The 56,944-nt window shown below is 34.8% G+C and carries 62 protein-coding genes (2 of these 62 running past the window's edge); 26 read left to right on the forward strand and 36 right to left on the reverse strand.

Annotated features, from left to right (window positions below):
* The 7 genes from DFQ08_RS09820 to DFQ08_RS09855 form a co-directional block, all read right to left on the reverse strand.
* Positions 1-225, reverse strand: partial view of an alkaline phosphatase PhoX gene (locus tag DFQ08_RS09820; protein ID WP_181858392.1) — the beginning only. 1,296 nt of this gene lie to the left of the window's left edge; the window shows 225 of its 1,521 coding nt (coding positions 1-225); its start codon is at positions 223-225; the stop codon falls past the left edge of the window.
* Between the two features lie 336 nt (positions 226-561).
* Positions 562-945 carry a VOC family protein gene (locus DFQ08_RS09830; protein ID WP_114309850.1) on the reverse strand — a complete coding sequence of 128 codons (384 nt, stop codon included), beginning with the start codon at positions 943-945 and terminating at the stop codon, positions 562-564.
* 161 nt (positions 946-1,106) lie between these two features.
* Positions 1,107-2,078: a TolB family protein gene (locus DFQ08_RS09835; RefSeq protein WP_245935411.1), complete on the reverse strand. Its 972-nt coding sequence runs from the start codon at positions 2,076-2,078 to the stop codon at positions 1,107-1,109.
* Positions 2,079-2,224: 146 nt separating this feature from the next.
* Positions 2,225-2,806: a nuclear transport factor 2 family protein gene (locus DFQ08_RS09840; protein WP_147269465.1), complete on the reverse strand. Its 582-nt coding sequence runs from the start codon at positions 2,804-2,806 to the stop codon at positions 2,225-2,227.
* Positions 2,807-2,904: 98 nt separating this feature from the next.
* The gene (locus DFQ08_RS09845; protein ID WP_147269466.1) at positions 2,905-3,402 is read right to left on the reverse strand and encodes a hypothetical protein; all 498 of its coding nucleotides are present in this window, start codon (positions 3,400-3,402) and stop codon (positions 2,905-2,907) included.
* A 25-nt stretch (positions 3,403-3,427) separates the two neighbouring features.
* On the reverse strand, positions 3,428-4,000 hold the full coding sequence (locus tag DFQ08_RS09850) for a hypothetical protein (protein WP_114309853.1): 573 nt from the start codon (positions 3,998-4,000) through the stop codon (positions 3,428-3,430).
* A 214-nt stretch (positions 4,001-4,214) separates the two neighbouring features.
* On the reverse strand, positions 4,215-4,577 hold the full coding sequence (locus tag DFQ08_RS09855) for a hypothetical protein (protein WP_114309854.1): 363 nt from the start codon (positions 4,575-4,577) through the stop codon (positions 4,215-4,217).
* 286 nt (positions 4,578-4,863) lie between these two features.
* Here DFQ08_RS09855 and DFQ08_RS09860 point away from each other — a divergent pair, with 286 nt between their 5' ends.
* Together DFQ08_RS09860 and DFQ08_RS09865 are read left to right on the forward strand one after the other, a co-directional pair.
* On the forward strand, positions 4,864-5,301 hold the full coding sequence (locus tag DFQ08_RS09860) for a hypothetical protein (RefSeq protein WP_147269467.1): 438 nt from the start codon (positions 4,864-4,866) through the stop codon (positions 5,299-5,301).
* 32 nt (positions 5,302-5,333) lie between these two features.
* Positions 5,334-5,600: a SemiSWEET family sugar transporter gene (locus DFQ08_RS09865; RefSeq protein WP_114309856.1), complete on the forward strand. Its 267-nt coding sequence runs from the start codon at positions 5,334-5,336 to the stop codon at positions 5,598-5,600.
* Between the two features lie 17 nt (positions 5,601-5,617).
* On the opposite strand, the gene DFQ08_RS09870 is transcribed toward DFQ08_RS09865, so the two are convergent.
* Positions 5,618-6,181, reverse strand: a complete 564-nt coding sequence (locus DFQ08_RS09870; protein WP_114309857.1) for a hypothetical protein — start codon at positions 6,179-6,181, stop codon at positions 5,618-5,620.
* A complete protein-coding gene (locus DFQ08_RS09875; RefSeq protein ID WP_114309858.1) occupies positions 6,174-6,692 on the reverse strand; it encodes a DUF421 domain-containing protein in 519 nt (172 codons plus the stop codon). The genes DFQ08_RS09870 and DFQ08_RS09875 overlap by 8 nt, the downstream gene beginning before the upstream one ends.
* Before the next feature lie 207 nt (positions 6,693-6,899).
* On the opposite strand from DFQ08_RS09875, the gene gntA reads away from it, so the two are divergent.
* The 3 genes from gntA to DFQ08_RS16185 are packed head-to-tail and all read left to right on the forward strand — an operon-like array spanning position 6,900 to position 8,410.
* The gene (gene gntA / locus DFQ08_RS09880; protein ID WP_114309859.1) at positions 6,900-7,583 is read left to right on the forward strand and encodes a guanitoxin biosynthesis heme-dependent pre-guanitoxin N-hydroxylase GntA; all 684 of its coding nucleotides are present in this window, start codon (positions 6,900-6,902) and stop codon (positions 7,581-7,583) included.
* Positions 7,580-8,197: a DUF1989 domain-containing protein gene (locus DFQ08_RS09885; RefSeq protein ID WP_114309860.1), complete on the forward strand. Its 618-nt coding sequence runs from the start codon at positions 7,580-7,582 to the stop codon at positions 8,195-8,197. The genes gntA and DFQ08_RS09885 overlap by 4 nt, the downstream gene beginning before the upstream one ends.
* 48 nt (positions 8,198-8,245) lie before the next feature.
* Complete coding sequence (locus DFQ08_RS16185) at positions 8,246-8,410, forward strand: hypothetical protein (RefSeq protein WP_181858393.1); 165 nt, start codon at positions 8,246-8,248, stop codon at positions 8,408-8,410.
* 103 nt (positions 8,411-8,513) lie between these two features.
* On the opposite strand, the gene DFQ08_RS09890 is transcribed toward DFQ08_RS16185, so the two are convergent.
* From DFQ08_RS09890 to DFQ08_RS16190, 3 genes are all read right to left on the reverse strand, one after another.
* A complete protein-coding gene (locus DFQ08_RS09890; RefSeq protein WP_114309861.1) occupies positions 8,514-8,861 on the reverse strand; it encodes a hypothetical protein in 348 nt (115 codons plus the stop codon).
* A gap of 258 nt (positions 8,862-9,119) precedes the next feature.
* Positions 9,120-10,571 (reverse strand): hypothetical protein, encoded by a 1,452-nt coding sequence (locus tag DFQ08_RS09895; RefSeq protein WP_114309862.1) that lies wholly within the window; start codon positions 10,569-10,571, stop codon positions 9,120-9,122.
* A gap of 93 nt (positions 10,572-10,664) precedes the next feature.
* Positions 10,665-10,814 carry a hypothetical protein gene (locus DFQ08_RS16190; RefSeq protein WP_181858394.1) on the reverse strand — a complete coding sequence of 50 codons (150 nt, stop codon included), beginning with the start codon at positions 10,812-10,814 and terminating at the stop codon, positions 10,665-10,667.
* 694 nt (positions 10,815-11,508) lie between these two features.
* Between DFQ08_RS16190 and DFQ08_RS09900 the strand changes: the two genes are divergently transcribed.
* The gene (locus DFQ08_RS09900) at positions 11,509-12,738 is read left to right on the forward strand and encodes a cation:proton antiporter (RefSeq protein WP_114309863.1); all 1,230 of its coding nucleotides are present in this window, start codon (positions 11,509-11,511) and stop codon (positions 12,736-12,738) included.
* 433 nt (positions 12,739-13,171) lie between these two features.
* Here DFQ08_RS09900 and DFQ08_RS09905 read toward each other — a convergent pair whose 3' ends face one another.
* The 5 genes from DFQ08_RS09905 to DFQ08_RS09925 all read right to left on the reverse strand — a co-directional run bounded on the left by DFQ08_RS09905 (position 13,172) and on the right by DFQ08_RS09925 (position 17,334).
* Complete coding sequence (locus DFQ08_RS09905) at positions 13,172-13,900, reverse strand: LytR/AlgR family response regulator transcription factor (RefSeq protein ID WP_114309864.1); 729 nt, start codon at positions 13,898-13,900, stop codon at positions 13,172-13,174.
* Entirely contained in the window at positions 13,881-14,918 is a 1,038-nt protein-coding gene (locus DFQ08_RS09910; RefSeq protein WP_181858395.1) for a sensor histidine kinase, read from the reverse strand. The genes DFQ08_RS09905 and DFQ08_RS09910 overlap by 20 nt, the downstream gene beginning before the upstream one ends.
* Before the next feature lie 35 nt (positions 14,919-14,953).
* A complete protein-coding gene (locus DFQ08_RS09915) occupies positions 14,954-15,304 on the reverse strand; it encodes a DUF4907 domain-containing protein (protein WP_114309866.1) in 351 nt (116 codons plus the stop codon).
* Positions 15,305-15,428: 124 nt separating this feature from the next.
* Positions 15,429-16,424, reverse strand: coding sequence for a Kelch repeat-containing protein (locus tag DFQ08_RS09920; protein WP_245935412.1), 996 nt, complete (start codon positions 16,422-16,424; stop codon positions 15,429-15,431).
* 10 nt (positions 16,425-16,434) lie between these two features.
* Positions 16,435-17,334: a DUF6268 family outer membrane beta-barrel protein gene (locus tag DFQ08_RS09925; RefSeq protein ID WP_114309868.1), complete on the reverse strand. Its 900-nt coding sequence runs from the start codon at positions 17,332-17,334 to the stop codon at positions 16,435-16,437.
* A gap of 214 nt (positions 17,335-17,548) precedes the next feature.
* Here DFQ08_RS09925 and DFQ08_RS09930 point away from each other — a divergent pair, with 214 nt between their 5' ends.
* Positions 17,549-18,847 carry a DUF4270 family protein gene (locus tag DFQ08_RS09930; RefSeq protein ID WP_114309869.1) on the forward strand — a complete coding sequence of 433 codons (1,299 nt, stop codon included), beginning with the start codon at positions 17,549-17,551 and terminating at the stop codon, positions 18,845-18,847.
* A complete protein-coding gene (locus DFQ08_RS09935) occupies positions 18,840-20,075 on the forward strand; it encodes a hypothetical protein (protein WP_114309870.1) in 1,236 nt (411 codons plus the stop codon). Before DFQ08_RS09930 ends, DFQ08_RS09935 begins: the two co-directional genes overlap by 8 nt.
* Positions 20,076-20,206: 131 nt before the next feature.
* On the opposite strand, the gene DFQ08_RS16270 is transcribed toward DFQ08_RS09935, so the two are convergent.
* On the reverse strand, positions 20,207-20,371 hold the full coding sequence (locus DFQ08_RS16270) for a hypothetical protein (protein ID WP_220235585.1): 165 nt from the start codon (positions 20,369-20,371) through the stop codon (positions 20,207-20,209).
* Positions 20,372-21,167: 796 nt separating this feature from the next.
* On the reverse strand, positions 21,168-22,550 hold the full coding sequence (gene hisS / locus DFQ08_RS09940; RefSeq protein ID WP_114309871.1) for a histidine--tRNA ligase: 1,383 nt from the start codon (positions 22,548-22,550) through the stop codon (positions 21,168-21,170).
* Positions 22,551-22,751: 201 nt separating this feature from the next.
* Between hisS and DFQ08_RS09945 the strand changes: the two genes are divergently transcribed.
* Positions 22,752-23,993, forward strand: coding sequence for an ABC transporter permease (locus DFQ08_RS09945; protein WP_114309872.1), 1,242 nt, complete (start codon positions 22,752-22,754; stop codon positions 23,991-23,993).
* Between the two features lie 1,333 nt (positions 23,994-25,326).
* On the opposite strand, the gene DFQ08_RS09950 is transcribed toward DFQ08_RS09945, so the two are convergent.
* From DFQ08_RS09950 to rpsF, 5 genes are all read right to left on the reverse strand, one after another.
* Positions 25,327-25,803: a DUF6495 family protein gene (locus DFQ08_RS09950; RefSeq protein ID WP_114309873.1), complete on the reverse strand. Its 477-nt coding sequence runs from the start codon at positions 25,801-25,803 to the stop codon at positions 25,327-25,329.
* A gap of 45 nt (positions 25,804-25,848) precedes the next feature.
* Positions 25,849-26,727 carry a glycerophosphodiester phosphodiesterase family protein gene (locus tag DFQ08_RS09955; RefSeq protein WP_114309874.1) on the reverse strand — a complete coding sequence of 293 codons (879 nt, stop codon included), beginning with the start codon at positions 26,725-26,727 and terminating at the stop codon, positions 25,849-25,851.
* 124 nt (positions 26,728-26,851) lie between these two features.
* Positions 26,852-27,313, reverse strand: a complete 462-nt coding sequence (rplI, locus tag DFQ08_RS09960) for a 50S ribosomal protein L9 (RefSeq protein ID WP_114309875.1) — start codon at positions 27,311-27,313, stop codon at positions 26,852-26,854.
* A 12-nt stretch (positions 27,314-27,325) separates the two neighbouring features.
* On the reverse strand, positions 27,326-27,625 hold the full coding sequence (rpsR, locus tag DFQ08_RS09965; RefSeq protein WP_172837628.1) for a 30S ribosomal protein S18: 300 nt from the start codon (positions 27,623-27,625) through the stop codon (positions 27,326-27,328).
* On the reverse strand, positions 27,625-27,975 hold the full coding sequence (rpsF, locus tag DFQ08_RS09970; protein ID WP_114309876.1) for a 30S ribosomal protein S6: 351 nt from the start codon (positions 27,973-27,975) through the stop codon (positions 27,625-27,627). The genes rpsR and rpsF overlap by 1 nt, the downstream gene beginning before the upstream one ends.
* A 195-nt stretch (positions 27,976-28,170) precedes the next feature.
* Here rpsF and DFQ08_RS09975 point away from each other — a divergent pair, with 195 nt between their 5' ends.
* Positions 28,171-28,866, forward strand: a complete 696-nt coding sequence (locus DFQ08_RS09975) for a LytR/AlgR family response regulator transcription factor (protein WP_114309877.1) — start codon at positions 28,171-28,173, stop codon at positions 28,864-28,866.
* Positions 28,867-28,974: 108 nt separating this feature from the next.
* Here the strand turns inward: DFQ08_RS09975 and DFQ08_RS09980 are convergent, their stop codons facing one another.
* The 5 genes from DFQ08_RS09980 to nadC form a co-directional block, all read right to left on the reverse strand.
* The gene (locus DFQ08_RS09980) at positions 28,975-32,418 is read right to left on the reverse strand and encodes a T9SS type A sorting domain-containing protein (RefSeq protein ID WP_114309878.1); all 3,444 of its coding nucleotides are present in this window, start codon (positions 32,416-32,418) and stop codon (positions 28,975-28,977) included.
* A 150-nt stretch (positions 32,419-32,568) separates the two neighbouring features.
* Positions 32,569-35,022 carry a replication restart helicase PriA gene (gene priA / locus DFQ08_RS09985; RefSeq protein WP_114309879.1) on the reverse strand — a complete coding sequence of 818 codons (2,454 nt, stop codon included), beginning with the start codon at positions 35,020-35,022 and terminating at the stop codon, positions 32,569-32,571.
* A complete protein-coding gene (locus DFQ08_RS09990) occupies positions 35,022-35,447 on the reverse strand; it encodes a DUF2147 domain-containing protein (RefSeq protein WP_114309880.1) in 426 nt (141 codons plus the stop codon). The genes priA and DFQ08_RS09990 overlap by 1 nt, the downstream gene beginning before the upstream one ends.
* Before the next feature lie 207 nt (positions 35,448-35,654).
* Complete coding sequence (locus DFQ08_RS09995; RefSeq protein ID WP_114309881.1) at positions 35,655-36,629, reverse strand: YihY/virulence factor BrkB family protein; 975 nt, start codon at positions 36,627-36,629, stop codon at positions 35,655-35,657.
* Positions 36,630-36,699: 70 nt separating this feature from the next.
* Complete coding sequence (nadC, locus tag DFQ08_RS10000; RefSeq protein ID WP_114309882.1) at positions 36,700-37,557, reverse strand: carboxylating nicotinate-nucleotide diphosphorylase; 858 nt, start codon at positions 37,555-37,557, stop codon at positions 36,700-36,702.
* A 169-nt stretch (positions 37,558-37,726) separates the two neighbouring features.
* On the opposite strand from nadC, the gene rlmH reads away from it, so the two are divergent.
* Positions 37,727-38,200, forward strand: a complete 474-nt coding sequence (gene rlmH, locus DFQ08_RS10005; RefSeq protein ID WP_114309883.1) for a 23S rRNA (pseudouridine(1915)-N(3))-methyltransferase RlmH — start codon at positions 37,727-37,729, stop codon at positions 38,198-38,200.
* A 134-nt stretch (positions 38,201-38,334) separates the two neighbouring features.
* Here rlmH and DFQ08_RS10010 read toward each other — a convergent pair whose 3' ends face one another.
* Positions 38,335-38,634: an HPF/RaiA family ribosome-associated protein gene (locus DFQ08_RS10010; RefSeq protein WP_114309884.1), complete on the reverse strand. Its 300-nt coding sequence runs from the start codon at positions 38,632-38,634 to the stop codon at positions 38,335-38,337.
* 237 nt (positions 38,635-38,871) lie between these two features.
* The gene (locus tag DFQ08_RS10015; protein WP_245935413.1) at positions 38,872-39,789 is read right to left on the reverse strand and encodes a DUF4421 family protein; all 918 of its coding nucleotides are present in this window, start codon (positions 39,787-39,789) and stop codon (positions 38,872-38,874) included.
* Between the two features lie 142 nt (positions 39,790-39,931).
* Between DFQ08_RS10015 and DFQ08_RS10020 the strand changes: the two genes are divergently transcribed.
* The 3 genes from DFQ08_RS10020 to DFQ08_RS10030 all read left to right on the forward strand — a co-directional run bounded on the left by DFQ08_RS10020 (position 39,932) and on the right by DFQ08_RS10030 (position 43,639).
* Positions 39,932-40,513: a non-canonical purine NTP diphosphatase gene (locus DFQ08_RS10020; protein WP_114309886.1), complete on the forward strand. Its 582-nt coding sequence runs from the start codon at positions 39,932-39,934 to the stop codon at positions 40,511-40,513.
* Between the two features lie 285 nt (positions 40,514-40,798).
* On the forward strand, positions 40,799-42,661 hold the full coding sequence (locus tag DFQ08_RS10025) for a DEAD/DEAH box helicase (protein ID WP_114309887.1): 1,863 nt from the start codon (positions 40,799-40,801) through the stop codon (positions 42,659-42,661).
* Between the two features lie 180 nt (positions 42,662-42,841).
* A complete protein-coding gene (locus DFQ08_RS10030; protein WP_114309888.1) occupies positions 42,842-43,639 on the forward strand; it encodes a carboxypeptidase-like regulatory domain-containing protein in 798 nt (265 codons plus the stop codon).
* Positions 43,640-43,643: 4 nt separating this feature from the next.
* Here DFQ08_RS10030 and DFQ08_RS10035 read toward each other — a convergent pair whose 3' ends face one another.
* A complete protein-coding gene (locus tag DFQ08_RS10035; protein ID WP_114309889.1) occupies positions 43,644-44,318 on the reverse strand; it encodes a TrmH family RNA methyltransferase in 675 nt (224 codons plus the stop codon).
* A 34-nt stretch (positions 44,319-44,352) separates the two neighbouring features.
* Between DFQ08_RS10035 and DFQ08_RS10040 the strand changes: the two genes are divergently transcribed.
* The 9 genes from DFQ08_RS10040 to DFQ08_RS10085 all read left to right on the forward strand — a co-directional run bounded on the left by DFQ08_RS10040 (position 44,353) and on the right by DFQ08_RS10085 (position 51,795).
* Positions 44,353-45,573, forward strand: coding sequence for a tetratricopeptide repeat protein (locus tag DFQ08_RS10040; RefSeq protein ID WP_147269468.1), 1,221 nt, complete (start codon positions 44,353-44,355; stop codon positions 45,571-45,573).
* Between the two features lie 12 nt (positions 45,574-45,585).
* Complete coding sequence (locus DFQ08_RS10045) at positions 45,586-46,272, forward strand: SIR2 family NAD-dependent protein deacylase (RefSeq protein WP_114309891.1); 687 nt, start codon at positions 45,586-45,588, stop codon at positions 46,270-46,272.
* A gap of 77 nt (positions 46,273-46,349) precedes the next feature.
* Positions 46,350-46,952: a TetR/AcrR family transcriptional regulator gene (locus DFQ08_RS10050; protein WP_114309892.1), complete on the forward strand. Its 603-nt coding sequence runs from the start codon at positions 46,350-46,352 to the stop codon at positions 46,950-46,952.
* A 52-nt stretch (positions 46,953-47,004) separates the two neighbouring features.
* A complete protein-coding gene (locus tag DFQ08_RS10055) occupies positions 47,005-47,817 on the forward strand; it encodes a haloacid dehalogenase type II (RefSeq protein WP_114309893.1) in 813 nt (270 codons plus the stop codon).
* 6 nt (positions 47,818-47,823) lie between these two features.
* The gene (locus DFQ08_RS10060) at positions 47,824-48,558 is read left to right on the forward strand and encodes an SDR family oxidoreductase (protein WP_114309894.1); all 735 of its coding nucleotides are present in this window, start codon (positions 47,824-47,826) and stop codon (positions 48,556-48,558) included.
* A 22-nt stretch (positions 48,559-48,580) separates the two neighbouring features.
* Entirely contained in the window at positions 48,581-49,423 is an 843-nt protein-coding gene (locus DFQ08_RS10065; protein WP_114309895.1) for a DUF6503 family protein, read from the forward strand.
* Between the two features lie 6 nt (positions 49,424-49,429).
* Positions 49,430-50,092, forward strand: coding sequence for a peroxiredoxin-like family protein (locus tag DFQ08_RS10070; protein WP_114309896.1), 663 nt, complete (start codon positions 49,430-49,432; stop codon positions 50,090-50,092).
* A gap of 208 nt (positions 50,093-50,300) precedes the next feature.
* On the forward strand, positions 50,301-51,170 hold the full coding sequence (locus DFQ08_RS10080) for an RluA family pseudouridine synthase (RefSeq protein ID WP_114309898.1): 870 nt from the start codon (positions 50,301-50,303) through the stop codon (positions 51,168-51,170).
* Positions 51,171-51,519: 349 nt separating this feature from the next.
* Positions 51,520-51,795, forward strand: coding sequence for a Bor family protein (locus DFQ08_RS10085; RefSeq protein WP_245935414.1), 276 nt, complete (start codon positions 51,520-51,522; stop codon positions 51,793-51,795).
* Positions 51,796-52,101: 306 nt separating this feature from the next.
* On the opposite strand, the gene DFQ08_RS10090 is transcribed toward DFQ08_RS10085, so the two are convergent.
* Positions 52,102-53,340, reverse strand: a complete 1,239-nt coding sequence (locus tag DFQ08_RS10090) for a glycosyltransferase (protein WP_114309900.1) — start codon at positions 53,338-53,340, stop codon at positions 52,102-52,104.
* A gap of 62 nt (positions 53,341-53,402) precedes the next feature.
* Positions 53,403-53,876 carry a heme-binding domain-containing protein gene (locus DFQ08_RS10095; protein ID WP_114309901.1) on the reverse strand — a complete coding sequence of 158 codons (474 nt, stop codon included), beginning with the start codon at positions 53,874-53,876 and terminating at the stop codon, positions 53,403-53,405.
* 38 nt (positions 53,877-53,914) lie between these two features.
* Here DFQ08_RS10095 and DFQ08_RS10100 point away from each other — a divergent pair, with 38 nt between their 5' ends.
* From DFQ08_RS10100 to DFQ08_RS10110, 3 genes are all read left to right on the forward strand, one after another.
* On the forward strand, positions 53,915-54,484 hold the full coding sequence (locus DFQ08_RS10100; RefSeq protein WP_114309902.1) for an adenylosuccinate lyase: 570 nt from the start codon (positions 53,915-53,917) through the stop codon (positions 54,482-54,484).
* A 130-nt stretch (positions 54,485-54,614) separates the two neighbouring features.
* Positions 54,615-55,958 (forward strand): adenylosuccinate lyase, encoded by a 1,344-nt coding sequence (gene purB, locus DFQ08_RS10105; protein WP_114309903.1) that lies wholly within the window; start codon positions 54,615-54,617, stop codon positions 55,956-55,958.
* Between the two features lie 12 nt (positions 55,959-55,970).
* Positions 55,971-56,201: a hypothetical protein gene (locus DFQ08_RS10110; RefSeq protein ID WP_114309904.1), complete on the forward strand. Its 231-nt coding sequence runs from the start codon at positions 55,971-55,973 to the stop codon at positions 56,199-56,201.
* 38 nt (positions 56,202-56,239) lie between these two features.
* On the opposite strand, the gene DFQ08_RS10115 is transcribed toward DFQ08_RS10110, so the two are convergent.
* Together DFQ08_RS10115 and DFQ08_RS10120 are read right to left on the reverse strand one after the other, a co-directional pair.
* Positions 56,240-56,785, reverse strand: coding sequence for a DUF4252 domain-containing protein (locus DFQ08_RS10115; RefSeq protein WP_114309905.1), 546 nt, complete (start codon positions 56,783-56,785; stop codon positions 56,240-56,242).
* Positions 56,786-56,793: 8 nt separating this feature from the next.
* Positions 56,794-56,944 carry the 3' end of a DUF4252 domain-containing protein gene (locus DFQ08_RS10120; protein ID WP_245935415.1) on the reverse strand. The gene runs 461 nt beyond the window's last position, so 151 of the gene's 612 nt are visible here — the last part of the coding sequence; the start codon falls outside the window, past its right edge; the stop codon is at positions 56,794-56,796.

Raw genomic sequence — 56,944 nt, forward strand, 5'->3', positions numbered from 1 at the left:
AAGGTTGATGAACTGATCGGTAACCTTTAAGAAGCTAGGCGTTTTTGAAGCCATTAAGTAGTTAGAAATATCGTCACCATCTTCGCCGTCAAGACCATCTTCACCGTCAGTGCCGTCTACACCATCGATACCATCTTTTCCATCTTCAACTTCACAACTTACAACAAGGGCACTTGTTGAGGTAACAATAAATGCTAATAAAAATAGCTTAATAATTTTGTTCATAATTTAAGGTTTTTAGTGGTTATAATGTATCCACAAAACTACCTTCCTTCATTTATAAACATGTTAATTCAGAAAAATCGTATGATTAAATTAACGCTAATTTAGCGTTAACTGTATTACTTCAGTATTACTAAGACTTGGTGTATTTATAACTAATGTTATGAGAAAATTAAGGGCTTGGGTTACAGGCTTAGGATTCGCTGATATTTATGAGAGGTCCATATACCACTTATCATAAATTAAAACTTTCTAATGTTTAACCCCCATGACTTTCAAACCCTAATAGACTTTCCTAAATGATAAAGTATCATCTATAAATCAATAATTAGAGAGGCCCTACACATCATCGTTAATCTCTACCCAATAGCCATCGGGATCTTGAAAATAAACTTGCTGAATACCGTCTTGGCGGATGTAATCTTTCTTTGCAGTTCCTAACCAATCGGTGTACTCAATGTGAAGTTCTTTTAAATGTTCTCTAAACTGATCTAGATCAGTTGTAGACAGTGCAAAATGCACGGCTTTATTGACCTTAATTTCAAAGTCTGGGCGCGGAATAAGATGCAGTTGCTTGCCATTACCTAGCGACAACCATCGTGTTTTTGAGTTGGAAGCAGTATTCTTAATTTCTTTAAGTTGAAGCACCTTCTGATAAAACGCTACAGATTGATTAACCTCTGTTACAGAAAGCGCTATGTGATTGAATGTAAAGTTGAGCATTGTTCGATTTAATTAAATTAATTTATTTGCTATTCTGTGTAATTGCGTCGCCTTAAGTAAGGTTGCAAAATAACTAATCTAAGCACCTAGCACACATAAAAGTTTAATATTCAGAAAAAATACACAAATTAAATAGTACTTCATATTCAAAGCTAAAACCCTCACTCTAGGCTACCAAAGGCTACTTTATAAATATTTCCAAATCCATTTAAGGGTTGGTCTGTTTGTTGTTTTAAAGCCTCAACACTTTCTATTTTATCGTCTTGTAATGTGGCTCTCTCGCTTGTAAAGTAGAAATTACCTGAGGTCCAATCTACGAATGGGCAATAGTCTAACTTATTGGAATTAATGTCTTCTCCTAAATTCTTGGATGCTGTCCACTGTCCCTTCTTATCTTTTCGGCTTATATATAAGTCACCACCCCCAAAACCATCGGATCGGCCAAATGAACTAAAAATAATGATGTTCTCGTCTGGATTAACGTAGGCATTGAATTCAAATGTTGCAGTATTAATCTCCGCAGGTAAAGGCTCAGGAGATTTAAAGGTTCCATCTACAAATTCAGCCCTAAAAATATCCTCTTTCCCCACACCATTTGCTCGTGAGGCTGTAAAAAACAAATTGCCCTCACGACTTAAAGTTGGAAAAAATTCGTCTCCTTTGCTGTTGATTATAGAATCTAAAGCCACGGGATCCGACCAACGGTCCTCTACCCGGTCGCTGTACCAAATATTGTAATCGTTTCTCGTCGTATCGTTGTAAATTGGTCGGTTTGATGCAAAATATAATCTATCCCCATCATGACTATAGAAGGGTTCTATGTCTTGATATTGCCCTGAGATGTTTAAAATTTCAGCATTTTGCCAGCGTCCCTTTTTTTTCTGTCTAACCACCAAACATCTTTTAGTCTGTTTGTAATTCCCCAAGGTATAGATCAGCTCATTCTGTTGTGGGTTTATAGCTAAATCTCTTTCATATAATGGTGTGGAAATAACATGCTCTGCAAATAATGATAAATCTTCAGCGGTTGTTTCAATATCAATAATCGCTTCTTGTGCTTGATGGCTTTGCGCTTCACATCCCCATAGAGTAAGGCCGATTAGAATGGCAATTTTATATTTGAATAGTTTCAATGTTTTGAATTTAAAAGTTTTACTATTGGGTTAATGTACCGCTTAGAGAAATGTTTATCCCAAAGAACATCAAGTGAATGTCTAGCGAAAATACGCATCATTATGCAACCCTTACAACTAAGACCATACTCCACCTTGTGCTGCTCTTATTCTTGATCTGCTTTGTATTGTTCTAAGACTTTTCTTAAATGGATGCCGAAATCTTTATCTAATGCCTCCCCGCTATAGGTCAGATTATGCTTTTCACAATAGGCCACAAATTCTTGATACTTTCTACCATTGAATTTTGTGACCTCAGCATAGCCCTCTAAGGTATCTATCTTCTGCCCCAATATTTTTCCATCTTTAAAACTGTAAACCACTTTAAATTTTCGGGATTTCCTCTGCAATGCTACATCCAAAAAATTGCTGTTTTCTTCAATGGTCGTTACTTGAGCTTCGTCTGTTACGATGTCTAGTAATTTTATATGAGACTCTAGTTCTTTACCCCATAAAATCAGAGCACTCAACTGGTTCTTGTTCTCTATTTCTACACTACCATCACTAAATATTTCACTATAATTTTCATCCACTAAAGCCATTACCGCATCGAGATTATAGTTATTCCTGGCTTCAATATAAGCCTTAACAAGATCTTGATGCTTTGAAGTTTGAATATTACGTGAAATCCCGTTCATCATAATCAAAAAACATGGTACTAGGAATACTTTAAAAATAGATGTTTTCATATTAGAATTAAATGTGATGACTATTTGATATAATTAGCAAAAAAACAGAATAAAATGTCGGTTAGAACTTTTACACCTCCCCATGGATTTACTTTTAATTATATAATCCCTTTAACTTTGGATATTTTAAAATTTGTTCTATTTTTCCATTCGGGTGCAATCTTATTTAGTTTCCATAAATATGGAATTAATAATGCTAATTCAAGTCTAATCTGAATATTAATACCATCATTTACAAAGGGTAATATAAGCATTGAGATTCCACATATTACGATACCAATTAGGGCATCAATCTTACCAAATGTAATGGCATAATCTTTTTCAAACCAAAGCAAAAATGCCGTTATTCCTTTAAATACTCCAACGGTAATGACTATTAAGCCATTTATAGAAAAGGGTTCATAACTTTCAAATCCATAAAAGGCTAATGCGGGTTTTATAGTTGTAAAACCAAGAAAAAAACAGACAAAAGCCATAAGTCCAATAAGCATAAAAAACCAACAAAATACTTTTATCCACCAAGGCAGTAAGGCTCTTCGTCTCGTAGTGTTTTCAAATTCCTCTGTTGCGTTATCAATGATTTGGCTTTCGTTCATAAGGTTCAGTAATAATCTAATGTGTTTAATTTTTCGGATCAATTAGAATCACCCCATTAATGGCTCTAATTCCATAAATTCTGTAACCAATAACGCGCTCCATTAAGGTTATTTTACCAACATTTAAGCCGTTACTATGATCTACTATTTCTTCACCACGCAGCGGCTTACCAGAAACCACTAAAAGCGGATTGTTGTTGATCAGGCCTTCTTTTGAAGCTTTTTCAATAAATTCAAGAACCTCCTTATTAGTAATTTCCTCGTAAAATTTAGGACTTAACAGCGGGTCTAAAAAAGACTCTATCTTTATAACACCATTCTCACCAATTTCACCAAATTCTTGTTCTCCTTTTTTTTTATTTAAATAACTGATTACAGGAAAATCTTTAAGACTAAAACTGTTTAATTCAAGAAGCCTTTCATAAGAAATGGTTTCATCATTCAAATAAATTAAAGCATCTTTTGAAATGGTTTTATTCTCAATTTGTTGATTAATGTCTCCTAATAATGAATCTTCCGTTTTCTCGTTTGGAATTAATTGAGGTGAACAAGAAATAAAGGTTACTAGAATAATTACGAATAATACTATTTTTTTCATAGGTCAATGCTTGTATGGTCTTAGCTCATTTTTATAATAAACTAAAAACGAACTCATCACATAAATACCACTTTTAATTGAATTACCAAACGGTTATTTATTAAAACTTTAATTCGATGTTCATGATCGGTTTTATACCTTAAGTAGAGATTCATCAAAAACGATTTCATGGATCTTAAGCTCTATCTAGAAAATCAACATCACACGCTCTCAATTACTCCATTAATGTTGTTTTCTGTGTTCCAATTCTAAAACAACGCTCTTCACCTAAATAAAGGGGATCGCCGTGTTTTTCAGACCAAAAACCATCTAACACATCCTTGGTAAGACATTTGTACACGGCAACACCTTTAAAGGTTTTATTTGCCTCGCCTTTATAATTAAAATTAAGTACCAAAATATTATCCTTAAAAAAACCGGTTCCTAACTGTTCTTGAATTTTATTAATAAGCCATTTAGCACGGATACGATTGTTTTCATCTAAGGATAACTCTAAAATTCCTTTATAGGATAAGGCTTCCGCATCTTGGTTTGTTCCAATAATGTTATAGCGTCCTGGAAGTTGATGTATGGTCATGTTATTAGTTTATAATCGCAAAATTTACAGTGTATTTTCCTAAAGACCTAATAATAACTAAAGCGGTTTTGGATTGCTTATTTTAAATCCTTCAAGAAAAGCGCTTCAACTTAAAATAATATAGGGTTTCTTCGTTATCTTTTTCATCAAAGCTATGCCATACTTAAAATCAAATCGCTTCTAGCTTGTATCTCACAACACGGTAATGCATTAATAATTATTTTAAATGCATTAAAATTAATGGGCATTTCTCTCGATCTTAATGCAGCAATTAAAATGATATATTATGAAACCTGTTTATAGTCTTTTAGTCATTAGTTTGATGTGGTCTTGTAAAAATGATACTACAAAGCCAGAAGTGCCCATTACTCAAAACCCTATGAATGAAGAACTCACGGATACTCGAAATTATGAGGCCGATGGCAATTTTGAAGAAGATGTATATACCTACGAAAGAAAAACGGATAGCATTAATGAAAATTGGAACCTTAACAATCCTGAACGCCAAATGGGTTTATACGCCCGTTTTAATATGAGCGATGCTCAACAGGAAAAGTATGAAACAGCACTTTCTAATTGGTTTCAATCACAGACCAATGAACCTTACGAGAAACTAGGAACAACAACTCGGATTGAGGCTGAAGATTCTATTTTAAAACCGATTTTAGACGAGCATCAATATGAAAATTACCAAGCTTGGGCCCAAGACAATGATAAACGCTAATTTGTTCTATTGAAAATGTTAATAGGCCCATTATGGATATCGAAAAGTTGATAGGCATCCTTGCAGGAATTTTCACAACCCTTGCTGTACTCCCGCAAATAATAAAAGCGCTACGGACTAAAAAAGTAAAGGATGTTAGTCCACTTATGTTTGTTATTCTTTGCTTAGGTGTAGGGCTCTGGACTGTCTATGGCATTTTAAAATCAGATTGGCCTATTATTATCACTAACGGAATTTCTTTCTTGTTAAATGCTATAATGCTAAAAATTGTATGGTTTCAAGATACTGATAATTCTTAGGATGCTTTATTCTTTATTTAAGATTCTAAATCTGACTTTTCTTTCTCAAGTTCTTTATCTAAATTCTCTTCAGAAATCATAGGATGATTCTTCCCTAAGCCGATAATAGCAATAAGGTTTGTTATCGCACTATATAACATTAATATCACCGTAATCATCATTCCGCTTATTACAGAGGTCATTGCTAAGGTTACCCAATAAATAATGGAAAACCAATGTGTAGGTACATTATCTGACTCTATAATCGGAATATTAAAAAATTGGAACAAAATAAGGGCAGCCACAAATAAAATAACATCAAATTTAGCAATGCTTAATACTTGTTGATAATGCACTTTTTTTAAAGACATCTCCGTACCAAAACTTACACTTAACAAGGTTAAAAGCAAGGCTAAAATAGTTGCCGAAGCCAACACAATGGTATTACACAACATATTAAGTCCGCCTAAAGACTCTTCTAGTAAATGCTCAGCTTCATAGCCCGTAACATTTCCTAGCATAAAGACGCCCATCCCGGTGAAACAGGTTGCAATTAGCCCACCATAAATAGCATTTTTATGATCTTTTAGAAAATTAAACATACAGATCTTGTGTATTAACGTCACTTAGAATCCGTGGTTCTACATCTTTATCCGAGTTATTATGAATTACCGACACATCACCCGTACTCTCAAAAATAACAGCCTTCACTTCTGTAAAATCATGAACGTTAGCTTCTCTTAATTTGGCTATTAAATCGCTCTCTCCAACATTACAGGCCTTTAATCTTTTGTGTAAGATTTTACCATTCCACATAATAATTTGAGGCTTATTCGTAAACCAACGTTTAAAATGAGAATTGGTTCTCACCAAATAGGAAAATAAGGTTTGGAATCCTATGATAGCTACCAAGACTACCGCACCTTTTAATAATGAATAATTAGCGTTAAGTACAATGGATGCTAGTACAGAACCTACTGCAATTGTAGAAGCAAAATCAAAACTAGACATTTTAGCAAAGGTCCTTAAACCAAAAACACGTGTAATAAGAATAACAATAGTAAAGATCCCCAACACAGAGGCAACTAACCATATAAAATCAATAAAATTCATAATAGAAGTATTTAGTTAGGGAATAAATTTACTAGGGTTAGATTGTTTTAATTAATGCAATTACAATAAAGAATAACTGATTTCGTATATCTATAAGTTTCTAGAATCAAACCTAGGATTTGAGCTAAAAAAAACTTCGAATAAGATCATTACTAAGCTTTTAGGCCTTTAAATTTGGTAACATATTATAATTAACTCAACGTAATTATGAAATCCATCACAAAACATTACCCTATTTATAAAACCATAGACGAAGCTTACAAAGATTTTATTTTAACACAGAAACATCCTTGTGTTATGGCGAAAACTTTATTTATGACGGACAGTTATCATTTAAACGTTTATCGTTCGTCCAATCAGATTGAAGAATTAAAAACGCTTTTAGACGATTTAGAAGCTTTTATTGAGCAATATGATTTTGAATCTCAAACTTTTGAATCCTTTTTAGCCGTATTTCCATTTGAACACTATGAGTCTGAACTTGATTTTGAAACTAGTTTATGGAAAACCTTACAGCAATTGCACGAGTTAGATGATTGTTCATGGGACGCCTCGGTAAGTGATGACCCAGAGGATCCAACATTTAGTTTCAGTTTAAAAGGACATGCCTTTTATATTGTAGGCTTACATCCTAATAGTTCGCGTATGGCAAGGCAAAGCCCCTACCCTACACTAGTCTTTAACCTGCATGGGCAATTTGAACAATTACGTAGCATGGGGAGCTATAAAAAAGTTAAAAAACGAATTAGAAAACGTGATAAAAAATTACAAGGACATATTAATCCCGTACTTAAAGATTTTGGCAAAGCTTCTGAAGCCAAACAATACAGCGGAAGAGCCGTAGATGGTGCGTGGAAATGTCCCTTTCATAAAACCAATAAATTAGCATGAAACCATTACTTAATATTATAGATAAACAATCTGGAACCGCTTTTAAGCTTAAAAAAAATGATGTCCTTACGGTAATAGACCCTATGGGAGGCCAAGTGAGTGACATGGTTGTTTTTAATGCCCATGATTACAACGAAAAGCTATCCTCGGGTAAATCTTTAGATTTTGAAGAATGCCTGCTACTCACCAAAGGGCACCATCTATGGTCTAACCGATCTCAGCAAATGATGAAAATTTTAGAAGATACCAATGGCCGTAATGATTTTCTTTTAGCGCCCTGCAGTCCTGAAACTTTTAAAATTATGTACAACCATGAAGGCGAACACCCAAGTTGTTTAGCCAATTTAACACAACACTTAAAGCCTTTTGGTATTGATGCCGATGCTATTCCTACCGCTTTCAACATCTTTATGAACGTGCAATTTGATGAAAAGGGAAAACTTTCCGTGCTTCCCCCAACATCTGAAGCTGGAGATTATATTCGATTTAAAGCTGAAATGGATCTTCTGGTGGGACTTACAGCTTGTTCTGCGGAAGATAGTAATGGCGGAACGTTTAAACCTATTCATTATGTTATTGAAACAGAAGTCAAACCGATTAACCAACACGTTTAAAGTCCTTGCACCCACAACTCAAAACGAAATTAATAATTAAAACCCTTTATGATGACAAATAATAAGAACGACCAATCTGAAAATAATCATGAAAAACGCCTGCATCAAAATGCTACAGATGAAAAAGGTGCCTTAAAAGACAACCATTATAACCAATATGGAAAACAAAATGAAACTCGCCGGGAACACGCTAATAAATTAAAGGACGACTAAGCACGTTGAAGCATTACAACCCGCGTATTGACTGATTAAAAACTAAAAAAAGTCCAATCTTAAAATATAGATTGGACTTTTTTATTCAAAAGCAGTGAGCCTTTTATTTACTATCATCAAGATTGATATTAGCTTTATCTGAAATCTGAGATTTTGGGATGGCATTAAAAAATTCTGATAATTCAAGATCTGCATTAGGTCCGTATCCCAATAACATAGTGCCTTTTTCGCCTTTATTAGTTTCTACAACATATAAAATAGACATGTCCGATGGATTACTCATCCCTTCATAACGGTGCTCGGCTACGATATGTAAATCTTCAGGTTGATACGTTTCAGAGGACTCGTTTCCAATTAAATGTCCTTCTTTAAAATGAAAGCCTGCGGTATACCCTTTAGATTGGTAAATATCTAAATAATTATCTTCGTGTTTTGCATATTCGTTTTCCATAATTGTATGATTTTAGGTTTCTTACAAGATACCATAAGGGATTTTCATAGAATAACCATATCCATTTATATATTGACTTTAATGCAAAAAATCTAATAAAACGTCAACCTAAAACGGAGCTCATTAAAACGAACCTATCGCTTACTAGCCGCATTTCAACATATTCATTCCTAGCTAAATTGGTAAAATGAGCCATTTATAACTAAAAAAAACTTCAGCTTTCTAACTGAAGGTTTTTTTATACGGTTCTTACACCTCTTAATTTACAATTAATCCATAGGAAGAGATTAATATTTGCTCATTTTGAGAAGATGTTTTCCTTACATAAATTTCAATATAATCATTGGTTTTAACAGTAACGTTTCCTAGAACTGAAACCGATTGTCTTTCATTAATATTCAAAATATTTACCACAGCTTCAGTTCCCGTAACTTTTGAACCATTTTTATAAATTGAAAACGCAAACTGCGTACCGTCAGTTGTAGTAAACGAAATAGCGGCAAATACATTTACCGATCTTGTTTTTTCACCTTTATAAACTATACGATTTTCACTATTTGCTCCTGTGCCTTCTTCAAATCTAAATAAGCCTCTCGCTTCAGTATTCACAGGTAATTTAAAAGGCGTATTATTATAAACAGTCACAACACCATAGGTGTCATTTTCGTCATAATATAAATTACCGGTAGCTATAGCATCGCTCTCTGAAGAAATCCCTGGTGAGTTCACTGTCCAATCTGTACTAAAACTATATCCATCATAAGAATTTGAGCTATAGCCATTAATATAACCAGAAGCATTAGAGGTTGATCCTGAAAAGACAGTACCACTAATCACCCCAACACCAACATTTAAACTTGGGTCACTAACATCCATAGCCACATCAGAACCATCAACGGTACTAAAGCCACTCCCTTTTTCCACCAAACCAAAATTCCCGGTTAAGGTCTCAAATGTCCCGCTATTACTACTCGGCCAAGCTTGTGTGTTTAGCAATAAATTTCCTATGTTAGAGAATGTAATCCCATCAGCATTACCAACAAACTGATTGATATTACCAAAATAAAGACCGATATCAGAGACCGAACCTACACTCGTACTCATCCCAATTACTATAACATTTTGTACTATTAAAGAGGTACTAGAACTTATCCCGGGCCCTGAAATATTAAATGCTTTTGTTCCTTTTAAGGTTAAGCCTTTAATACTTCCGCCTGTACTGCCTTCAAAAACTACTCCTGAAGAAGAAAGGATATCTTCATTAGTATCTTGTCCAATCATATAGGCGTTATTTAAGTCTATAGGATGCGATAAGGCAATGGTACCGTTCACCTCATAAAGAGTATTTTCATCTAGTAAGTATTTTGAACCTCCGGCAGCTAATTCATCAGCTAAATCATCTGCAGATTTAATCAATTTATAATTGTTACGTTTAACACTAGTGTTATTGGCTATTTGGTCCCAAGAACTAGTTGTAGTATTATAGAAATAAAAGGCCTTTTCATCCGTATCAAAAACCAATAAGCTTTCGGCAGGACTTGCAATTGAAGTCCGTTCTAAGGTGGTCATTCTTGGGGCTAATAAACCTTTAGAGTTTGACGTTAAATCTAATAAGGATGAGGTATTTGGGTTTTCAGTTCCAATACCAACTTGAGCAAAAGTTAATCCGGTGGTTAATAGACTAATGCAAAATAGTTTAAATAATCTCATAATTTAGGGGTTGAGAGGTTAGAAAAAATTTGGGATGTTTAGAGGTTGGGCATCCTAGGGGAATTTTAAAATGATGGTCTACTTAAAGACGTATTAGTTTAGACTTATAAAACTGTCAATACTTATACTCGTAGACATACTTAAATCTTCTGAAAGCCATACATGTGCGAGGTCATCTAAACGAGATGGATGATTGGGCTGATGAGACCACTTTTTCAATAAGTAAGAGTAGATTTTTAGCATACATGTAGGCTTTAGAAACAGCAATTAACACATAATATATGACACTACAAACCTTAAAGCCTTGAAAACATGACGTTAAAACAATATTTTATTCCCATTAAGTGTTTCATTTTGTAAGAAAAAGCTTATAATTATTATAATTCAATAAGGAAAAGATTAAGTTTATTTTAAACTTTATGAAACCCTAAGGTTCAAAATGCTTCCTTGCATTGACGTTTGCGAAATGGGCTGTTGGTCAGAGATTCATTGTACTGGTTAGTGTTTTTATTAACACTCTTTTTTAAGATTTATAATGCTAAATTTTTATGCGCTATTAATAATCCTTTTAAAATTCTATTTTGTAATAGTAAGACTACAGTTAAATAATGAGATTTTTGTTTTATTTTCCTACACTAATAAAACTCAAACTATCGAAAATTATTATTTGAAGAGACCTCTTACAGAATTATTATAAGGCCAAAATAAGGATATTTGTTCTTAAAATAATCACCTCATTTTTATTATTTCAAACGCTCATTTGTATCTTGAAAACGACGCAATTGCTATACACTTCATATTATTTCAGTATCGATTCCCCTCATTCTGACCCTAACTAAGCAAATAAGCCACGAATAGACCGAAATGAACTAATCTAATTCGGAAAAATAATAGATTTTGCTATCCAATACACTATTGGTTTTTAACGATACACATTATGAAGGCCTATTACACCGTTTTACTTATTATAGGAATCACGTCACTTTTTGCTAGTTTCCTTCCCATTTTTTTGAAGAAATTTAAAATAAGCTTTACCATTCCTCTATTAGTTTTAGGTGCTTTTTTATTTTTTATCAATACACCCTTACCATGGCCAAATCCGGTGTGGGACATTGATATGACCTTACGCTTCTCTGAATTGGTCGTTATCATTAGCTTAATGGTCGCCGGCCTAAAAATTGGTTTAAACTATTCCTGGAAAGAATGGCGTAACCCCTTACGTCTGCTAAGTATAACCATGCCTTTATTTATGCTCGTGGTCTTTTTAGTGGCTTATTATCTCCTTAATTTTAATGGGCCTTCGGCCTTACTTTTAGCAGCGGTGTTAGCTCCTACAGATCCCGCATTGGCTTCAGAAATTCAGTTAAATGAAAAACAAAGTGTCGCCAAAAAGAACGTTGGCGTTCAATACAATCTTACTGCGGAAGCTGGCCTTAATGATGGTTTGGCCTTTCCTTTTGTTTTCTTAGCCATCCTATGGTCACAGCATCAACACCTGGGTTTTGAACAGTGGAAAACTTGGATTAGCTATTACCTGCTTTATAAAATTAGTATTGGCGTTGTGGTCGGCATCGTTATAGGATTCACCTACAGTTATCTTACTAAAAAACTCTCTAATTCTAATGTCACAAAAATTCACCATGCTTTTGTAGCCCTCTCTCTAACTTTAATTTCCTACGGACTTGCTGAAATTTTAAATGGTTATGGCTTTTTAAGTGTTTTCTTAGCCGGACTCTTTGCACACTATCATCAGCATACTAAGGATATCACCACTGAGGGAGATCCAAGCTTAGGTTTTATAACAAACGTAGAAAAGTTTCTTATTATTTTTTGGATGATTTTCTTCGGAGGATCCTTAGTGGGTGGCATCTTAGATTTTAATAGCCTACCGACACTTGTTTTTGGTCTGTGCTTAGTCCTTATCGTACGGCCTTTATTAGGATTTATTAGTCTTTATAAATCGGGATTAAATTTGAAAAAACGATGGGCCATTTCCTTTTTTGGTATACGTGGTATTGGCTCTGTGTTTTACCTTACCTACGCCATTAAACATGGTGATTTTGAACAAATAAATCCGATGTTCTCTTTGGTGGCCTTTATCATTCTTGTCTCTGTGATTCTACACGGTATTACAACAAAGCGCATTATGGCTCATTTAGAACGATAATAACATATGGCTATGCCTAACACTTAGCAAAAGATATTATACAATTTGCTTTTAGTTTTGCCCCAAATTATTATTGCTAGGTCATAATTAGATACGCTAAGATAGCACCGTCCATATTACAATTCGGACGTCTAAATTCCGATAATGTATCAACCTCCTACATAGAGTTGAATTAATTTCATAGTAGCGCAGTTCTTAACAATATTTATCAAACTGATATTGTAGCTGTATAATAGGTTATAGCTTTAGTTTTCCTTTTTATTCTTAATAAGTTCTCCTATAAATCTGTTGGTTTTAACTAACCCGATATACCTTAAAAAACAATTGAAGGGTTGCCCCCTTATGAAGAAAAAAACATTTAGATGAAAATAATTTCTATTATTCTTATGTTCTTCGTAGTATATTATATCCGTCTTCATTTATGGGATTTAAATTAAATATTAAGCCGGCTATACACTAAAGATTTATAACTTTCTCCTATCGGAATGCGTTCGTCATTAATAAGGATACGATTTTTTTGAACCGATGCTATTTTATTGACATTTATAATATAAGAGCGGTGAACTCTAATAAAAGTATTTTCAGGTAATTTAGATTGAATTTCTTTAAAACTCATTAAGGTTAAAATAGCCTTAGAATCTTCAGTATGAATCTTTAAATAATCCTTTAACCCTTGAATAAGATTAATTTTATTAATGTCAATTTTTAGGTTTTCATATTCGGACTTTACAAATATAAAATCATCTTCATGGGCTGGAGTTTCCCCTCCTGCGGAAGACATATTAAAAGAATGATTGGCGCGGTTTAATTTCACCATTTCCTTAACTCTATTTACCGCCTTAATAAAACGCGGAAATGGAATAGGTTTCACTAAATAATCTACGGCATTAAGATCAAAACCTTCTAAAGCATATTCTGGATAAGCGGTTGTAAATATAAAATAAGGAATTTTACCTTCTAAAGATCGGATAAGCTCTATTCCGGAAATATTAGGCATTTCAATATCTGAAAACACCAAATCTATAGAATTGCTATTTATAAAATCTAATGCTTCTATAGCATTAGTAAAAGTACCAACCACCTCTATAGCTCCTAAAGCCTGGCAATACGATTCAATGACATCAATTGCTAAAGGTTCATCATCAATTATTATGCACGTCATGATTATCTAGATTTAAGGTTAAATGAACTCTATAAAACGACTTATCTTCTTCAATAGTTAAGGTATGATTGTCTTTATAGAGGTAATTAAACTGATTTTTTATATTCTCTAAGCCTACACCAGAATTTTTATCATCGCGCTTATACAAGCCAATAATATTTTCAATATAAAAATTAAAGGTATTATCTATAATTTCAATCTTAATATCAATATGGGTGTTCCCTTTATAATCGGTCCCATATTTAAAGGCATTTTCAATAAATGAAATTAGTAATAAGGGATATATTTTTAGGTTCTTAATATCCCCATTAATGTTCAGTTTTACGGCTTCGGTATTTTTAAGACGTAAACGTTGAAGGGCGATATAATGCTGTATATAATTTAATTCTTTTTCTAAAGACACTTGTTCGTCCTTCGCTTCATAAAGCATGTAGCGCATTAATTCGGACAGCGTAATCACGGCCTCTGGGGCATTATCTGATTTGCTACGTACTAGAGAATAAATACTATTTAAAGAATTAAATAAGAAATGCGGGTTAAGCTGATTTCTTAAAAATTGTAATTTTATTTCCGTTTGTTCGTTTTCTAAAGCTTTGGTTTCACGATCTCTTTTATAGAAATCTACCACCAAACTAAAAATCCCACCAAGAAGAAATACGGTTAGGGAAAAAACCATAGGGATTCCATGTCGCATACCCATTGGGCCGCCAGGTCGACCTTGACGATCTCTCATTGCTCTTACTTCGTTTATAACATTGTGGTTTATAAACTCTACACTAATATAATTATAGAGCAGTAAAAACGCAATTGAAAGTAGAATGTATAAACCCAGTTTGCGTTGTAATAAGATATGCGGAACTAAAATGGCATAATTGACATAAAACAAAATTGGACGCATAAGCTGTTTTACAAACATACCAGGAGGTACCTCTCCTAAATCAATGTATGCCGTTAGCAATGGAAAAACACCGATAATTAACCAAACCAGTACGTGGACCATCCACTCTTTATTCGTCATTTTGTTTACAAACATGCGCATTTTTATCGTACCAATTAAATCTTATTGTAGCTTATAGCATTAGCATTGAGATCTTCAATACTGATGGCTGGCATTTTATTTTCAGAGAGTTTATCTAAAACTAATTTTCCTATCTTTTGTGCATCTTCTTTCGTCTTAAATCCTTGTCTTCCCTTTACTGCCGGAATATACTCTTGACGGATTAACAAACTAGTACCTTCATAAACTTCATAAATCCACAAACTATCTTTTTCTAAAACTTCTAAGACATAAGATTGGTCATTATTAATTTGTTCTTTCTCACCTGCACCTTGCAAATAGAAGAAGCCTACAAATAAAACTGTTATCACTAAAAATACAGCTTTATAATTAAAATATTTTTTCATGTTTTTATTTATTTAAAAAAAAGAGCCAGAACATAGGAAGGATATCCCCATTACCCTGACTCTAATTTAGCTATTAACCATCAATCACTATAGTTAATAACCCATCAATCAATCTAAACAATTCTTAGTTATCGTCGTCATCTTGTTCTGCATCAGGGAAGAACTGCATGTTATCATCAAGGTATAATGTTCCGTTTCTACCTAAGGCAACAAAAGCACGAGAACCATCTCCGAAGGCAATAGCATCACGTCTTGCATACAATTCAAATGCTGTTTTTTCTTCCCAACTATCACTGGATGGTTGGTACTCATAAACAGTACTTATACTTCCTGAATACTCACCACAAGCTACATATCCTTTACCATTAATAGTAAATGCTACGGCATTAGATCTGTAAATGTACTCATCATCATCATCGTCAATATCCGTGTGTTGTGTCCATACTTCAGAATCTAAGTTGAAAGACCAGAAATCAACTTCGTAAACACCGTTACTAATTCCTGTTACTAAATACACTTCGTTATCAATAGTGAAGGTCACACCATCTCTTCTTTTATCGCCTCCAAAACCATAGATCTCTTCCCATGAATCTGTTGTTGGATCATATTTCCAGAAATCTTTTTTATCACTTCCGTCGTAACCTGTTCCTAAATACCCGTAAGTATCAGAACCAAAACCTACAGCACCATAACGCGCTGAACCAGCGAAATCCGCAATTTGTGTCCAACTGTTAGTCCCTACATTATATTTATAGAAATCCGATAACTCTTCATTGGTATCACCGTTATATCCGGTTCCCATATACCCATCATTTCCAATGGTAAAAGCAGTCGCTGAACTACGTTCTTCACCAGGAAAATCTGATAATTGTTGCCATGAATTGGTATCCATATTATAGCTCCAAAAATCATTGTAGTAATCATCACCATCATAACCCGTACCCATATAACCAATATTGCCTATGGTAAAAGCAGCTGAACTTCCTCTTGCTTCTTCGTTAAATGTAGATTTCTTAACCCAGTTTCCTGAAGTATCATCGTCGTCATCACTATTGCAACTATAAAATAGCGCCAATACGGCCCCTAAATAAAGCAATCTTATGGCTGATCTGTTATTCATTTTTCTCATTTTACTTATTATTTATATTAAAACTAATTCCTATGCTTAATGCTATTGAGTTATTGGCCTCAAAATCGATTATGGTAGTGTCGCTATCTTGAATGCTAAATTCGCTTGCCGTTAAATACCCCACATTAAAATTTGCAGCCCAATTACTATCAAACTGAAAATGGTACCCCGCGGCGAGTTTTAAGGCTTTCAATTCTAACTTAGAGTCTTCATACAATTGGTCATTACTAAAGCCAAAACCTGAACTATTATTAGCGTAAATAGATTCTGGTTGCGCTGTAAAATCTATGCGACTTTGATCGTTTATTTTATAGTAAAGTCCGGTTACCGGAAGTCCAATTTCAACTCTAAATTTCTCTGTAATTTCACTTGAATACGACACTAAAGGATAAAAATTAGGTTCGCCAAACAAGGCTCCATAACCGGCCCCAAGTTTTAAATAAGACCTTAAGCCTTCATTATCCCAAACACGCGTAAAATTTAAAGCATAGCTAAAAATAAAATCTTCACTACCTATAGCCTCTTCAAAGGTTGAGGAGAGATAAGGTGCTAAAGTGACATCCATATCCCATTGCTCATTAATACTTTGGTGATATTTTAAATAGAGTTCTATAGTATGTACATCATTAAAGGCACTAAAATCGTGATAATGATCATAATCCATAAAGTCGATACTCTGCTCTGTATATTTAATACCGAACCCAAAACGAGACGCCTTTAGCAAGGACCCAAAATCTATTGCAATGGCCTTATCTTCTATTTGTATATCATTTACATCTATATAATTGGCATAATCTAAAGCGATAAAATCTGCATCACCAGTTGTGGTGAACATATTTTGTCCATAGGCCGTCACCGAAATGAAACAAACAAGGATATATTGTAGGGTATTTTTTCTCATCGGGTGCTAACTTACTATCTCCGTCGCGCACCTCTATTATAAAATATACCTAGCGTATTTTTTTGTAGACAAACACCAATTTTTAATCTATAAAACTAGCCCCTCATCTTTATAGTATAAAACCCCTATTCTGTCGATGTATTTACTCTATAGGTCTATTTCACTTTTTATTAGACCAATTGCTTAGTTTTTTTGTGCAAATTCTACAAAACATATGTTGAGATCATTTCTAAAATTATTTATAGCGTTTACCATTTTATCGATGGGTATTGCGTGTTCTACCGATACCGAAGACGATAGCCTTTTAGCGGGTGAAGATTTTACAGGTACCAATATTAGAGTCTTGTCTATTGACACGTTTTCGGTTAAGCTCTCTACCATGAAGTTTGACTCGATTACCACATCTACCAATGACCGTTTGTTAGTTGGAAATTACCAGGATGATACCATGGGGACTTTAAATGCCGCTACCTATGTACAAATGACACCAACGTCCTATTATTTAGATAACGACGCTACCTTAGATAGTATTACCTTAGTTTTAGGTTATGACTCGTATTATTACAATGATACCACACAAGTTGCTACGGTTAATGTTCATAAGTTAACGGAAAAAATGACCTCTGATGATGATTATTTTTACAACACTACTGTTACACCTTATGAAACTGAAGTTTTAAAAACATTAAGCTATTACCCTACCCCAAATAAAGATTCTTTAGTGGTAACACTTCCTTATGATTTTGGTGAAGAATTATTTAACGGCATTAGAGATAACGACATTACGGATGAAGAGTCACTATATCAAAAATTAAAAGGACTTACGGTACAACCTGGAACAAATGACAATGGCGCTGTAATAGGATTTTCTACCGCTACGAGCTCTAGTTACTTAAGATTTTACTACACCATCCCCGATGAGTTAGAAACCGATGAGTATACTTATGATATGACCATCAACAGCTATTACAATAAAATTAATAGCGATGTTACAGGCCTGCCTTTAGAAGCCATCACCGATCAAGAAGATAATTTGGAATCTTCCGACAGTAACCATATCACCTATAACCAATGTGGAACGGGTTATGTAACTAAAATTGAATTTCCGTCTATAAAAAACCTCTTCAATATTGGTAGCGACGGTACTATTTTAGATGCTGTGCTTTATATTGAACCAAATTCTACGGCACACACCGATATTCAACCTTTAAGTGAAACCTTATTACTGTATACCATAGATCAGAACAACGATTTAGCGAGTCAGGTTAGTAATAGTGTCGATGTGGTAACAGCGGGAATTACCGATGAAAACACAGAGTTTAATGAACTCACCTACACCGTTCCGGTTATCGACTTTATCGATCAAAAATTAAATGAGAGTCCAGAGACAGAAGATGCCCTCATCCTTATTCCAACCGACTATAATTCCACCGTTAACAAAATAATTTTTAATGACAGTGAACGGTCAGAATACAAAACTAAATTAATTATCACTTATGCTGTATATGAATAAATCTAAGTCTCTTCTTATTTTCGCCCTATTGGTTACAGTGTATAGTTATGCACAAACAAATAGCCTTACCGGATCTCCATATTCACTTTTTGGACTTGGTGTAGAAAACAACTCTAATACCGGTCGAAGTAGCGGTCTTGGTAAAACAGGTATAGCCCTTGATGCTAATTATGGGATTAACCTTTACAATCCAGCCTCCTTTATTACCTTAAAAAAAGACGAAATTACATTTGATTTTGGAGGTTCTGCAGAGATCATTAACATCTCTAATAATGACTTAAACGAACAAACTACCACTTATAATTTCACCAATATTTCATTAGCTTTTAACCGTAATGATAAATACGGTATAGGTTTAACGCTGAAACCAGCAACTAACGTAGGCTATGCTTTAACGGGTATTGAAAACAATATTGAAGGAAGTAACGAGCAATTTACCACTAATATTGATGGTACTGGTGGTCTCAATGAAATACGGTTAGACTACGCCCGTACTTATTTTAAAAATTTAAATGTTGGTATAAAAGCCGCTTATTTATTTGGAAAGATTGAAGAGACGGAGTCTATTATTACCTCTGGAAGTTACCTTCAAATAGATGAAACAAACTATTATAGTGGTGCACAATTAGGATTAGGTTTACAGTATAACCTAAAAGATAAGCATCAATTTGGGTTTACGGTAGATTTCCCTACGGTTTTAAAAGGCTCTCAAGATGTCTCTATAATTAAGTATTCTAATGACGCTTTTAGTACGGTTGATGAATCTGAAGACGAATCTATAGATAATTTTTACTTACCACTAAAACTTGGTTTTGGGTACAGTACTAAAATTAAAAATCTAATGCTTACTGCAGATTATAACAAAAGCTTTTGGTCTACCACAGACCAATCAGACGCTATTGGCGATTATACAGACCAAGATATTTTTAGCCTTGGAGCGTCTTACGCTGTAGATCCTACCAGTTATAAATATTGGGAACGTGTAGATTTTAGAATGGGATTAAACTACAACTCGGGGTACTTAAAAGTAAACGACACTAATATTGATACCTATACCGCTTCTATTGGTGTTGGCTTACCTATAGGAAAAAGGTCACTGGTAAATATTTCTTATGCCTTAGGTAAAAAAGGAACAACAGAAAGCATTCTTATTAAAGAATATGTAAATACCCTAAACATTAACATCTCGTTATCGGATCTTTGGTTCCAGAAACGAAAATTTAACTAATTCCCCTTAAGACTCTAAATCAGCAATGGTTTAGAGTCTTTTTTTTATCACTTTCTCCTATAATCTGTTTTACTTAGTCTACAGCGGCAAGCAGGTTATTCTTCCACTCCTAACTCCTCGGCTCTTCCTTTTTAAGGCGTGTTAGCATCATCAGGACATCCAAATCTAAACCTTGTATATCCTAAGCCAAGAAAATCCTTTACGGAAGTCAATAGAGAAGTTATTAGAGGTTTAGTCTTATCATTTTTAGCAGGATTGCTAGCTACAGAAGGTCCAAGAAGACTTGGATTCATCATAAGTTATCCATCCAGATCTCACCCGTATTACGGCTCCTTTTTTATATAATTAACAATCCGAATAGCATGGTAATAATTCAGGAAAGAAACTCTAAAATTAGCACGTCACGTATAGAAGTTATCTATGAGCATTCTTCTCCATCTGTAAAGACCATATTTAAAGAATGACGATGTAATAATTATACGCTCATTATCACAATTACCCAAGCCTTTTAAGTTTAAAAGTAAAACTTTTATACGCATCACCTCCGTCTTCAAAACACTAGTCGTTCCTCATTAAAAAACTGAAATAACAAACTACAAAAACGCATTTAATCGGATTTTTAAGTATTTCATGGATTTGTTTCATTTTTTTAATTACCTTTGTATCAGTACACTGAGAATTTTAAGCCTAATATCTTATCCATTTTTAGTAAAAGTGACTTATAACGAAAAAAAAGAAGTGAAGAACACTTAAAAGTCGAGGCCTCCATTTCACAGCATGAGGCCAAGGATTGATCTCTGAGAATTGCTGTAGAGTAAAAAGGTCAACAGCGTTATGAAACTGGTCTAAAAAATTAAAACATTACTGTGATGAATCTAAACAAAATCCAAAACAAGCAATGTTTTTATGAAACGCTTTATAACTATCGTAATCTTGTGTTACAATAGCAGGTTCTATATAAAATAAATCAAACTTACAATGAACCTCCGAAAAGGCACATTGTAATTATAATCCATAATTGAGATAATCAATTGTTTTTAGTTAGTAGTTAGTGTTAATCAAGTCTCAATCTTCGTCTAGATTGAGACTTTTTTACTTTAGTAATGCTAAGAGTTCATCAAAATTAAGCTTATGCTGTTCTCCAGAGCTCATATTTTTCACACTAAATACTTCAGATTTTAATTCCTCTTCTCCCATAATCACAACGAAAGGAATCTGACGCTTATTCGCATAGTTCATTTGCTTCTTCATCTGTTTTCCAGAGACAGCAGCATCAGGAAACAATTCGGCTTTAATCTGAGCACGTCTTAGTTTGGTTACTGCTTGTAAACTGTATAAAGCCTCCTGATCCCCGAAATTGATAAAAAGCACTTTTGTAGACGCCGTAATGGTGTCAGGAAAAAGACCTAGTTCTTCTAATACCAAATAAATACGATCTAAGCCAAAACTAATACCAACACCACTCATATTCTTAAGTCCAAAGATACCAGTAAGGTCATCATAGCGGCCACCGCCACCAATAGATCCCATTTTTACACCTTCTGGCGCAGATACCTCAAAAATAGCACCGGTATAATAATTTAGTCCTCTTGCCAATGTGACATCGAGTTGTAAATTTGCCGTTTTTAATTCGAGACTTGAAATAGCAGTATTTATAAATTCTAGCTCTTCGATCCCCTTCAACCCTATTTCTGAAGTACTTAAAATAGATTTTAAACTTTCAATTTGTGCTCCAAAATCACCCTTTAAAGTAAATAAAGGTTGAAGTTTTTCAATACCGTCTTCAGAAATATCTTTAGAACGCATTTCTTCTTTGACGTTCTCTTCACCAATTTTATCAAGCTTATCTAAAGCCACGGTAAAATCAATTAATTTATCCTGCGCTCCTATCACCTCGGCAATCCCCGAAAGGATTTTACGATTGTTAATCTTAATAGTAACCCCATGAAGTTGTAAGGCTGAAAAAACTGCATCGTACAATTGCACAAATTCAACTTCCTGAAAGAGCGACTTAGATCCCACCACATCGGCATCACATTGAAAAAACTCTCTAAATCGTCCTTTTTGTGGACGGTCTGCACGCCAAACAGGTTGAATTTGATAACGTTTAAAAGGAAATTCTATATCGTTTTGGTGTTGTACCACATACCTCGCAAAAGGCACCGTAAGATCGTAACGTAAGGCTTTTTCTGAAATCTTAGGCGTCAAAAGACGTTCTGATCTTGAATTATAATCCTCATCAGAAATTTTCTTTAAAAACTCACCACTGTTTAAGATCTTAAAAATTAAACGATCTCCTTCCTCTCCGTATTTCCCCATTAAGGTATCCGAATTTTCAAAACTCGGGGTCTCTATAGGTTGAAAACCGAACACTTGAAACTGTTGCTTTATGGTTTCCATAATATAAGAACGCTTTGCAACGTCTTCTGCATTAAAATCTCTTGTCCCTTTAGGAATGCTTGGTTTTTGTGCCATAATATTTCCCGTGTCAATGGGAATCTCTTTTAATGAAACTTAATTTTAAACTACAATTCTATTTTTAAATTAAAAATTGCTGTACAACGCAAAAATATTATAAATTTTAAAGGTCTTACCAAGATAAATCAATTTTATAGTAACTTTATAAAGAATCCGTCGTCTTATCCATTAAACAACTTAACTAACGCGAAAAAAACTATGTTTTCATTAGCTAAAGAGAATATAAGAATCGCCTTTGATTCTATAAAAGGTCAACTCCTCCGTACTATTTTAACGGTCTTAATTATTGCGATTGGGATTATGGCTTTAGTAGGAATTTTAAGTGGTGTATCTGCTTTAGAAAATACAATTTCTAGCAATTTCTCTTCTATGGGATCTAATACGTTTAATTTTCAACGTTACGAGTTTACAGCGCAACGCCAAAGTAGTAGAGAACGTCAAAAAATTAATCCGGTGTTAAGTTACCGCAATGTGAAAGATTTTGAAGACACCTACAGTTATCCCTTTACTAAAGTGGCCGTGTCTTTTTACGGAACTTCTACGGCCGAGGTTAAATACGACAATAAAAAAACAGATCCTGAAGTCGCCGTACTAGGTGCTAATGAGTTTTTTATAGAAAATTCTGGATTAGAGATTGAAAATGGTCGATCTATTAACATATTTGATGTAGACAATAGTAATGCTATTTGTGTTATTGGGAGCGACTTGCAAAAGGCACTATTCCCTGTTGAAAACCCCGTTGGAAAAACCATTAGTATTCGCGGTTCTAAATTTAAAATCGTTGGCGTTTTAAAAGAAAAGGGTTCAACCTTTGGGAATAATCAAGATTTAAGAGTAATTATCCCTATACAAAAAGCAAGATCTATCTTCACTAATCCTAATATCAATTACAGTTTAAGTGTGAAGGTTGATAAGAGTGATTTTTTAGAAGCTGCACAAGACGACGCCATTTTGACTTTCAGGAATATTAGAGGCTTAAACCCTATTGAAGATAATGACTTCGGCATTGAACGTAGTGATGATTTACTTAACCAGGTTGCACAAAATACGGCCGCACTCTATGTGGCAGCATGGATTATTAGCATCATTACCATTTTTGGGTCAACCATTGCTCTTATGAATATAATGCTTGTTTCTGTAAGTGAGCGTACCCGAGAGATTGGAGTACGAAAAGCTTTAGGCGCTAAAAGCAAAACCATAGCATTTCAGTTTTTTATGGAAACCATCATCATTGGACAATTGGGAGGGCTTATAGGTATCTTTCTGGGAATATTAATCGGAATGGCGGTTGCTAATGGATTCGACTTAGAGTTTTCAACACCATGGGTTGCGATGATTTGGGCCACTAGTATTGCTTTTATTGTGGCCATTATCTCTGGCTTATACCCTGCAACTAAGGCCGCTAGATTAGATCCTATTGAGTCTCTACGTTATGAATAGCAAATAAGAAACACTGTGAACTAAATTATTACGTCACTTCGAGTGATTTACTCATGCTTCACAAATCACTCGAAGTGACGGAAACTATAAGGTAGAAAAAGGAAAATATAAATACAATGACACCCTAAACGTCAGTTCGAGTGAAATTGCTTGTTTTAGCAATTTTGTATCGAGAACCATTATTAAACTAAGACTTAAACAACGCTTCTCGATACGATTTGCTCATCCTTCGCAAATCACTCGAAGTGACGGAAACTTTGAGGTAGAAAAAGGGAAATATAAATACAATGACACCCTAAACGTCAGTTCGAGTGAAATTGCTTGTTTTAGCAATTTTGTATCGAGAACCATTATTAAACTAAGACTTAAACAACGCTTCTCGATACGATTTGCTCATCCTTCGCAAATCACTCGAAGTGACGGAAACTTTGAGGTAGAAAAAGGGAAATATAAATACAATGACACCCTAAACGTCAGTTCGAGTGAAATTGCTTGTTTTAGCAATTTTGTATCGAGAACCATTATTAAACTAAGACTTAAACAACGCTTCTCGATACGATTTGCTCATGCTTCACAAAGCACTCGAAGTGACGGAAACTATAAGGTAGAAAAAGGGAAATATAAATACAATTATACCCTAAACGTCGGTTCGAGTGAAATTGCTTGTTTTAGCAATTTTATATCGAGAACTATTATTAAAAAAAGTACAAATCAACGCTTCTCGATACGATTTGCTCATGCTTCACAAAGCACTCGAAGTGACGGAAACTATAAGGTAGAAAAAGGGAAATATAAATACAATTATACCCTAAACGTCGGTTCGAGTGAAATTGCTTGTTTTAGCAATTTTATATCGAGAACTATTATTAAAAAAAGTACAAATCAACGCTTCTCGATACGATTTGCTCATGCTTCACAAAGCACTCGAAGTGACGGAAACTATAAGGTAGAAAAAGGGAAATATAAATACAATTATACCCTAAACGTCAGTTCGAGTGAAATTGCATTTTTTAGCAATTTTGTATCGAGAACTATTCTTTAAACGTATACAAATCAACGCTTCTCGATACGATTTACTCATGCTTCGCAAATCACTCGAAGTGACGGACACTATAGGGTAGAAAAAGGAAAATATAAATACAATTACACCCTAAACGTCAGTTCGAGTGAAATTGCCTTTTTTAGTAATTTTATATCGAGAACTATTATTAAAAAAAGTACAAATCAACGGTTCTCGATACGATTTTCTCATGCTTCACAAAGCACTCGAAGTGACGGAAAATGTAAGGTTTGGATTCTGAACTCGAGATCCAAGATCTAAAAAACCTAAAAATTAGGCGCCTTTCACCAAGTTAGCAAAGTAATTAAATAACTCACCTTTAGTAATATTAGCTCCAGATTGAATCATTTTAAAGATATCTAAATGCTTATCATCTGAATAGTCCTTTTTAGCATTGAAGAATTGTACCGAATTAGAGAGTAAATTATCTCGTAACCATTGGAAACCTTCTTTTGTAGTGAAATCAATTTCAGGGATTTCAATTTTTAAGGCAATTAATCGCATATGGTTATCATGACATTGAAATAAATGAATCTGATTTGGAGAAATATGTTCTAAGTACTGTACTTTATCTAAAACGCCAAACCATACCAAATCACTAAAAACGTCCAATTCTTGCTCTGCAGCTTCAGGATTGTTCTTTTTTATAGACTCCCACTCCTCACCGGTAATTGATTGTGTGGCTAAAAAATTGATAAATTCTTGGTGTAATTCTTCAAACTGTTCTTTAGTTAATCTCGAATATTTCATCTGTCTGTAGTATTTAATCTTAAAGGTTAGATGTTTACCTTTCTCTTAATTTATTTTATTTAATGCTGTATAGGCTGCAAAAGGTCTGTCTGTAGCCATAATATCAGCACCTTGCTTTTTCCATTTCAGGTATAGGTCGTCCCCATTTGCTGCTGCACTTTTATCTAAGTTGCCTAAGGTTCCTAACATACATACAATGTTCTGCTTGTGTAATCTTTGAAACAAGGCGGCGTCCGACAAGCGTGTTCCTGTAAAAGCTAACATATTTTCTGTTGGAATTTTGGCCGCTAATAACCTGTTGAATTCCTCATCATTCCTTGCAGAAACAGATAACAACAACTCTGGAGCTAATTGGTAAGCCGAAACGGCGTGTTCTACATCGTAAGTGATAATAATACTAACATCTTCGGCCTTAGCTTTTCTTATGGCTTCGATAACCGTTTTCTGACTCACACTACGCTTAATGTCTACCGTAAGAATAACATTATGGGCTTTACTCCAAGCTAATACTTCAGAAAATAAAGGAATTTTAAAGTCAGTAACTTTCCCATAGTCATCCACCAAATTAAATTCTTGTAATGCTTTATAGCTTAAGTCCTTTACTTTTCCGGAACCAGTTGTGGTTCTGTCTACAGCATTATCATGCATTAAAACCAACTGCCCATCTTTAGTTTGTGCCACATCAATCTCATACATAGCCACAATACTATCGTTAACATACTGTAGCGTTTCTAAACAATTTTCAGGATAATTAGCAATTCCTTTGCCACCTCGGTGCACACTAACACGAGGAAAATCACCTTGAGAGACTTTAAAGTTTTCTAATAAAATAGAGGTGATAACCTGAGGTGCTTCAGGTTGCTTTTTAGACTCTTTACAGCCTAAAACAAGACTCATTACAAAAATTATAAAAACATGCTTCATAACAGATCAATTAAGTCCCACTAGGGTTTTAAACCCTTATGGAACGTGGACGATTTCAAAAAAAAAATACAAAAAAACCGCTTAGTAAACTAAACGGCTTTTCTAAAATTATAATAAGGTAAGCTTATGCTTCAGCAACAACTTCGAAAGTTAAATCAACAGTTACTGATCTATGTAATCTGATTGCAGCTACATACTGACCTAAACGTTTGATGTTACCACCTGTAATAGCAATAAACTTTTTATCAACGTCATAACCAGCATTCTTAAGTGCAGCAGCTAAATCCATATTGGTAATAGAACCAAATAATTTATCTCCAGCAGTAGCACCTGTACCAGCTTTTGCAGTGATTTTAATATCTAAACCGTTTAATCCTTCAGCAGTTTTTTCTGCTTCAGCAATTACAGTTTTTTCTTTATAAGCTCTTTGCTTTAAAGTTTCTTCTAATACTTTTTTCGCAGAAGAAGTAGCCATTACAGCTTGTCCTTGAGGAATTAAAAAGTTTCTACCATAACCGTTCTTAACAGATACAATATCGTCTTTAAATCCTAAATTTTCAACGTCTTGTTTTAATATAAGTTCCATTGTTATGATATTTTATTTTAATAAATCAGCAACGTATGGCATTAAAGCTAAATGTCTAGCTCTTTTTACGGCCACAGATACTTTTCTTTGATATTTTAAAGACGTTCCTGTTAAACGTCTTGGTAATAATTTACCTTGCTCGTTTACAAAACCTAATAACCAATCAGCATCTTTGTAATCTACATACTTGATTCCAGATTTTTTGAAACGACAATATTTCTTAGTCTTAGACGTCTCAATATTTAACGGAGTTAAATATCTAATTTCGCCGTCTTTTTTTCCTTTTGCTTGTTGTTCTATTGATGACATAATTACGCTTTTGCTTTTGCTTTAACTTTCAATTTCTCTCTTCTTCTCTCAGCCCATGAAATAGCATGCTTGTCTAATTTCACAGTTAAGTAACGCATAAAACGCTCATCACGTCTAAATTCTAACTCTAAAGGCTCAATTACCTCTCCAGCTACTTGGAATTCAAATAAATGGTAAAAACCACTTTTTTTGTTTTGAATAGGGTAAGCTAATTTTTTTAGTCCCCAATCTTCTTTGGCAATCATCTTAGCTCCTTTAGAAACGAGCATATCCTCGTATTTCTTTACTGTCTCCTTTACCTGGTCATCAGATAAAACGGGATTTAAGATGAAAACAGTTTCATAATGATTCATAATAAATAATGTTTATTGTTAAAACGGCTGCAAAAATAGTAAATATTTCTAAATTCAACAATCTTTTTAAGGTTTAATTAAAAGGTTTTCTTATCTTCGTCTTCGTGTTAAATTTTACGCTTTATCGGCAATATTTGTTTTTTAACCGAATTTATCGTACTATTGTCGATATCTTAACCTAAAATTAATAATGTTATGACTTTAAACTGTGTAGTTGTTGATGATTCTGCGATTCAGCGTCTTTCTATAGTAAAGTTAATTGAGAACCATTCCTCGCTTAACCTTATTGCAGAATATAGCAGTGCGTTAGAAACAAAAAACGGTCTTAATACCCATAAAGTAGATCTTATCTTCTTAGATATAGAGATGCCAGTATTAAACGGTTTTGAGCTGCTCGATGTACTCAACAATAAACCTCAAATTATTTTTGTTACCGGTAAAACCGAATATGCTTTTAAAGCATTTAACTACGATGCTACCGATTACCTTCAGAAACCTATTACAAAAGAACGTTTTAATACCGCTGTTGAGAAAGCTATTGAACAGCACAAATTAAAATTAGATTTTAATGAAACTGAAGGCGAACACATCTTTGTAAAAAGTAACCTTAAAAAACGTAAAGTCTATATTAAAGATATTAAGTGGATTGAAGCCCTTGGTGATTATGTTAAGGTGGTTACCGAAGAAAATAGCTTAGTAGTTTTATCAACTATGAAAGCTTTTGAAAGTGAATTACCTGAAGGTAAGTTTTTAAGAATTCACAAATCTTATATTGTTAACCTCGACAAAATTGACCGTTTTAATAGTAAGAATGTTGAAGTTGGCGCTTATGAAATTCCATTAAGTAGAAATAAAAAGACGCAACTCGTAGACGCTTTAAATAATATGTAAGCCCCAATTACATTACCCTTTAAAGTAATATACATTACCTCATATAAAAAAATCCTAAGCTTTGGCTTAGGATTTTTTTTGGTCGAATACTTAATCATTGTTCCCTACTTATTCTTTAAGAAACTTCAGCACCTTTATTTGATTAGTGCTTTTTACTTTCAAAACATAAACACCAGGCGCATAATCACTCACATCTAATTCTATACTATATTCATTAATTGCCCTATTAAAAACCTGCTTCCCTTGCATTGTCGTCATTTCTAAGGATGATATCATTGAATTATTAGAGATATGAAGTTTGTCCTTTGCTGGAGTAGGATACATATTTAATTCATTAAAGATACTCTCATTTATACTTAAACTTTCTACGAAAGTTGTTGTCCAAGTGTTAGTTATAATCGCTGGATTAAAGTCGAAATAAATTTCTGCTGTATTTGCTATAACATCACCAATTTCATAACCTGGTAATGGTTTTATTTTAAAAGTTATAAAGCCATGACCAATTAAGGATCCCTCCTCACCTATAGATGGGGGCAAATCAACAGCTGCGAAATTCCACTCTAAATGCCTACCTACCCGTTCTAGAGCATAGTTATGGCTCGCATCAACCATTTTTAATGTAGAGACATCTAATTTTTCGTCTAACAGATCTTCAATTCTCACATTAATCGCATTTGCCGTCCCTATGTTTTCAAATCGAATGGTATAAGTGAGATAATCATCTCCTGTAAATGAAGAAAACTCAATTTCTTCTCCGTGCCTCTCCGTAATATCATTAGGATCATAAGAACCTACAATGGTTTCCATTAGACTAGAAGTGTTATTTAATGGTAGAATATCTCCCGTGAGTAATTCAATTTCTACAGTATTTGTTACCAATTGCCCTAAACTAACAATTGGTATAGTAGGAACTTGCATTTTCACCCAAAGGTTTTTAGTTTCATAAGGCTCTAAATTGTTAAAAGTATAAGCAAAACCAGTATCTGTTATAGATATAGATGCAAGTTGACCACCCTCTTCTGAAAAGTATGTTGATGTTGCATCATAGACGTTAATTAGATTTAAGGTATTATCTATTGTAAAGTTTATTGTTCCCGAACTAACGGTTTCATTAGAATTATTAGTATAGCTTATACGATTTGAATACGTATAACCAGGTACCGGAGGTCCATTCCCTGTAGCAATATCTACTGTTAAATCATCATACGATGCTACCGCAATTGGAAAATCATAAGTTGTAATACCAGAGCCAACTGGAACTGTAATATTAGAATAACTAATGGTTGAATTATTTGCTGCATAATCTGCATCTATTACAAATGTTAGATCATAAGTCGTTGATGGGTTAGACTCATATAAATAATGAGGTGATACGTACAAATTATTGATAATACCGTCATTATTTGTTTCGTAATTAAATGCGCCTAACGGAAAATTAATTTCATTAAATTCTTGAGTACCGTTGCCGTTAGAATCTACAAAGGCATTAAGTTTTATCCCATCTGACTGTTGGAGCTCAACTGGATTGAGATCATAAACAAATTCTTCAAGTTCATAATTATCATAAATTCCATAAAAAGCTACATTTTGATCAAGATAAAAACCATATCCTAAATTAATTTCGTATTGCTCTACAATATTAAATGATGTAAAAGTTGTTGAATCGGATTGTCCCGCCCCAAGACTAGGTAGTGGACCTCCAATAACATCCATATTTTGAAATAAAACGCTTGCATCAAGACCTGTAATTGGTACATTTCCATTGTTTGTTACAATAAATTCATATTCAATGATATCACCAGCGCTAGTATAGCCATCATTATTATAATCAATATAAGTCGCTATATAATCTACATCCAATGGAGAAAGTATTCTTATACCAATATTTGCGGTATCACAATTGCTAGAATTTCCACTCTCACAAATTTGGTATTCTATATCGTAATAGCCCGTTGGAATATTAGAGGGAATTGATAAAACACCTGTAGAACTTAATGTAATTCCTTCTGTATTTCCATCTAATAAAGCCACATTTAAGTTCGTCGCATTAACAGGAAGACCTTCAAAAGTATCATTATCTAATACCTGAAATGTTGCCCCTAGTCCAAATACCACATTAACAGTGTCCGATTGCGCATTCAAGTCAAAATTATCTAAAATAGTACCCTCAAGCGTATGCTCTAGATTATAAGTGTTTCCCGAATTTACAGTAGCCGTAACAAATATATTTTCGCTTCCTTCATCTAACTGATCTAAGATCGTTGCGATACTAAAAGGCTCTGAAACAGACCCCTCACCAGCAAATATTGTAGCTGTTGTTGTCGATGTCGTATAATCAGAAGCATCTGCAGAACCACTAATTGTCGTGATTTCAACCTCTGTATCTACGGGACTGTCATGCGTCAACTTCACTACAAACTCTAAATCGTACCCTTCTTCCGCAACTAGACTCCCGTGGTATTCTTGGAGATTAGGATTATTAATTGGTTCCAAATACAAATCAGGTAATCCATCATTATCTATAATTGTTATAACTGTGCTTTCATTTATATTAGAAGTATTACCCGAAACTACTGTTGCCGTAAGATTTATCGTTTCGTTAGGCTCATCTAACTCATCGTCAGTAATTGGAATTTGAAATTCCAAAACATAATCACCTGCTTCTATAATTTTAGTTTCTGTAAAACTTGAATAATCTAAATGATTGGCAGTTCCGTCTGAAGTTTCAAACTCTATAACAACATCAGAATTAAACACGCGGTCTAAATATACAATAACGTGAGCTGAGTAATTTTCTTGAGAAGAATAAGGAACTTCCATACTTAGTGTAGGAGCTACATCGTCATCTATTATAGTAACCACAAATTCTTCAATGACATTTATTGTATTTCCAGACGTTAAATTTGCTATAACGGTATAGTCTTCATCAGATTCTGGTATATCATCTTGCAGTGTATACATGGTAAAACTAGCAAAACGTTCTCCTGCTGGTATAGTTACAGAAGAAGTGGTTGTAATGTAATCTAAATTATCAGCGGAACCTGGTAAAGTAGAAAAATCAATTACTATATCTGAATGGTAATAATTACTTAATTCAAAATATTTATTAATGGAATTACCTTCAATTATAGTTGTTCCATTTGATTGAGATAAAGTAGGGACTGCGTCATTATCCATTATATAAATGGATTTTGATGTTTTTTTATTCCCTGCATTATTCGAAACAACTGTTGCATCAATCCTAAACAATTCATCTTGTTCAACATTAAAGTCATGAGTTGTTTGTATAACGATTTGGTCGCTGCTTGATTGTCCTGCAGGAATAGTTACTGTAGTATTTAGAGGTGTATAGTCTGTTATATCTGCTGTGTTTGACGCGGTCTCAACATGCACTACAATATCTGTAATCGCAGGACTGTACATCATCAATTTAAACGAAACCGCATCACCTTCTACAGGGTTTCCAAGATTATTAATAAAAACATGGGGATTTTGAGAAAAACTTAAAAAACTTTGGAGAACAATTAAAATTAAAAGAGTATTTTTTTTCATAGCGATTGGTTTGTTGGTTTCACTATAAAGATGCAAAAGACTCAATATGGTTGCGTAAAAATCAACTAAACATTCCAATTACGCTAAATTTATCTCCAGAAATTAAAGGTTTTATTTATATATTACCTAAAATTATCAAACCAGCTCCCACTAATAATTATCCACATTAATAACAACTCTTACAGATCTAAAATCCTTAACAGCATTAAAACTATTATCAATTTTTATAATCGCTTCTTTGGTTCTTGCTAAAGACTGCTGTGGTGGAATCTTAATGATAATATTTTTATGGTATAAATTCCGAATTCGAGATACAGGCGGAAATTCCGGACCTAAAACATTGGTCTTAAATAACTGCTTTAAAGAGGTCGCGTACCAATCTGCCGCTAAATTAACACGATTATAGTCCTTGTGTTTAAACGTAATTTTAATTAACCTATAAATAGGTGGATATTTAAAATTATGGCGCTCATTCATTTGCTCGGTAAACATCGCTTCATAGGCATTGGTAGAAACCTGCTGTAGAATATTATGATGCGGATTATAAGTTTGTATAAGCACCTTACCTCTTAAATCTGTTCGGCCTGCTCTACCAGACACTTGTGCCATTAATTGATAACTCCGCTCATGCGCTCTAAAGTCTGGAAAATTAAGCAAATTATCAGCGTTCATAATCCCTACCAATTTAACATACCTAAAATCGAGTCCCTTAGTAAGCATTTGTGTTCCTACCAAAATATCGACCTCACGTTGTTCAAAACCGGTGATAATTTTTTCAAATCCGTATTTACCACGGGTGGTATCTAAATCCATTCGGGCAACTTTTTTGTCTGGAAATAAAGTCTTAACCTCAGCTTCTATTTGCTCTGTACCAAAGCCTTTAGTGTCTAAGGTAGCGTTACCACACGCCTGACAGGTTTGAAGCATTGCAGAGTTGTAACCACAGTAATGACAACGCAATTGATCGCGATATTGGTGGTATGTTAAACTCACATCGCAATTTGGACATTGTGGCGAGGTGCCGCAGGTGGTACATTCTATTATAGGTGAAAATCCTCTTCTGTTCTGAAAAAGTATAATCTGAAAGCCTTCATCTAAGGTTTCCGTCATTTCTTCAATAAGGCGGTCACTAAAATGACCTTTCATCCGTTTGCGCTTATATTTATCGGCCAAATCTACCAATTCAATATCTGGCATTAACACATTATTAAAACGTGTTTTTAATTCCACCAAGCCATATTTCCCTTGTCGCGCGTTAAAATAACTTTCTAAACTTGGTGTTGCTGAACCTAAAAGTGTTTTTGCTTTAAAAATGTTTGCCAATACTATAGCCGCATCCCGGGCATGATATCTAGGCGCCGGATCAAACTGTTTATAAGACTGCTCATGCTCTTCGTCTACAATAATTAACCCTAAGTTTCGAAATGGCAATAACAATGAAGAACGGGCTCCAATAACAACTTGTGCCTTTTCTGAATTTGCTAGCATATTTTGCCACACCTCTACCCTTTCATTTCCCGAGTAACGTGAGTGAAAAACAGCCACTTTTTCTCCGAAATAAATCTGAAGGCGATTCACCAATTGCGTTGTTAGTGCAATTTCGGGTAATAGATACAGGACTTGTTTTCCTAAATCTAATTGCTTCTGAATGAGTTGCACATAGATTTCGGTTTTCCCGGAAGAGGTTACTCCATATAATAAGGCTACAGGTTTTTCCTGAAAAACAGCTTCAACTTCATCATAAGCCAATTGCTGAACCTCGCTTAATCGTTTTGCTGAAGCGTCCCCTTCGCCTTCAAATTGAACCCGATCCATCTGTAGATGATATTCTTCTAAAATAGACTTATCAATTAAGGCTTTTATAATACTTGTTGAAGCCCCACTTTTTTCCGCAAGCTCGGCCACTTTTATCGGTTTTTTAAGCGCAGCTTCCATCGTAAACAAGGTTAATACCACCTCGCGTTGCTTAGGAGCTCTGCTTAATACCTCGAGTAATTCTTGAAGTTTTTCTGAACTCTTATGATTGTGATGAAGCTTAACATAACGCACCAATTTAGGCGTATATTTTTCATAAATTTCCTCGTGTAGGTTAACAACGCCCTTCTTTACCAAACCGTTAATTATTGGTAAAACTCGTTTTTTATCAAGAATAGAAACGACATCTTGTATCTTTAAGGAAGACTGCCTACTTAGTGCTTCATAAATTAAATATTCTTCGTCTTTTAATTCAGAATCAAGGATTTCAGTTTTTTCATTCTTAGAAATCATCGTCTCACTTTCCAGCATAAAGGCGTTAGGCATGGCCGCGCGCATAACCTCGCCTAAACTACACATATAATAGTTCGCAATCCACTCCCAATGCTTTAATTGCGATGCCACAATTACAGGCGTATCATCTATAATTTGATGAATGGTTTTAGCATCATAGGCTAAAGGTGGATTTTGGTGTATACTATATACCAAAGCCGTATAAATTTTACTTTTTCCAAAGGGTACGGCCACCCGCATTCCTACGGACAGAAATTCGGCTTCAGCTTCAGTAATATGGTAAGTAAACGCTTTTTGTAGCGGAATGGGTAAGATGACATCTATAAAATGTAGCATTATTTAACGCGTTTCCAGTATTGAGTTCTATAGAAAAAGGCCAAATAACCACGTACTTGTAAAGTATCTTTATCGTCTTCTAATTTTAAGCGACATCTAAAAACTTTACCGTCTTCAGGATTTAAAATTGTACCCCCATCATAGACATCGTCATTTTTTGTTAGTCCTTCAATAAAGACCAAACCTTCTAAAGGCTGATCCTTCTGCTTCCCTTCACAATCGTTACATTTTGCGGATTTTTTTGCAGGATTAAAAACGGAAACAATCTTTCCGTATACCTCACCATTCTTTTCATAAATTTCCACAAGAGATTTGGCTTCCCCGGTATTATCATCAATGGTTTTCCATTTTCCGAGAATGTCTTGCGCCGAAAGATTTAGTGATAGTAGTAATAAAATAGAGAGGATTAACGTGTTCTTTATCATAATTGTTGTTTTATAGAGTTATGTATTCAAATGTAAGAGGTTTAATCATAAAACCATAATTAATACGCATCAAAGGCATTGGACTCGTCGTGTCTCCCCCTTCAAAATTCAGCTTTATTAGCTTTAAAATAGGCTTACTTCATTCTTCATAAAACAACATAACAGAGTTGATTCTCAAAAGCTAAACACTACAAAACCTTCAGAATATTAAAGATGTTCTTTGATCTCCTTTCGCGCCTTAGGATATTTTCTTAAAAACTGAAGTGATGCATTAAGTTCATAACCTAGCAACAAGATATTAGAGTTAAGCCATAAGTACAATAGTAAAATCAACAAAGCCCCAATAGAGCCATAGATTTCATTGTATTTGGAGAAATTTTCAATGTAAACACCAAACAGATACGAGGTTAAAATGATCAACAAGGTTGTTAGCAAGGCACCGACGGAGAAAAACTTAGATTTCCGTCCTTCTCTCGTCCCAAAATAATACAAGGTAGCGGTGGCAATATAAATCATAAGAACAAAGAATAGGTACTTTACAAAATGGATCCACCCAGAGACAGAATCGGCCTCAGTAAATTGCAAGTCGCCCGTAAAACTCGTGTACAACGGCATGATTACATAGATTTGAAAATAACCAAATACCGCCACTGTTAACAAGGTTAAGAATGCTAAAATTAAGGCGACACTCAAGGCTACACCATATTGTTTAAAGATGTTACGATAGAGTTGCTTATGGTAAGATGTTTCAAAACCTGAAAACACCGCATTAACGCCATTAGCCATTAAAAACACGGAAAGTAAAAACACCGATGAAATTAATCCACCACTGGTACTCTGACTTATATCTTTAAAAATACTATCGAAGAAAAATTCTGAAGTTTGAGGCGGCAAAAAGGACTCTAAAAAATTAGAAAATGCCAGATCAAAATTGTCTATAGGTATATGCGGAATAAGGATAATTACAAATAATAAAAATGGAAAAATAGCGGTAAAAAAACTAAAAGCAATAGCACTAGCCCTTGTGGTTAAAGCGCCATTAACAATCCCCATGATATAAAGTTCTAACAAGTCGTAGACGGACAATCCTTCAAATCCTGGTAATTTAATTTGCTTAAAAAAGCGCACGACCACTCTAACCACCGGAATTTGATCTAATTTATCTTCAATAGGTTTAGTCATCGTGTTACTCTAATTTTTGACTTACAGCATTATATTCAAGCTGTACTACATTTGGCTTTCGGGGTAAAGTTTACACCGCCTTTAAACTCAGGTCCATATTATAAACAGAGTGTGTTAAAGCCCCTGAAGAGATAAAATTTACACCACACTCGGCATATTTTCGCAACGTATTTTCATTAATTCCTCCAGAAGATTCTGTTAAACATTGCGTTCCAATTAGTTTTACCGCTTTACGTGTATCTTCATAATTAAAATTATCGATAAGAATTCTATACACACCACCTTCTTCTAAAATAGCTTCAATTTCTTCAAGATTTCTAGCTTCTACAATTATTTTTAAATCTCTATCCGTACGCTTTAAATAGTCTTTAGTTAAAGCAATAGCCTTAGACACGCCACCCGCAAAATCAATATGATTATCTTTTAACATAATCATATCATATAAGGCGAATCGATGATTTTCCCCACCACCAATCTTTACGGCCCACTTCTCTAAAGCTCTAATACCTGGTGTGGTTTTTCTTGTATCTAAAATTTTAGTTTTTGTGCCTTCTAATAAATCTACAAATTGTTTGGTTTTAGTGGCAATAGCACTCATACGTTGCATAGCATTTAGCACTAAACGTTCGGCTTTTAATATGGATTGGGATGCGCCTTCTACATAAAAAACAATATCACCATGCTTCACTTTAGCGCCATCTTCAATAAGAGTTTCCACTTTCATATGAGGATCAACATAGGCAAAAACTTGTTTCGCAAAGGCGACCCCTGCTATAATTCCTTCATCTTTAACCAATAATTTTGCCTTTCCTTGAGCATCAGCCGGAATACAGGCCAAAGAACTATGGTCGCCATCTCCAACATCCTCACGGATGGCATTAGCAATTATTAAGGCTATTTCGTTATCGAATTGTGCTTTTGAAATCATAGATGTACATATTTGCTGTAAAAATAGGAATTGAAATTTGAAAATCTGTATAAATCTCCCTTCAGTTGGGTGGAATTTGTAAGGAATTCCAATAAATTTGCATTCTGAATAAGCCATTTCCAAAGACTTTGAAGCCATCCTTCAGAATCACACAAGTAATACAACAGATATGACCATAAAACTCATTGCCATAGGTAAAACCGATAATAAAAATTTGCAAGCTTTAATTGCGGACTACTCTAAGCGTTTAGGGTTTTATATCAAGTTTCAATTTGAAGTGATTCCCGATTTAAAAAAGGTTAAAAATTTATCTGAAGCACAACAAAAAGAAAAGGAAGGCGAACTTATTTTAGCCAAAACCCAAACCTCTGACGTTTTAATTCTTTTAGATGAAAACGGAAAACAGCACGATTCGGTAGGCTTTTCTAACTATTTACAAAAGCACATGAATTCAGGGATTAAGACCCTAAGTTTTGTAATTGGTGGGCCTTACGGATTTTCTGAAGCGGTTTACAATAGAGCAAACGGAAAATTAGGCTTATCTAAAATGACTTTTTCGCACCAAATGGTCCGTTTGTTCTTTATTGAACAACTCTATAGAGGCTTTACCATTCTTAGAAACGAACCTTACCATCACAGATAGAAGCACCACTCAGGTTTGCACATAAAATAGCCTCAGTTTAAGCTTTTGTAGTCTCCTAAAGGAATGTCATGAAAAGTAATAATTCTTCCTTTACATCAAAATACAACAACTTAAACTAAGGCCAAGATTATTTATTAATGCGTTTTATAAACTTCTTTACGCTTTTTTAACTGTTTGGTTAAATCGTCAATAGTCTCTAGCATGGCCATTTCATAATTTTTCTTATTCGACTTCGCAAAAATTCTAGGCCCCGGCAAACTTAATTCTATATTACAAATTTTTCCGGCTTCATGGTCTTTCTCATCCTGTTTAAAATAAACTTGAGCTGAGATTAAAAACTCAAACTTATGGGCTAATTTTTCTAATTTCTCTTCCGTTAATTTAGAAAGGCTCGCACTGGTATCTATGTTTACATATTGAAAATTTACAGTCATAATTTATAGTGTTTTAATGAATACTTCTTTTGTCTAAGATACGACTATTAAGAAAATCCACTGCTGATATATATCATATATTAAGACCAAAGTTTGAATATCTCAGCCCAACACAAGCCCTAACAACCGTAATGAACAGTTCCCGACTTAGGTAGTACAACACCCTAGTTTTTTTTCAAAACTGTTTTATATGGAAGTCATAAGGATTTGCTATAGCTTTTTACGCTATAGATGCGCTTATTGTTTTTTAGCACGCCCCAATTTATAGCCCAACGCTAATTTGGCTTTGGTAAGATTTAATAAGTAACTATTGCCATGACCAAGTTGGGTGCTATTAAGATCGTTATTATAAGTTAAGCTAACATAAAACCGATCGAAATTATAATTCAGTCCAAGTAGAAAATCTAGCTTATACAACATAGGATTCGACGGGTAATACTGATCGTCTGTGATGGTCACTTTCTTGGCGGCAAAACCAATACCTGGCATAAAATTAAGGGTGGCGGTAATCCCATAAGGCAATTTAAAGTAAGACATTACACCTCCCATAGCCCCTAATGAAACACTCTGATATCGTTTAATATTGCCTTCTTCATTAAAATATAACTGGGTAGTTTCTGAAAGCAAGCTAGAATCTGAAGAAAAATAATCAAAGCCAGCGAATACCCCTACCCCTCCAGTAACAAAAATAGTTCGGTCATTTTTTTCGGGTAGTCCGGCTTTTAAAAGCGAATATGAAAACTCAATCGGTGTAAAGGTGTGTAAAAAATTAAGACCTATACTCACAGAGCGGATGTCGTCTCTAAATTCAGTAGGTTCATCAAAATTATTTTTCGCATTAAACCCTTTATACACCTGAGTATAAAGTTTTACATAATTTTGATCTTTTATTATGGTACTCCCCTGCAAATCAAATCGGCTAGTTTTATTCTTATTGGGGTTTTTAATATTGACGGCAACATCTACAATAATTTTCCGGTTGGCAAAACCAAGTCCTAAACCATAACGATTATTCGGTACAAACTTCGCCTTATCATCATCATCTTTGATACTAAATTTATTGACTTTAAAATTGGTAAATATCCGGATGGAGTAATTATCGAGATCTCGGTCTACAAACAACGAATCTAAATCGTTAAAATCTTGTGCATTCACCCCAAGCCCTAGACCACAAAAAAGGAAAAGTATAAACCGTTTAAAAAAATTAATTAAATTAAAAAAATGTTGATATAGCAAAGGGTACAAAATTAGATTCCTATTTTTACAACAGCTAAAATACATTAATTAAAGACATTTTATGGAACTTGTTTTCGCCACAAATAATTTAAATAAACTTAAAGAAGTACAGTCCATGCTTCCGCCACACATTAAACTATTGAGTTTAAGTGATATCTCTTGCACGGAAGACATTCCTGAAACCCAAGCGACTATTGAAGGCAACGCCGTACAAAAGGCAGAATACTTAAAGGCGCATTACGGTTACGATTGCTTTGCCGACGATACCGGTTTAGAGGTTAATGCTCTCAATGGCGCACCAGGGGTCTACTCGGCACGTTATGCTGGACCGCAGCGCAACGCCGAAGACAACACCAATAAATTACTAAACGCCTTAGACGATAAAAGCGATAGAAAAGCACAATTTAAAACCGTTGTAGCCTTACACCTTAACGGAGCGCTCCACACTTTTACCGGAATATGCAAAGGCGAAATTAGTAAAGAAAAACAAGGCGCCGGCGGATTTGGTTACGATCCCGTTTTTAAAGCCGAGGGTTATGAAAAAACGTTCGCCGAAATTTCTCTTGAAGAAAAAAACAGTATTGGCCATCGTGGTAAAGCAGTGCGACAATTAATTGACTTTTTACTCGCTTTGCCGCAGTAGAATACTTGAGCCGATCGTCTTGAATCTTCGATAGACAAACACCTTAATACAACACCTAAACCCCATATTTACAGTAGTTTAAAACAAATAAAACACATCAAAAGGCACAACAAATAGGTAATTCAATTATTTATTGTACCTTTGCACCTTGCAAAAAACTCAAGATATGAGTTTTTTAAATTCCTCAGGGTGAGGATGTGTTACCTAGAAGTTTAAGTGTTTAGTATGTCGATTCGCTTCTCTTGTAACACCAAAAGAACATAATCGAATACATAAAACTCAAGAATGAGCACATTCCAAGAATTAGGTCTTAATGAAGACCTTCTTAAAGGTATTACAGATTTAGGATTTGTAAAACCTAGTGAAGTACAACAAAAAGCAATCCCACTTTTATTAGAAGGCGAAGACAAAGATTTAGTCGCTTTGGCACAAACCGGAACTGGTAAAACAGCAGCCTTCGGTTTTCCAATGTTACAAAAAATTGATATTGCTAGCAGAACCACGCAAGGTCTTATCTTATCCCCAACTCGTGAACTTTGTTTACAAATCACCAACGAACTTAAAGCTTACGGTAAACACTGTAAAGGTTTAAATGTTGTTGCTATTTATGGTGGATCTAGTATCTCTGACCAAGCAAGAGCTGTAAAACGTGGCGCACAAATTATTGTGGCTACACCTGGCCGTATGAAAGATATGATTAGCCGTAATATGGTTGATATCTCTAAAATCCAATACAGCGTATTAGATGAAGCGGATGAAATGTTAAACATGGGGTTTAAGGAAGATATTACCGATATCCTTTCTCATACACCAGATGACAAAAGTACTTGGTTATTCTCTGCAACAATGCCTAAAGAAGTGGCAACTATTGCAAAGAAATTTATGTACGACCCAACAGAAATTACTGTAGGGAACAAAAACGAAAGTACAAGCAACGTAACGCACGAGTATTACTTAGTAAATGCTAGAGATCGTTACCAAGCTTTAAAACGTTTGGCAGATGCGAATCCAGATATTTTCTCTGTGATTTTCTGTCGTACCAAACGCGATACTCAAAAAGTTGCTGAAAACTTAATTGAAGACGGCTATTCTGCAGGAGCATTACACGGTGATTTAAGTCAGAATCAACGTGACTTAGTCATGAAATCGTTCAGAAATAATCAAATCCAAATGTTAGTCGCTACAGATGTAGCCGCTCGTGGTATTGATGTCGATGATATTACACACGTTATTAACTATCAACTTCCTGATGAAATTGAAACCTACACCCACCGTTCTGGTAGAACTGGACGTGCAGGTAAAACAGGAGTTTCTATGGTGATCGTTTCTAAAAGTGAAGTAAGAAAGATTAAGAGTATTGAACGTATTATTAAGAAAAGTTTCGACAAAAAAGAAATTCCTTCAGGAAGTGATATCGTAGAAGTACAATTAATGTCTTTAGCGAATAAAATTCATACAACAGAAACGAATCATGAAATTGATAAGCATCTAGAAAGTATCAACGAATTATTTGCAGATACAGAGAAAGATGAATTAATTAAGAAATTCTTTTCAGTAGAATTTAACCGTTTCTTTAATTATTACCAAAAATCTAAAGACTTAGGGGTTGTAGATTCTAGAGGTAGCGATAGAGAAGGACGCGATTACAGCAAGCAATCTAATGACGCACGTTACTTTATTAACGTAGGAAGTAAAGATGGTTTTGACTGGATGAAGCTGAAAGATTTCTTAAAAGAGCAATTAGAACTTGGTCGTGATGATGTCTTTAAAGTAGACGTTAAGGAAAGTTTCTCTTTCTTTAATACTGAAAAAGGATTACAGGAAAAAGTATTGGCATTCTTTACCGATTTTAAACATGATGGACGTTACGTTAACGTAGAAGTTAGCGAAGATAAAGGACGTAGCCGTGGTGGCAGAAATGGTGGAAGAAGAAATGAAAGACGCTCTAGTGGCGGAAGTCGTAAACGCGATGATAAACCAAGAGGTGATAGACGCTCTAGTGGTGGAAGACGTTCTGAAGGCGGAAGCTACGGAAAACGAAGTGACAGAAGTGACAGACGCTCTAACAGTAGAGATGATAGACGTCCTGCTGAATCTTCTAGTGCTTCAGGTTCAGATAGACCAAGACGTTCTAGACGTAGAGACTAAGACTTTTTAAAGTTTTAAACTTATATAACAATCCAAAACTTAAGACCTGATTTTAAGTTTTGGATTTTTTTTGTGCCTTTTTTTAAGATTTTTATTAAAAAAGTTAATATTTAGTCAAATCTAAACCTCCCATATGTTAAATCCGATTTCTTTGTTACCTTTACCACGTAACACACTTGCATGCGATATTTATTCATTTTATTGGTTAGCTTCATTACGGCTAACAGCTACAGCCAGGATAGCACAGCCACCCAAAGACCTACAAAAGTTAAAGGAACTTTAGTGAGTGCCTCTACAAGCTTACCGCTAAGTGAAGCTAATATTGTTAATATTAATCAAGTGGTAGGAACCGCAACTAATGATGATGGTATTTTTGAAATTAGAGCAAAAGTAAATGATACGCTACACCTCTCCTACCTTGGATATAAATCTATTAAAGTTAGAGTTACAAATGATTGGTTAAAATTTGGGAATACCAAAATTGAAATGACCGAATTGGCCTTAGCTTTAGAAGAAGTGACCGTAAAACAATTAGAATTAACGGGATATTTAGAGGTTGATATGAACCAAGTTCCTATTACATCTAACAACCGTTACCGTATTTCGGGCTTACCAGGACAAGGTTATGAAGCCGGAAAACCAAACATTGCCACTAAAGTGTTAGGTGCTATTTTTAATCCGGCCGATTTCTTATATAATATGTTTGGGCGTAAACCTAACGAAATGCACAAACTGAAAAAAATGAAAGAAGATGACGAGATTAGAAGTCAGCTTTCTAAACGTTTTGATCGGGAAATGCTTTTAGTATTACTTCAGGTTTCTAAATTTGATTTGGATGAAATAGTAAACCAATGTAACTATTCTAAAGACTTCATTAACACAGCTAACGACCTTCAAATTTTAGACGCCATCAGTGAATGTTATGAAGAATACAAGGTCATTAAGCGTAGTAAAGAGCGAAAAACAGGTAAAGACTAAGCGTTTATAAGTCTTCAGTTTTATTCTGTTCTTCTTCAAATCGAGCAACGATAGCCTCATAATCTTTTAGAGATTTTTCTATCCAGTCAAATCGTTTTTGCACCATTTCTTCTGCTGTTAATTGCCAAGGAAGATCCGATTTTCTCAGTTGAGCCGTTACATGTTGAAGTATAATTGCTGCTGAAACTGAGATATTCAAACTTTCAGTAAACCCTACCATAGGAATTTTCAAAAATCCATCTGCCGCATCAATAACTTGTTGCGATAAGCCCTCGGTTTCCCTTCCGAAGAAAAAACAAGACTTCTTTGTAATATCAAAATCAATTAAATCGCAATCCTCTACATGGGGCGTTGTAGCAATAATTTGATAATCCTCAGCTTTTAGCGTTTCAATACAAGTTTTTACCGAATTATACCGTTTTAAATCCACCCACTTTTGGGCACCCATTGCAATTTCTCTGTCTATACTTTTAGAGTTCACCTCCTCTATAATATGAAGCTCCTGAATGCCAAACACATCACAAGATCGCATCACAGCACTGGTGTTATGCAACTGATACACATCTTCCGTCGCAACCGTAAAATGTTTAGTCCGCTGAGGCAATACCGTATTAAAACGTTCAACTCTACTCTTGGTTAAAAAGCTTTCTAAATAATTAAGAAGCGCTAGGTTCTTCATAAAATCTTATATTTAATGCTTATAAAGCAAAACTATGAAAATTAATAGTACTATTTTTTTACTCTTCGCCCTATTCTGCCAGCAAATGCTCTTTTCGCAAGAACAAGACCAAAACGACGACCAAGACCAACCCTGCTCTTGCTTACTTCTTAAAGAAAACGAAGCTAATGACCTTAAAGTTATTGAGCTTGCCGAGTATGTAGAAAACGGATTCCACGATTTAAATGCAGCGGCTTTTGATGAAAAATTCGATATCCCTTCCTTTTTAAATACTGTAGTTAGCCATAAAGACATTGAAAAAAGCACAAAATTTACGAAAAACTACCTCAAAGGTATAGGTTCTACCGGTCAGAAACTTTCTGAAAAATTGGTCACTATGATCGAAGAAGGTTCGTATTATAACCTCATTAATTACCGTTACGATATTATACAACGTGCCTATTATTTTACATTCCGATTATATTCTGAAGAAGCCGGTGTAAATTACCACGATTATAAAGTCTGCTCAGATGGCACCACACTTAAATTCAACGATATTTATGTTTACCTCACCGGAGAACCGCTCTCCTCTACCATGCAACGTATGCTGGTATTATCGCAACCTTCAACGGATAAATCAGCACGTGAAAACATGGCGTCTTATAAAAATGTGTTTCTATTTTTAAATTCTAGAAAATTAGCAGAAAAAGGCGACTATAAAGGAGCATATGATAAAATATCGGCAATTACACCACCTATGAGTACCGAAAAGTTTACCCTACTCATGAAAGCACAATATGCTAGCCTTTATGACGATGAACTTTACGCAGTGTTACTCACGGAATATGCTGAATTATTTCCCAAAGACCCCACCCTATATTTGAAACTCATAGATTATAATCTGTTAAAAGGAAACTTTAAAGTGGCACGAGAAAATGTAGACAAATTAATTTATGAAACCGATGACGACTTCCTTTACCTTATAAAAGGAAATATATACGCTATGGAAAATGATTTTAGTAACGCGGAAACGCACTATAAATATATGACCGATAATTATCCCGACTTGCTTGAAGGTTATATTGGTTATATGATAAGCCTTAACTACCAAGATCGCTTTGAGGAGATGATTACTGTCATTGAAGATTTAATCACTCAAGAGTACGATAAAGTGGCCTTATTAGAATTTATTGAAGAAGAAGCGCCGGATGGCTCTAACGCTTTAGGCGCATTTGTAGCGTCTGAAACCTATAAAACCTGGAAACAAAAATCTTAAGTCAATCCTTTAATGAAACAACATATTGTCGTATTAACCGGAGCTGGAATCAGTGCGGAAAGCGGAATTAAAACCTTTAGAGATGCCGATGGTTTGTGGGAAGGCCATGATGTTATGGAAGTGGCCACCCCACAGGGCTTTAAAAAAAATCCTGAACTGGTATTAGACTTTTACAACCAAAGACGTCGCCAACTCCAAACGGTACAGCCTAACCAAGCCCATTTAGATTTAGCGGCCTTAGAAAAGACGTATAACGTCACTATAGTCACACAAAATGTCGATGACCTCCATGAGCGTGCAGGAAGCAATGCTATTGTGCACCTTCATGGCGAACTGCGAAAAGTAAGAAGTACAGGGAATCCTGAAGCGATTACCCCTTGGGATCAAGATCTCCATTTAGGGGATCTCTGTAAGCAAGGCTACCAATTACGTCCGCATATTGTATGGTTCGGTGAAGACGTCCCTAAAATAGAAGCGGCAATAGAAATCTGCCAAACGGCCGATATTTTAGTTATTATTGGTACAAGTATGCAAGTGTATCCTGCCGCAGGATTATTAGATTACACACCAAAAAACACACCTATTTATTATATAGATCCAAAGCCCGCTTCTGTAGCCAACAAAGCCGTAACCCTCATCCAAAAATCAGCTACAGAAGGCACCAAAGTTCTCTTAGACCTTTTAAAGGATAAAATTTAATCCTCCGAGAGGCTGTTAAAATTTATACAAATTCTCATAAAACATACTAGCCGGTATTTTTTTATTTATATTTGATTATGGAACAAAGGCAAAAATCCGAACTTACCAAAGCGTTAATTCTCAATGAGTCTTTTAAATTGTTCTACGAAAATGGTTTTAAAACCACTAGTGTAGACAAAATCATGAAAGCCACGAAATTAACCAAAGGGGCGTTTTACCATCATTATAAAAGTAAAAAAGAACTTGGTGTTGAAGTCATCAGTACCCACATTCAAAAGCGGGTATATGAGGGAATGATAAAACCTTTGTATGAAGAAGGAAATGCCTTAGAACTATTAGAAAACACTTTTTCTGGACGGTTAAAATCCTTCTCCATCTACGATAAAGCCCATGGTTGTCCTATGAATAACTTTATCAACGAGATTGCAGATGAAGAGCAAGCTTATCAAATTGCCTTAAAGCGTATTATTGAAGAATGGAAAGCCGCACTTGTTCATCTTTTAGAACGTGGACAACAAGAAGGGAGTATAATAATGACCATAGCCCCTAAAGCTATTGCCATTTATCTTATTAGTGCCTTTGAAGGCGTTAGAGGCATCCGAAAATTATATAACGACGATCAAATTTTAAACGACTATATGTCGGGGTTAAGCCTTTACTTAACCCAACTTAAAGCCTAATTTTTTTTAACTAAAAACATACCTATTAGTATGTTTTATAACCACATCAAAAATGAGTACAACCAACAACAGAAGAAATTTTATTAAGAAATCGGCCTTAGCAGGCTTAGCAGGAGCAGCTTTACCTCAACTTGGATTTTCATCTCAAGGCACTCAAGAAGTCTTAAAAGAAACCAAGAAAATCGATAAAGCCCCTAAAGTCTTATTTTTTGATGTTAATGAAACCCTTTTAGACCTAACCGCCATGAAAGAAAGTGTCGGTAAAGTTTTAGGAAACAGAAGCGACTTACTTCCTTTATGGTTTACAACCATGCTACAATATTCTTTAGTAGAAACTTCTGGACGTCAGTATCATGATTTTGGTATCATTGGCTCAGCAGCCTTGCAAATGGTCGCTGCCAACCACGGCATTAGCATTACGGAAGAAGAAGCGCGTGAATCTATCTTAGTTCCTATTCGTTCCTTACCGGCGCATCCTGAAGTTAAACAAGCCTTAGCTGACTTGAAAAAAGCAGGCTATACATTAGTCTCTTTTACCAACTCGTCAAATATTGGTGTAGAAACGCAATTTAAAAATTCAGGATTATTAGAATATTTCGACCAACGTCTTAGTATTGAAGACATGGGTAAATTTAAACCTCACGCTGATGCTTATGATTGGGCTGCTAGAAAAATGGGCTTAAAATCAGAAGAGTGTCTTCTTGTTGCTGCTCACGGTTGGGATATTGCCGGAGCACTTTGGGCCGGTTGGCGCGGTGCGTTTATTAGTCGACCAGGAGCACAATTGTATCCGCTTGCCCCTGCTCCAGAATTCAATGCGCCCGATTTAAAACTTATTGCTGAACGTTTAATTGCTCTTAAATAAAAAATTATGACATTAGAAAATAAAGTTATTATTGTAACGGGATCTTCAAGAGGAATTGGTAGAGAAATTGCCATTCAATTAGCTCAAAATGGCGCTAAAGTTATTGTTAATCATTCTAACAGCGACGAAGAGGCCCAGGCTACCGTAGAGGAAATTAGCAATCAAGGCGGTACTGCAACAGCTATTAAAGCTGATGTTAGTGATAAAACATCGGTTACCGAATTATTTAATCAGGCTATTGCCACTTATGGGAAAGTTGATGTTTTATTTAATAATGCTGGTGTTATGATTTCTAAAGCCTTAGAAGCAAATAGCGAAGAAGATTTCACTAAGCAATTTGATATCAATGTTAAAGGGGTTTTCAACACGTTACAAGAAGCTTATCATAAATTAGAGGATGGCGGCAATATCATTAATATCTCATCGAGTACCGTAAAATTAATGTTTCCTACATATGCCTTGTACTCGGCCTCTAAAGCTGCTGTAGAACAGATGACGCGAGTGTTTTCAAAAGAAATTGGTCGTGGTATTTCTGTAAATTGTTTAGCTCCAGGCGCTACCGAAACCGAATTATTTATGAAAGGGAAATCTCAAGAATTCATTGATAAATTAAGTAGTATGAATGCCTTTAACCGTTTGGCTAAACCTATTGATATTGCTAGAGTCGCTGTATTCTTAGCAAGTGACGAATCGAAATGGATTTCTGGCCAGGTCATTGGAGCCAACGGTGCATTAGTTTAAATTTATACCTTAAAACCATAATATGAAAATCAACCCTATCCTAATTATTACCGGCCTTCTGTTAACGGCGTGTAACCAAACTACAGCCACAAAAACTGAAACAGTAGCCCCAACAGCAACTGTAGAAGAAAAAGTAACCGAAATGACTTTTGTAAATAAAGGTCATGAATTGGTCTATGAACTTTGTAAAAAGACAGGCGACTACCAAGCACTTAAAGAGAAAAAAGACGTTGTCTATACGTATACCTATCAAACTCCTGATGGAAAAACGGATATCAGTACTGAAAAATATCTTTTTGATGGCGAATTATCTTACGGCGCTTATAAAAAACATCAAAGAACGTTGCCTAATTTAGAAGGTCTTATAGAACAAGGCTATGATGGTGAGAACTATTGGTTAAAACACAATGGTGAGGTATTAGAAAATGACGCTTATTTAAAACGTGTCGCGTTTAATAGACCGACTAACTTTTATTGGTTTGCTATGATGCCTAAATTATTAGATCCTAGTGTGGTTTATGATTATAAAGGCGAAAAAACTATTGAAGACAAAACCTTTGATGTGGTTAAAGTGTCTTTTGAAAGTGCTGACAATAAGCCTACCGATATTTACCAACTTTATATTAATAAAGCCACAGGCATGGTAGACCAATTTTTATTTACAGTCGCTGATTTTGGTGTGATGGATACACCTAACTTAATGCAACTTCAATATGAAACCATAGATGGTATTCAGATTCCGACGAAGCGTCAGTACAAAAAATCGAATTGGGACGCTGAAGTTACAGACCAACCTTGGATTTATGTCACGTGGTCTGATATCAACTTCAACAACCAATTAACGAAGGAAGATTTCCAAAAATAAAATTCTATGAGCAACGATAATACACCCCCTTTAAAATCTCAGTTAGACGCGAAGCGTGCAAATTTTGAACGCACTGCCGACGCCGAAAAACAAGCCATTTATAAAGCAGGATTTGAGGATGTTGAACAAAGTGGTATTCTTGAATTAGCAAAACAAGTTGGCGACCAAGCCCCAGATTTCACTCTAAACAACGCTGTAGGGGAACCGGTTTCTTTAACCGACTATTTAAAAAAAGGTCCGGTAGTGCTTACGTGGTACCGAGGAGGTTGGTGTCCGTATTGCAACTTAACCTTGCAGCAATTGCAAAAAGAATTGCCCAATTTTAAAGCGAAGGGCGCCCAATTATTAGCCTTAACACCAGAATTACCTGATGCATCTGTAAGTACTGCAGAAAAAAACGACTTACAGTTTGAAGTGCTCAGTGATATTGGCAATCAAGTTGCTAAAAATTACGGGATTGTCTTTGAACTTACTGAGGCCGTAGCCAAAATCTACAACGCTTCTTTTGGGTTAAACGAACACAATGGTGACACCTCTAACGCACTTCCGTTAGCGGCCACCTACATCATAAATGAAGAAGGAAAAATTGATTACGCTTATTTGAACACGGACTATAGAAACAGAGCTGAACCCTCTGAAATTACAGCGTTTTTAAACCATAATTTTTAAATAAATTATCGTCAAAATTACTATTTGATTAATAGTTCTGTTCATGTTTATTAAAAAGTCATTATTTATTAATGGCTTTTTTTTATGCCAAATAATTTCGACTCCGTAGCACAACATGTTTCTTTTAGTTTCGGCATGGATGGCCCACTTTTTTCCATTAACTTCGCTATACACACAAACATTACGGAATCCGTATATTTTAAACAACATGATGCCCCAACAGTTTACCCATAAGGTCCCTAGCCTTTTAGAACCTATTCGGTTACAAGAATATGGTGTAGGGGTCTTTGATGCGTTCCCTACCAAATCGGCCTTAAAAAAAGCGCTAAAAAAAGGATATATCCAAATTGATGGACGTTTAGCCTCATCGGCAACTTTTATACGAGGTGGAGAAACGCTGGTGTTAACGGTGCCTGAAAATCAACCCGCAAAAAAACGATTCATCTTAAAACTCAAAGTCATCTTTGAAGATGATCATTTAGCCGTTATTCATAAACCGGCAGGAATCTTGGTCAGTGGTAATCATTTTAAAACCATTAATAATGCCTTAATTCAGAATTTAAAACCTAGTCGTTTAGAGGATGCCACCCAACCACAACCTGTACACCGTTTAGATTTCCCGACTACAGGACTTTTATTAATAGGAAAAACAAGTACGAGTATCCGGGCTTTAAATACGCAATTTAAAACGAAACGTATTAAGAAAACCTACTACGCGGTCACGATAGGTACGATGAATGGTGAAGGTCTCATTACGCGTGAAATTGATGGGAAACCATCCCAATCGCGCTACAAAGTTCTGCAAAGCATAGCTTCGGAACGGTTTGAGCAACTGAACTTAGTGGCTTTAGAACCGATTACCGGACGAAGACATCAACTCCGTAAGCACCTTATGCATATAGGACATCCTATTTTCGGCGATCGCGATTATGGTAAAGAAGGCCTTCTTCTAAAAGGGAAAGGCCTATACTTACATGCTCATACCTTGAAATTTGAACATCCGTTTACCAAAGAACTATTGGTTTTAAAGGATGACTTCCCAAAAAATTTTAAAAAGCTCTTTGACACTGCCATATAAAAATAGTTTAATTAAAATTTAAGGCCTCTTTAAATTATTAAACTAAGATTGAGTTGACACTTTAAACCTTATAACTATTAATTTAATTGTTAACAAATCTTACAATTTAGAACGTACCAAAGAAATGATTAATTATTGGGATTATATGACTACGTTTTATCAGAAAAGTAAGCCTACAATTTTTAGATAAAACTTGTAAACGTTAATTTTTTAACTATTTTCGTCAATGAGTTTAATTCACTACAATCGACTAATCAATTATAAAACATTGATTAAAAATACTTAAACTCTAAATCAAATAATAAATTTTTAATTTAATCTAAAAACAATGATCAAAAAATCTACAAAAATGATGACAGTATTATTTGCTGTATCAATGTTATTAACTTCTTGTTATTCTTATACCTCTGTAGTAGGAAATGGAGCACAAGGAAATAGTAAAACAACAGCATGGAACCATTATGTAATTTACGGTTTAGCACCTGTTGGAGTTTCTAATTCTAAGCAGATGGCTGATGGTGCGGAAAATTATACAGTACACACAAGACAATCTTTTGTGAATGGGTTAGTTTCTGCAATTACATTTGGAATTTATACACCTACTACAACTACAGTTACTAAATAAATTATTTTTCATGAAAAGAGTTTGTTAATTTATTTTTCAAACTCTTTTTATTTCTAATGCTTATGAAAAAAATATGCTTTTATTTTGCTTTAATCATTTCTATTTTGTTGGTCATAAATATTGCTGACATTATAATTTCAGATTTTAACAGGCTTACAGAATATGGCTATGGTTTTTTAACCGGAAAAGTAATATTATTAATGTTGTTTTGCATCTTAGCATTTTTAACTAGAAAACATAACAACACATCACAAAACACATTTTAAACAGCTGCTTTATCCACTTTATTTATCAGCACTTTAGGTCTTAATTCCCTTTATTTTTAGCCTCAATCCATTTACTCATATATTTGGTACTTTGCATAGACTGATGTCTTAATAACTGACCTATAAAATTATTTTCGCGATGGGCCTCTAAATTTATAGACAAGCTATTCATACGTTGCTTAAACAACTCATAAAACTCAGCATCATTAAACCGTTCGTTAATAATACTAAAACCATTGTCCTGTTGTTTTACCCAAGTTTGAGGATGGGTATAAAGCGCAACAGCCTTGTTGGCAAATACCTCTGGATTATCTTCTACAAATCCATTACAGTCTAAATCACCAAACATCCCTTCCGCTGCAATTGAAGTCATTGCGCAAGGCGTTCCATTTTGCATGGCATCCACCAGTTTGCCTTTTAGCCCAGCACCAAACCGTAAGGCCGCCAAACACACCCTTGCGGTTTTCATCACCGAAGTCACCTCATTAGCAAAGCCTTTGATATAAAATCCGTCTTTAGGTTTATGAAGTTGTGTGACTTTCTGCGATTCATAAGCCCCATAAATATGCAATTCGGCTTTAGGTAATTGTCGGCGTATTAATGGCCAAATTGCTTGCTTTAAATACAAAACCGCATCATAATTGGGGGCATGAAGAAAATTTCCTATCGTTACAAAGTGCGTTCTTTCTTCAAAAGTAGGTAAGGTATTAATCTGTTCTTCAGAAATTGGTTTGAGTAAAAAAGGAAGGTAACACAATAAGCTCTGGTCAATATTAAACTGGTGCGTTAAGATTTCAATTTCAGCTTCAGAAATCATAAGACTTAGATCGCAACGGTAAATACTCGCTATTTCTCGTTTCGTAATCTCATTTTGTAAGCTTGAAAACGTGACAGCCTCCTTCTTTTTTAGCGCTTGTTCCCTAGCCTTTCGCAAGCCGTGAAAATCTTCAGTATCTAAGACACGGATCGCTTCAGGACAATGTTCTATAATTCGCCATCCGTATTGTTCTTCCGTCATAAAGCGATCGAACAAAACCACATCAGGTTTCAGCGTCTGAACAAAGGAATCAAAAGACGCGTCATTTAATAAAATAGCATGTGTCTCAACATGGATCTGTTCAAGATTAAACGTATTTTCAGATTGCTTTGCCGCGGAAGCAAAAGTGACTGTAAAACCTTGTTGTTGAAATTGATTGATGAGTTGTAAAATACGACTTCCGGCCGCAGAACTTTTAGGTTCTGGCCATACAAAACCGATAACGAGTAATTTTTTATTCATGTAAAAGGTAAAAATCGTCGTGAGAAGCTCTAAATAATAAACTTCATAAGAGCATTTAAATATTATTGAGGGCCTTCCAAAAGCACATATTTTAAGCGTACATTTTCTGCCCACTTAATAATCAAATCTATTTGTTCTTCAGAGAGTTTTGCCTCAGAATGTACCCAAGTATAAGACGGTAATGGCATTTCTTTGGCCTCTACCATTTCAATTAATTCTTCTAATTTATGGTCTTTTTTCTTTGCGGAATAGTCATCCCAAAGCGACAAATTTAAATGTTTCATCCCATCTTTAACATGGCTATCTAACCAATAGTTTACCGGGGTGATCTCACTATACCATGGGTAGTTAGTGCTTTCACTATGACAATCCATACACGCTTGATTTAAAATGGTTTTAACTGCTGTAGACGGATTCGTGTCTTTATAAAAGGGCTCTAAACTACTTATATCCCCTTTATTTTTTGCAGGGCCAAAAAACTGTGCTAACCCAACAACCACTAGAAATAAAATTCCAATCTTTTTAATGCGCTTCATTTTTATTAGTTTTAAGGTTCTAAATTAAGATTTTTATCGTGACCAAAGCCCAACTCTATAAAGAATTAAATTATGTAAATCACTCCCGAGAAAAACGTCTCTATTACGCCAACTTGTTGATTTCTAATCCTGAGTTGGTTAGTCCGCTTTTAGAGATTCTTTTTAAGGTAGACGATAAAATCTCTTGTAGAGCGGCTTGGGTTTTAGAATTTATGTGTAGCCAAAGTATTCCTCATTTAATTCCGCATCTCGATACATTTACGCAAGGCATCCACAAGGTACATCTAGATTCTGCCGTACGTCCCGTGGCCAAAGTCTGTGAATACTTGGTAAAAGCCATTTACGAAAACCCTAAAAGTGTAATCGCTTTGCAAATCACTGAAGTCCATAAAGAAAAGATAATAGAAGCCTGTTTTGATTGGATGATTAATGATGAAAAAGTAGCGCCCAAGGCTTATGCCATGCAGAGTTTATATTTATTAGGCCAAGATTACGATTGGATCCACCCAGAACTTGCACTTATTTTAGAACGCGATTTTGCCTCACAAAGTGCGGGTTACAAAGCGAGAGCACGCTCTATCCTTAAAAAAATAAAAACCAAAGCCTAAAACGAATACCGCCAAAAGCAGCAATATCTTGAAATTAAAGGCCCGAAAAAAAGCCGTGCTTTACTCTAGATCTATACCGCATTTTTCAATGGAGTTTCTTATATTTGACGCTTCTAAAAAATCAATATAAATGGCACTTTCCGCACTTAATGCAATCTCACCAATCGATGGTCGATACCGATCTAAAGTTGAAAAATTAAAAGATTATTTCTCTGAAGAAGCACTTATTAAATATCGTGTTTTAGTAGAAATTGAATACTTTATCGCACTTTGTGAATTACCCTTACCTCAATTAGAACCGGTTTCAGCTTCTGTTTTTGAAGATTTAAGAGCGATTTATAAAAATTTTACAGCTGAGGATGCTCAGGCTATTAAAGACATTGAAAAAGTAACCAATCATGATGTAAAAGCGGTTGAATACTTTATTAAAGATAAGTTTGATGCCTTAGACCTTGCGGCTTACAAGGAGTTTATCCACTTCGGATTAACCTCTCAAGACATTAACAATACCGCAATTCCTTTAAGTATTAAGGAGGCGATGAATGACGTTTATGTTCCTGAATATTTAGCCTTATTAGAAAAGATTGAAGGTTTGGCTACAGAATGGGCAGACATCCCAATGTTGGCAAGAACCCATGGTCAACCTGCTTCACCAACACGTTTAGGTAAAGAAATCAGTGTATTTTCTGCACGATTAAAAGAGCAGTTTAATTTATTAAATGATGTTCCTAGTGCGGCTAAATTTGGTGGTGCAACAGGAAATTTTAATGCGCATAAAGTGGCTTACCCAAATATAGATTGGAAGGCTTTCGGAACACGCTTTGTTCAAGAAAAACTAGGTTTACAACACTCGTTTCCAACAACGCAGATAGAACATTACGATCATGCAGCAGCTTTATTTGATGGACTAAAACGTATTAATACCATTATCATAGATTTAGATAGAGATATCTGGACCTACGTTTCTATGGATTACTTCAAACAAAAAATTAAAGCAGGTGAAGTTGGAAGTTCTGCAATGCCTCATAAAGTGAATCCTATTGATTTTGAAAATAGTGAAGGAAATTTAGGGATTGCTAATGCAATTTTTGAACACTTATCGGCTAAACTTCCTATTTCTAGATTACAACGTGATTTAACGGATAGTACGGTTTTAAGAAATGTAGGGGTTCCTTTTGGACATACACTTATTGGATTTAAATCGACTTTAAAAGGTTTAGATAAATTATTATTGAATGCCTCTAAATTTGCACAAGACTTAGAGAACAATTGGGCTGTGGTTGCAGAAGCAATTCAGACTATATTAAGACGTGAGAGTTACCCTAATCCTTATGAAGCTTTAAAAGGATTAACAAGAACAAACGAAGCTATCACTCAAAGTTCTATATCAAATTTTATTGATACCTTAGAGGTTTCTGATACGATTAAAGCGGAATTAAAAGCTATTACGCCAAGTAATTATACAGGAATATAAGTGTTATAAACCATGTTGAAATTCATTCCTAAAACGACAGACACTATTGTCTTAACCCTTGTCACCTTGCTTACTATCGGTGTTTTTACCGCTGGACTTTGGGATGTCCTTGACTATATTATTGTTAAGGTTGTACTGGTAATTAGTTTTGGAACGCTTTTCTTTATGGCTTGTTATTATGCCATAAAAAATGATGTTATAGAAAATCGTCTTGAGGAAACCCCTCAAGACGATTTAAATTAATGGGGTTCTAAGTCCGCAGATAAGCGTTAAAGTTTTAATTATTTAAAGAATTCTGTTAGGCCTTTTAATTGTTCTTCTTCAAAACTAGCCTTATCCAATACAGAACGCAAAGCCATAAGTTTTTTGGCATTCATCTCATTACCTAATACTCTTGCTACTATAAATCCTTTATTATTGGCATTTCCGAAGAGCACAAGTTCATCAATAGCATCTACCTCTCCTAAAAATTTAATTACAAATTTTCCATCCTTAGCATTCCCACCTCTCATTAACTCATCATATTTAGGATCTTTTAAAATGGTTTTTACCTTAGCTAATTCTAATTTATAAGCCTCATCTTCCGTATTATCAATTGAAAAGGTTAAGACATTGAGTTTATCAACCGAATTGTAAGCTTCTTCTTGCGTGTCTGTTAAAGTTATATTTTCAACATTTAAAAAACTTTTAGGCACATCAAAGGTGGCAAAGCCAGGCTCTAATTCATGATCTACAAAATAAGTTTGTAAAGTAGGCTTTTGATTACAGCTGGTAAAAGCCGTAACCAAAAGCAACATAACTATTGATTTTTTGATTGATTGTATCATTTGATTATTTATTTTTTATTACCAACTTTCTTTAATTGCTCCCCACCAGGAATGTCCATTTTACCGGTAATGTTAGAGATTTCTCTTAAATCAATATCTCCAGTCAAAGACAATACAACGGTTTCAAAAACACGTTTCTCTCCATTAATTTCAATTTCA

The sequence above is a fragment of the Winogradskyella arenosi genome (assembly GCF_003337305.1).
Taxonomy (GTDB): Bacteria; Bacteroidota; Bacteroidia; order Flavobacteriales; family Flavobacteriaceae; genus Winogradskyella; species Winogradskyella arenosi.

What these genes read in the sequence shown, in the direction of transcription:
- DFQ08_RS16185 (WP_181858393.1), top strand. Translation starts at nt 8,246, where the DNA reads ATGATGACAAATAATAAGAACGACCAATCTGAAAATAATCATGAAAAA.
- nadC (WP_114309882.1), bottom strand. Translation starts at nt 37,557, where the DNA reads ATGATTTCAAAAGCACAATTCGATAACGAAATAGCCTTAATAATTGCT.
- DFQ08_RS09905 (WP_114309864.1), bottom strand. Translation starts at nt 13,900, where the DNA reads ATGACGTGCATAATAATTGATGATGAACCTTTAGCAATTGATGTCATT.
- DFQ08_RS10110 (WP_114309904.1), top strand. Translation starts at nt 55,971, where the DNA reads ATGTTGAAATTCATTCCTAAAACGACAGACACTATTGTCTTAACCCTT.
- rpsF (WP_114309876.1), bottom strand. Translation starts at nt 27,975, where the DNA reads ATGAATCATTATGAAACTGTTTTCATCTTAAATCCCGTTTTATCTGAT.
- DFQ08_RS09955 (WP_114309874.1), bottom strand. Translation starts at nt 26,727, where the DNA reads ATGAAGCATGTTTTTATAATTTTTGTAATGAGTCTTGTTTTAGGCTGT.
- DFQ08_RS10085 (WP_245935414.1), top strand. Translation starts at nt 51,520, where the DNA reads ATGATGACAGTATTATTTGCTGTATCAATGTTATTAACTTCTTGTTAT.
- DFQ08_RS10025 (WP_114309887.1), top strand. Translation starts at nt 40,799, where the DNA reads ATGAGCACATTCCAAGAATTAGGTCTTAATGAAGACCTTCTTAAAGGT.
- DFQ08_RS09910 (WP_181858395.1), bottom strand. Translation starts at nt 14,918, where the DNA reads ATGACGAATAAAGAGTGGATGGTCCACGTACTGGTTTGGTTAATTATC.
- DFQ08_RS10065 (WP_114309895.1), top strand. Translation starts at nt 48,581, where the DNA reads ATGAAAATCAACCCTATCCTAATTATTACCGGCCTTCTGTTAACGGCG.
- DFQ08_RS09925 (WP_114309868.1), bottom strand. Translation starts at nt 17,334, where the DNA reads ATGAGAAAAAATACCCTACAATATATCCTTGTTTGTTTCATTTCGGTG.
- DFQ08_RS09920 (WP_245935412.1), bottom strand. Translation starts at nt 16,424, where the DNA reads ATGAATAACAGATCAGCCATAAGATTGCTTTATTTAGGGGCCGTATTG.
- DFQ08_RS09915 (WP_114309866.1), bottom strand. Translation starts at nt 15,304, where the DNA reads ATGAAAAAATATTTTAATTATAAAGCTGTATTTTTAGTGATAACAGTT.
- DFQ08_RS10030 (WP_114309888.1), top strand. Translation starts at nt 42,842, where the DNA reads ATGCGATATTTATTCATTTTATTGGTTAGCTTCATTACGGCTAACAGC.
- gntA (WP_114309859.1), top strand. Translation starts at nt 6,900, where the DNA reads ATGAAATCCATCACAAAACATTACCCTATTTATAAAACCATAGACGAA.
- DFQ08_RS09885 (WP_114309860.1), top strand. Translation starts at nt 7,580, where the DNA reads ATGAAACCATTACTTAATATTATAGATAAACAATCTGGAACCGCTTTT.
- DFQ08_RS10010 (WP_114309884.1), bottom strand. Translation starts at nt 38,634, where the DNA reads ATGACTGTAAATTTTCAATATGTAAACATAGATACCAGTGCGAGCCTT.
- priA (WP_114309879.1), bottom strand. Translation starts at nt 35,022, where the DNA reads ATGCTACATTTTATAGATGTCATCTTACCCATTCCGCTACAAAAAGCG.
- DFQ08_RS10060 (WP_114309894.1), top strand. Translation starts at nt 47,824, where the DNA reads ATGACATTAGAAAATAAAGTTATTATTGTAACGGGATCTTCAAGAGGA.
- DFQ08_RS09890 (WP_114309861.1), bottom strand. Translation starts at nt 8,861, where the DNA reads ATGGAAAACGAATATGCAAAACACGAAGATAATTATTTAGATATTTAC.
- DFQ08_RS10035 (WP_114309889.1), bottom strand. Translation starts at nt 44,318, where the DNA reads ATGAAGAACCTAGCGCTTCTTAATTATTTAGAAAGCTTTTTAACCAAG.
- DFQ08_RS09875 (WP_114309858.1), bottom strand. Translation starts at nt 6,692, where the DNA reads ATGAATTTTATTGATTTTATATGGTTAGTTGCCTCTGTGTTGGGGATC.
- DFQ08_RS09935 (WP_114309870.1), top strand. Translation starts at nt 18,840, where the DNA reads ATGAATAAATCTAAGTCTCTTCTTATTTTCGCCCTATTGGTTACAGTG.
- rplI (WP_114309875.1), bottom strand. Translation starts at nt 27,313, where the DNA reads ATGGAACTTATATTAAAACAAGACGTTGAAAATTTAGGATTTAAAGAC.
- DFQ08_RS10080 (WP_114309898.1), top strand. Translation starts at nt 50,301, where the DNA reads ATGATGCCCCAACAGTTTACCCATAAGGTCCCTAGCCTTTTAGAACCT.
- DFQ08_RS10090 (WP_114309900.1), bottom strand. Translation starts at nt 53,340, where the DNA reads ATGAATAAAAAATTACTCGTTATCGGTTTTGTATGGCCAGAACCTAAA.
- DFQ08_RS09975 (WP_114309877.1), top strand. Translation starts at nt 28,171, where the DNA reads ATGACTTTAAACTGTGTAGTTGTTGATGATTCTGCGATTCAGCGTCTT.
- DFQ08_RS09945 (WP_114309872.1), top strand. Translation starts at nt 22,752, where the DNA reads ATGTTTTCATTAGCTAAAGAGAATATAAGAATCGCCTTTGATTCTATA.
- rlmH (WP_114309883.1), top strand. Translation starts at nt 37,727, where the DNA reads ATGACCATAAAACTCATTGCCATAGGTAAAACCGATAATAAAAATTTG.
- DFQ08_RS10070 (WP_114309896.1), top strand. Translation starts at nt 49,430, where the DNA reads ATGAGCAACGATAATACACCCCCTTTAAAATCTCAGTTAGACGCGAAG.
- DFQ08_RS10020 (WP_114309886.1), top strand. Translation starts at nt 39,932, where the DNA reads ATGGAACTTGTTTTCGCCACAAATAATTTAAATAAACTTAAAGAAGTA.
- DFQ08_RS09990 (WP_114309880.1), bottom strand. Translation starts at nt 35,447, where the DNA reads ATGATAAAGAACACGTTAATCCTCTCTATTTTATTACTACTATCACTA.
- DFQ08_RS09900 (WP_114309863.1), top strand. Translation starts at nt 11,509, where the DNA reads ATGAAGGCCTATTACACCGTTTTACTTATTATAGGAATCACGTCACTT.
- DFQ08_RS09950 (WP_114309873.1), bottom strand. Translation starts at nt 25,803, where the DNA reads ATGAAATATTCGAGATTAACTAAAGAACAGTTTGAAGAATTACACCAA.
- DFQ08_RS09860 (WP_147269467.1), top strand. Translation starts at nt 4,864, where the DNA reads ATGAAACCTGTTTATAGTCTTTTAGTCATTAGTTTGATGTGGTCTTGT.
- DFQ08_RS09865 (WP_114309856.1), top strand. Translation starts at nt 5,334, where the DNA reads ATGGATATCGAAAAGTTGATAGGCATCCTTGCAGGAATTTTCACAACC.
- DFQ08_RS10050 (WP_114309892.1), top strand. Translation starts at nt 46,350, where the DNA reads ATGGAACAAAGGCAAAAATCCGAACTTACCAAAGCGTTAATTCTCAAT.
- DFQ08_RS10045 (WP_114309891.1), top strand. Translation starts at nt 45,586, where the DNA reads ATGAAACAACATATTGTCGTATTAACCGGAGCTGGAATCAGTGCGGAA.
- DFQ08_RS10095 (WP_114309901.1), bottom strand. Translation starts at nt 53,876, where the DNA reads ATGAAGCGCATTAAAAAGATTGGAATTTTATTTCTAGTGGTTGTTGGG.
- hisS (WP_114309871.1), bottom strand. Translation starts at nt 22,550, where the DNA reads ATGGCACAAAAACCAAGCATTCCTAAAGGGACAAGAGATTTTAATGCA.
- DFQ08_RS09930 (WP_114309869.1), top strand. Translation starts at nt 17,549, where the DNA reads ATGTTGAGATCATTTCTAAAATTATTTATAGCGTTTACCATTTTATCG.
- DFQ08_RS16270 (WP_220235585.1), bottom strand. Translation starts at nt 20,371, where the DNA reads ATGATGAATCCAAGTCTTCTTGGACCTTCTGTAGCTAGCAATCCTGCT.
- DFQ08_RS10040 (WP_147269468.1), top strand. Translation starts at nt 44,353, where the DNA reads ATGAAAATTAATAGTACTATTTTTTTACTCTTCGCCCTATTCTGCCAG.
- DFQ08_RS09855 (WP_114309854.1), bottom strand. Translation starts at nt 4,577, where the DNA reads ATGACCATACATCAACTTCCAGGACGCTATAACATTATTGGAACAAAC.
- purB (WP_114309903.1), top strand. Translation starts at nt 54,615, where the DNA reads ATGGCACTTTCCGCACTTAATGCAATCTCACCAATCGATGGTCGATAC.
- DFQ08_RS09995 (WP_114309881.1), bottom strand. Translation starts at nt 36,629, where the DNA reads ATGACTAAACCTATTGAAGATAAATTAGATCAAATTCCGGTGGTTAGA.
- DFQ08_RS09850 (WP_114309853.1), bottom strand. Translation starts at nt 4,000, where the DNA reads ATGAAAAAAATAGTATTATTCGTAATTATTCTAGTAACCTTTATTTCT.
- DFQ08_RS09830 (WP_114309850.1), bottom strand. Translation starts at nt 945, where the DNA reads ATGCTCAACTTTACATTCAATCACATAGCGCTTTCTGTAACAGAGGTT.
- DFQ08_RS09840 (WP_147269465.1), bottom strand. Translation starts at nt 2,806, where the DNA reads ATGAAAACATCTATTTTTAAAGTATTCCTAGTACCATGTTTTTTGATT.
- DFQ08_RS09980 (WP_114309878.1), bottom strand. Translation starts at nt 32,418, where the DNA reads ATGAAAAAAAATACTCTTTTAATTTTAATTGTTCTCCAAAGTTTTTTA.
- DFQ08_RS10115 (WP_114309905.1), bottom strand. Translation starts at nt 56,785, where the DNA reads ATGATACAATCAATCAAAAAATCAATAGTTATGTTGCTTTTGGTTACG.
- DFQ08_RS09845 (WP_147269466.1), bottom strand. Translation starts at nt 3,402, where the DNA reads ATGAACGAAAGCCAAATCATTGATAACGCAACAGAGGAATTTGAAAAC.
- DFQ08_RS09895 (WP_114309862.1), bottom strand. Translation starts at nt 10,571, where the DNA reads ATGAGATTATTTAAACTATTTTGCATTAGTCTATTAACCACCGGATTA.
- DFQ08_RS10055 (WP_114309893.1), top strand. Translation starts at nt 47,005, where the DNA reads ATGAGTACAACCAACAACAGAAGAAATTTTATTAAGAAATCGGCCTTA.
- DFQ08_RS16190 (WP_181858394.1), bottom strand. Translation starts at nt 10,814, where the DNA reads ATGCTAAAAATCTACTCTTACTTATTGAAAAAGTGGTCTCATCAGCCC.
- DFQ08_RS09870 (WP_114309857.1), bottom strand. Translation starts at nt 6,181, where the DNA reads ATGTTTAATTTTCTAAAAGATCATAAAAATGCTATTTATGGTGGGCTA.